The following is a 55841-nucleotide window of genomic DNA, read 5'->3' as shown; positions in this document are numbered from 1 at the left end:
AGGTCCGGTTCCGGGGCAGTAATTTAGGCTCTTGCAACCTGCCGCTTACCAATTGACTTGAATCAAGCGTGAGCTTTCGCTCCTGGGGCATGCTGTATGGGTCCTTTTTGCAGGAGCCATTCAGCATGAAACTACTCAACTTGTTGAAGGTCGCTGTTCTTGGCGGCGCTGTCGCGGCGCTGACAAGCGGCTGCTGGTATCACTCTCACTATCGTCACGGTCCGGCGCCTGTGGGAATAACCGTTTCCTATATTCGTGTTGCGCCGCCGCCGCCGCGCCGCATCGTCATTCCACCGAGACCGGCGCCCGCGGCAGTTTGGGTCAACGGTTACTGGCGCTGGACCGGCGCAGACTATGTCTGGGTCGACGGGTTCTGGGAGCGTAATCCGCCATCGCGCAAAGTCTGGAGCGACGGTCGCTGGGTGCATACGCATCAAGGCTGGTATTGGCTTCCCGGCCGCTGGCAATAGGCGAAGACTTAACGCTCACTCTTGAAATGATCGTAACCGGTCTCCGGAACGAGGATCGGCGCGCCGTTTTCATCGAGGAAAAGAACGCCATCGCCGCGCGTCAGGGAGCCGATGCGCGAAACCTCCGTACGCGATGCTTTCGCCGCCATCACAACCGAGCGGCGCATGGCGGGCGGCGCCGCGAAGAGAATTTCATAATCGTCGCCAAAGCCGGCAAGCGTCGCCAGCGCCTTCCAGCGGTTCTGCTGCGCCGCGACCCAGTACGCCGCCCCTTGGGAACGCGGCACAGCGACGGCGTCGATCTCGGCCCGCAAACCATTGGCGCGCGCAAGATGGCCCGCATCCGCGATCAGCCCGTCGGAAACGTCGATCGCCGCTGTCGCCAGGCCGGCGAGCGCGGCGCCGAGCGTCATCCGCGGCTCGGGCAGATGGTAGCGGCCGGACAGCGAGGCTTTGTCCACCGTCGTGAATTTGAATTCCTTGCGCAGCGCCATCAGGCCAAGACCGGCGTCGCCGATCGTTCCTGAAACATAAAGGTCATCGCCAAGGGAGGCGCCGGTTCGCGCTGTCATGCCCTGCTTCGGGGGCGCGCCGAAAAACGTCGCCGACAGGGTGAGCGGCCCCGACTTCATCGTATGCAGGGTGGTGTCGCCGCCATAAAGCGCAATCCGGAAATGCTCCTGATCCTCAGCGAGGCCGCGCGCGAAGAGTTCGATGGAGGCGCGCTTGACATTGTTCGGCCAGACGCAGCCGAGAAAATAACCGATGGGTTTGGCGCCCTTGGCGGCAAGGTCGGAAAGATTTGCACGGACCAGTTTCCTCGCGACAAGATCAAGCGGGTCCTTGGCGAGAAAATGCACGCCCGCCACCATCAGGTCTTTTGTGACCACCAGGTCGCGGGCCTCCAGCAAGGCGGCGTCGTCTACAAGATTGAATGCGCCCGGCGCATTGGCGGTGAGCGGCGCGAAAATCTCGCGGATGATGTCGAATTCGCTCATGTCACCGTCTGGTCAGACATTCACTTCGTCGCTGCGCGCTTCCTTCGCCGCTGCGTCGAGCACGGCATTGATAAACCCCGGCTCGTCACCCTCGAAAAAGGCGCGCGCAATATCGAGATACTCGTTGATCACAACCTTGAAGGGAACATCCGGCCGGCGGATCAGCTCATACAATCCGGCGCGCAGGATCGCGCGCACCGTTGCATCGAGACGGGCGAGCCGCCAGCCTTCAGCGAGCTGGCGCTGCAGATAGGGATCAAGCCTGGCTTGCGTCTCCACGGCGCCGCGCAGAATGTCAGCGAAGAAGGCGGCGTCGGCTGCCTGAAGCTTTTCACCTTCAATCTCACCGCCAAGGCGGAAGTCCTTGAATTCACGGATCGTCGCCTCGACGCCCTGACCGCCCGCCTCCATCTGGTAAAGCGCCTGCACGGCGGCGAGCCGTGCGGCGGACCGGGGCGGCGCGCCTTCTTTCATTTTCTTGTCGCCAGAAGCCATTGGGCCCAATCTTACTTCGTATCTTACTCTTCTTTCGCCGCCGTCTCAGCGTCATCCATGCCGCCAAGAAATTCGCCGAAGTCCTTCGCCTCGCGGAAGTTTTTGTAAACCGAGGCATAGCGCACATAAGCAACGTCATCGAGCTTGGCGAGCCCTTCCATGACCAGCTCGCCAATCTTTTGGGATTCAATCTCACTATCGCCAGTGGCTTCGAGACGCCGGACGATGCCGGAGACCATCTGCTCCACCCGCTCGGGCTCGAAATCACGCTTGCGGAGCGCCACGAGGATCGAGCGCATGAGCTTGTCCCGGTCAAAGGGGGCTCGCTTGCCGGTGCTCTTGATCACCACAAGTTCGCGCAATTGCACCCGTTCAAATGTCGTAAAGCGCCCGCCGCAGGCCGAACACTCCCGGCGCCGGCGCACCGAGGCGCCGTCCTCGGCCGGGCGGGAATCTTTCACCTGGGTGTCGTCGCTGCCGCAAAACGGACATCGCATGGGGCTGTTCTCCCAAATCTCAGTCCGGCGGTTCTACGCGAGTCAGCGATAAATTGGAAACTGCGCCGTCAGGGCTTTCACCCGCCCCCCGACAGCCTCCTCGACCGCCGGATCAGGCTCCCCCTTGGCCGCCAGCGCGTCCAGAACCTCAGCCATCATGTCGCCGACTTCCTTGAACTCGGCGACGCCGAAGCCCCGGGTCGTGCCCGCCGGCGAGCCGATGCGGATGCCGGAGGTGATGGTGAACTTCTCCGTGTCGTAAGGAATGCCATTCTTGTTGCAGGTGATGCCCGCCGCTTCGAGGCTTGCCTCGGCAGCATTGCCTTTGACGCCTTTGGGGCGAAGGTCGATCAGCGCAAGGTGTGTGTCGGTGCCGCCTGAAACGACCGCATAGCCCGCATCCACCAATGTCTGCGAAAGCACATGGGCGTTGTCGATCACGGCCTGCGCATAGGTCTTGAATTCCGGTTGCAGCGCTTCGCCAAAAGCAACCGCTTTTGCGGCGACGATATGCATGAGCGGACCGCCCTGAATACCGGGAAAGAGACCTGAACGGACTTTTTTCGCAATGTCCGGATCATTGGTCAGCACCATGCCGCCCCGGGGGCCGCGCAGCGTCTTGTGCGTGGTTGTCGTCACGACATGGGCGTGTTCAAGCGGATTGGGGTAAAGCCCCGCCGCAACAAGCCCGGCGAAATGCGCCATATCCACCATGAAGAAAGCGCCGACGCTGTCGGCGATCTCACGGAAACGGCGGAAATCGATAATACGGGAATAAGCGCTGCCGCCGGCGATGATCATTTTCGGCTTGTGCTGGTTCGCCAGCCGCTCGACCTGATCGAAATCGATCAGGTGGTCATCTTCGCGCACACCATAGGAAACGCAGTTGAACCATTTTCCCGACTGATTGACCGGGCTGCCATGGGTCAAATGCCCGCCCGCCGCGAGGTCCATGCCCAGAAAGGTGTCCCCGGGTTTCAAAAGGCCCATGAAGACGCACTGGTTGGCCTGACTGCCGGAATGCGGTTGTATGATCGCTTCTTTACAACTGAAGAGCTCTGTCGCGCGGGCGATGGCGATCTCTTCGACCTCGTCAACTTGCTCACACCCGCCATAATATCTCTTGCCCGGATAACCCTCCGCGTACTTATTAGTCAGGACCGAGCCCGCCGCCTCCAGCACCGCCTTCGAGACAATGTTTTCAGAGGCGATCAGCTCAATCTGATCTCGCTGGCGGGCAAGCTCGCCCTGCATGAAACGGAAGACCTCACCGTCCTTGTCGGCGAGTGATTCGGTGAAGAATCCATCGGGTAGGCGATAGGATTGGCTGGCGCTCATCGCGGCGGCTCCTGACTGCGAAAGAACCCCTTCGTGAGGCTCAACAAACAGCGGCGACATATAGGGGGACGCGGCTCTTGCCGCAATGCGAAGCGCGATCTTCCTTTGCGTGAAGGCCGGATTTTTCGCCGCACTCGTCAGCTTGAGTATAGCTGGAATTAGCCCAAGTAATGACCAAAGCATGAACCCGTCTACATATCTTACGTCTGCGATTTAATGTGTTGGCGGCCCAGCCATGCTTGCGGCGCAGGGCAAGAAGCGCTACCGCCTTACCGGGGCAAAACCCGTCGCCGCGCTTCTTGCGGCGTCAATGACCCGCGGTTTTCCGGGAACGGCAATGGGGCGGCTAGAACTGCTGTCCGCGGAACATCCGCATTGGAGATGACTAGAATGGCAAGTAAGAAGACGGATTCCGTCGGACAGAACGACGCAATCCAACTGGCGGGAGAAATCGTCGCCGCTTATGTCGGCAACAACGCAGTAAAAGCAGAAGAACTGCCGACACTTTTAAACAATGTATATGCAGCGGTGACAGGCCTGTCGGAAGAGGGAGCGGCGTTCATTGCCAATCGCGAGCCGGCTGTACCAATTGCAAAGTCAGTGACACCCGACTTCATCATCTGTCTTGAAGACGGGAAAAAACTGAAAATGCTGAAGCGCTACCTGCGCACGCATTATGATCTGTCTCCTGAAGAATATCGGCGAAAATGGGGTCTGCCCGCGGATTATCCGATGACCGCGCCCAATTACGCCAAATCGCGTTCACGTCTCGCCAAGGAAATCGGCCTAGGTACGGCGGCGACATCTTCCGGCCGCAAGCCGGCCAAGAAGAAAGCGACGCGCCGCAAACGAAAATCCACCTGACGGCCCTTCACTCTTCATGACCAGACGACTGGCGATGTTCGCCGGGGAGAACCGTTTGCAAACGCGCCTCCCCGGTGACCGCGCTCGCGCCGATGCGGACGCCGCGTGAAATGCGTCCATCCCTTAACAATCCCGTCACTGTCAAAATTACAAATTTATCTTTCGCCGGGCGCGACGCATTTTTTTGAATTTATTCAAAAGAAATTTCCGCGATCTTTATCACGTTTCCTGCTTGCGCGCTGTTAACCCGAAAGGTCTCGAAGCGAGACGAAGTCTTGTTGTCTGACGAGCCGGACGGACGAGGATCCCGTGCATTTTGCTGTGTTGAAGTCCGCGCGCATGACTGCGCGGCGCGCGCGTAGCAGCCTTACAAGCCTTGAAAACAGCCGGTATTTCCATGCGCCAGCCGCATGGTTCAAGGGCGCATGCGCCGCAGTCATGACGCCGCCCCAAACTGGCGCAGTTTCTCTTTTTCAAACGGCGCGAAGTTAAAATTGTAGCTTGTTGAGAAAGTGGAAACTCTGTTTTTTCACGAACAATCAACCACTTATAGAAGCTTTTACCTTGCTGTTTATGAGTTTTTTTACAGCGCCCGCCTACTGTCGGCGACAACAAGTTGTGTATCACGGGGTTATTGATCTCATGTCTGTCGTTGCTGACAATGCCGCGCCGTCCGATAAAACCGATGCTTATGTCATCGGTCCGGACGGTACGCCGCTAACCTTGCAGGACCTCCCGCCGCCGACCACGAAGCGCTGGGTCATCCGCCGCAAGGCCGAAGTCGTCGCCGCCGTGCGCGGAGGCCTGTTGACGCTTGAAGAAGCGTGCAACCGATACACCCTCACTGTTGAAGAGTTTTTGTCCTGGCAAAAAGCTATCGACCAGTTCGGTCTGCCGGGGCTGCGCGCGACGCGCGTTCAGCAATACCGATAATCCCTCCTAGACTTTTCGGTCTTCGAAAACCCGTCGCGGCTACGCCCGGCGGGTTTTTCTTCACCTTTGCGCGACGCGGCCTGTTTTCCGGCTGTCAGCGCCCTTGGAACAGAGCCTTCCTTCGGGCTATGCTCAGGGATGTGTCATTTCGGGCCATGACGGCCCCAGTAGCTCAGCCGGTAGTTCGCCCATGATGAAATTCATCGCCTCTGACCTCGATGCGGCGAAGGCGAAAGCGCATCGTGCGCTGGGCGACAAGACGGTGATTATTTCCGTTCGCAACCTGCCGAGCGGCGATGTTGAGGTGACGGCCTCGGACAAAGCCGCTCCCGCTGCGCCGGAACCGGCCCCCAAGGCGCAGTTCGCCGGGGCCGCGCGGGATGCGGTCGATGAAGGCCCGTTCAAGATGGGCGCAGGCGCCAGGCTCAACGAAAATATCGAAACGAAATTCTCCGCCGACGCCCTCTCCAAGCTCTCTTCAAAGCTCACCGGCGGCAAGGGCGGGCGCAGCCTCGACATGTCGGACGCCACCGTGCGGGCGATGGCGGAAATTCTGGCGCCTCACGGCGTTGGCGAGCCGCTCCTCGCGGCGCTGATTGAGGGCGCCCGCAACTCGCCCATCGACGAGGATCTCTATCGCCTTGAGACCGGCTTTCGGGAGGTTTTCACATTCGCCCCGCTGCATCTGGCCCCGACCGCGCCGGTAATGCTGGTGGGTCCCACAGGCGCCGGCAAGACATCGACCGGGGCAAAGCTCGCCGCCTCGGCCCAGGAAAGCGGCGCCCAGGCGACCATGATCACCGCCGATGTGGGCCGGGCCGGCGCCATCGATCAGATCAAGGCCTATGGCGAGGCCCTCGGCGCGGATTATTTCATCGCCGAAAGCCCCCTCGACGTCGAACAGATTCTGCGCAGCCATCGTCCCGGGGGCGCGGTGATTTTCGACACACCCGGCGTCAGCCCGTATGACGCCGGCGATGTGGCGGCCCTGCGCTCCTATCGTGAGGCGGCGGACGCAGAACCGGTGCTGGTCCTGCCCGCCAGCGGCGACGCCGACGAATATGTGGACTGGGCGATGGCCTTTAAGGAAATCGGCGTCCGGCGCTGCATCCTGACGAAGTTCGACGCCACCAAACGCGTGGGCGCCGGATTGCGCGCCGCCTATGAGGCCGGGCTTGGCCTGGCGCATTTTTCCGAAACCGCCTTCATTTCCGAAGGGCTGTTGCCGGCGAGCCCGGAATTTCTCGCCCGTCGCCTGATCGCCTCACGTCCCGGAAAGTTTGGCTGAGCGGAAAAGAAAAAGGCGGACCGAAAGGCCCGCCAATTTGATACGCAACGTTTTTTCTTCTTTATACTGAATACGCAACTCGTGCTGAAAGCCCCCGCTTTTTTGTAGGCGCGTATTATATGCCCGCCCCTATTAAGGTTCGCCGAGAAGCGCAACCGGATCGACGGCCTCGCTCTCCTGGCGGACTTCGAAATGCAGCTGCGGCGTCGTCACAGAGCCGGTTTTGCCGACTTTGGCGATGACTTGGCCCTGACGCACCTGATCGCCCTTTTTGACAAGCATGGAGTCATTATGGGCGTAGGCGGTCACGAAGCCGTCCTTGTGTTTGATGAGCAAGAGATTGCCGAACCCTTCAAGCTCCGAGCCGCGATAAACAACCTGCCCGTCAGCGGCGGCGCGCACAGCCGTGCCCGCCGGGGCGGAGATATTCACGCCATCATTGCGGCGGCCGAGATTGCCGGCGCCATAGGCGGAAATCACCCGGCCATGAACGGGCCAGGAAAACATGGATTTAGAGGCGGCCGCAGGCGGCGACGTATAAGAGACATTGCGCGTGATTTCCGCCACATTGGCGGGCGCTTTTTCTGTCTTAGCTTCTGCCGCAGGCGCAGCGGACGCAACACGCGCCGAGGTCACCGGCGCCTGGGGGATCAGAACCTGCTGACCCACTTCAAGCGCATAAGGCGCAGCGATATCGTTCGCCGAGGCAATCGTCGTCACCGGCACGCCGGTCTTGCGCGAGATGGCGTAAAGCGTGTCGCCGGAACGCACCTGATAGAGCTGGTCCTTGGCGACAACGCGCCGCGTCGATGACGGTTGCGCAATCGTCGTTGAATGAGAGGGCGCATCGGCGACCAGCGCCGCGGCGCCGTTCGGCAGTTTCAACACCTGCCCGACGTTCAGCGCGTAGGGTTTTTTAAGATCGTTCTCATCAATCACATCGGCGGGCGAGACATTGAACTTGCGCGCTATGGCGTAAACCGTGTCGCCGCGCTGAACCTCGATATAGCCTTTCGCCTTGTGAAGATGGGCGGGCGGGGTCGCAGCGGCGGTCCGGGCCGTCTGGCGCGCACGCGCCGTATCGTCGAGATAGACCGCGGAGACAGGCTGAAGCTGCACCGGCTCGATGGAGCCTGCCGGACGGGCCTTGAACTCAGGCTGGCGGTAGACCGGGGCTTGCGCCGTCTGCGCGACCTGACGCTCACGCTTGATCTCATTGGGCGAATGATAGACGCGGGTCTGCCGCGCAGGGTCAGAGCCATACACCACAGGCGCATGATTGTGAGACCCGCAGGCGGCCGCCGCCAAAAAAGATCCCGTCAACAACGCTGCACGAACGGTGTTCATCGCCCCTCCTCGCCAAGAAAAATGCGGAAAAACGCCCGCAGAACTGTCCGCCGATTCGAAACGACGTTTGTCTTCTTTGGTTAATGAAGGGTTAACAATCGTCCAATTCGTTAAGGAATCGTCAGGCTTTGCCGCCCCGGGCCTCAATCGTCCTGGCGAGCGCCGAGCGCGCCTCGAAATCCGTGAGCGACAGATGCAAGGGCGTGATGGAGATCCGGCCGTCATAGATGGCGCGGAGGTCCGTCCCTTCGGGCGGATTGGAAAGCTCGCCGGTGAAGCCGTACCAGTAATAGCTCCCGCCCCTGAGGTCCTGGCGCTCTTCTGCAAAGAGCTGCACGGCGTCACGATGGCCCTGCACCGTCGCCTCGATCCCGGAGACATCGTCCGGCGCCCGGTCGGGGAAGTTGACGTTCATGACGACATTTTCCGGCCAGCGCGTCTCCAGCAGCATCTTGACGATCTTTGCGCCATGGACCTCGGCCGTCTCCCAACGCGCCTTGTCGCGCGCAAGCCGCGAGAGCGACAGCGCAATCGATGGCACGCCCATGGACATGCCCTGAAAGGCGCCGGCGATGGTCCCCGACACGGTCACATCCTCGGCGAGGTTCTGGCCGTTATTGACGCCCGACAAAATGAGGTCCGGTTTTTCACCGCCGAGAATTTTATTGATCCCCATGAGGACGGCGTCGCTCGGCGTGCCGGTGACGGCGAAACGGCGCTCGTCATATTGGCGAAGGCGGACCGGATGAGCGAGCGTCAGCGCACGTGCGGCGCCCGACTGTTCTTCCTGCGGCGCACAGACCCAGACATCGTCGGACAGTTCGCGCGCAATTTTCACAAGGCTTTCCAGCCCGCGCGCGTAAACGCCATCATCATTGGTGCACAGAATACGCATTTTACCCTACTCTTTTCCGGCGTTCGCCGTTTCTTTCTTATCGCGCAGAACGCCCCACGCGAAAAGCCACCAGAGCGCCGCCCAGGCCGCGCCCAGCGCCCAGCCGGCGATGACGTCTGTGGGCCAGTGCACACCAAGATAGACCCGGCTCGCTCCCACCATCATCGTGACAAGGACGGCGTAAAGCATAATCAGCGCGCGTTCACGCTTTCTTTTGTGAAACCGCGCCAGAAGCGCGCCAAGGGTCAGATAGATGACCGCCGACAGCATGGCGTGGCCGCTGGGGAAGCTGAGTGAATGCACTTCCGCCAGTTGCGGAACAAGGTCAGGGCGCGGCCGCCCAAAGCCGACTTTCAGGCCCTCACTCAACGCCATGCCGCTGATAGAGGCTCCGGCGATCATGACCGCATTTTTCCATTTGCCGGTCATCAACAGATAGATGACGACGTTCAATACGATGAAGGTGAGAACCACAAACCCGCCAAGGCTCGTTATGTCGCTCATGGCGAGATCGAACCAGCCGGGACCGATGGGATCGTCTGGATTTCCCGGCATTCTGAGCGCCAGAAGAATGGTCTCATCGAAGACATGCGTTTCGCCTTCGCTGGTTTCGTCGGCGACGCCTGCGAAAACCAGAAGCCCGAGCGCGGCGATGGCGAAGGCCGCGAGCGCGCCGATTTCGGCGCGGGCCCGCTCCAGCATCATGCCGACAAGGGGGTGCTCTTTCAGGAACTTGATGTCGTGAAACTTTATTTCTGCGCCTCGATCTTTTCCACGCCGCCCATATAGGGTTTCAACATGTCCGGCACGGCGATCGATCCATCCGACTCCTGATAGTTCTCAAGGATCGCGACAAGCGTGCGTCCCACCGCGAGGCCGGAGCCGTTCAGCGTGTGGACCGGATTGATTTTCTTCTTCTCGCCGGCGACGCGATAGCGCGTGTTCATGCGCCGCGCCTGGAAGTCGCCGCAATTGGAACAGGACGAAATCTCGCGATAAGCGCCCTGCCCCGGCAGCCAGACCTCGATGTCGTAGGTTTTCTGGGCGCCGAAGCCCATATCGCCCGTCGACAGCACCATGGTGCGGAATGGCAGGTCGAGACGCTTCAACACTTCTTCCGCAGCGCCGGTCATGCGCTCATGCTCGTCCTTCGACTGGTCCGGCGTGGTGACGGAGACAAGCTCAACCTTCGAGAACTGGTGCAGGCGGATCATGCCGCGCGTGTCGCGCCCGGCCGAGCCCGCTTCCGACCGGAAACAGGGCGTCCACGCCGTAAAACGCAACGGCAATTCTTCTTCGGAAAGAATCTCGTTGTTGACGATATTCGTCAGCGAAACTTCGGCGGTTGGAATGAGCCAGTGTTCGCCCGTGGTCTTGAAGAGATCTTCGGAAAATTTCGGTAATTGCCCGGTGCCGTAAAGCGCGTCGTCTTTCACAAGCAGCGGCGGGTTGCATTCGGTGTAGCAAAACTCACCCGTGTGGAGATCGAGCATGAAAGACGCGATGGCGCGCTCCAGCCGCGCGAGCTGGCCTTTGAGCAAGACAAACCGCGCGCCGGACATTTTCGCGGCGGTTTCAAAATCCATCTGGCCGAGCGCTTCGCCAAGATCGAAATGTTCTTTCGCATCGTTGAGGCGTTTGGGCCCATTTTCTGATTCTGGCCATTTGCGGATTTCGACATTCGCCGCTTCGTCTTCACCTTCGGGCACATCGTCGGCGGGGATGTTCGGAATGCCGGAGAGAATGTCGCGGATCTGGTTCTGGTATTTCTTCTGTTGCTCTTCCGCGACCGGCATCTGGTTCTTGATGCTCTCGACTTCCTCGCGGAGGCGGTTGAATTCCGCCTCATCGCCCTTGGCCTTGGCCTGTCCGATCTGCTTGGACGCGGCGTTGCGCTTTTCCTGCATCTCGTTGAGAGCGTGGGTGAATTTGCGCGCCTCTTCGTCGAGGGCGAGAATCTCCCCGGCGCGGGGGGAAAGCCCCCGGCGCGCGAGACCGGCGTCGAAAGCGTCCGGGTTTTCGCGGATATAGCGGATATCAAACATGGGGCGCGGTTTAGCCTGCTCCCCGGGCACGGTCCAGCCTCGGCGTTAGACTGAAGCTTCTTCCGCGCCGTCGACGCCCTCTTTCGCCTTTTTTTCCGCAAAGCGCACCGAGAGCACCGACACCTCATAAAGCGAGATAATGCAGGCGCCGAGGATAAGCTGGCTGAAGGGGTCCGGCGGGGTCAGGAAGGCCGCGATGACAAAGATCACCACAATGGCGACGCGCCGGTTGCGGGCGAGAAAGCCGGAGGTGATGAGCCCCGCCCGGGCGAGCAACGTTAAAAACACCGGCAACTGGAAGGCGAAACCGAAGGCCATGATCAAGGTGGTGATGAGGGAGAGATAATCCCCCACCCGCGTCAGGAGTTCGATGGAAACGCCCGAGCCTTCGGCGGCGTCCTGCTCCATCCCCACCGCAAAGCGCATGACGAACGGCATCAGGATAAAATAGACAAGCGCCGCGCCGGCCGTGAACAGAAACGGCATGGCGGCGAGAAAAGGCAGCGCCGCCGCCCGCTCGCGCCGGTAAAGACCAGGCGCGACGAATTTATAGATCTCGTAAGCGACAACCGGGAACGCCAAGGCAAGCCCGCCCATGGCCGCCAGCTTCACCCGGGTGAAGAAAAATTCGAGCGGGGCGAAATAGAGTTTCGGCTCAACGCCGGCGGCGATCACGGCCCGCCGGAACGGGATCACCAGAAACTCATAAAGCGGAATTGAAAACGCAAAACAGACGGCAAAGCCCACCGCAACCGCGATCACTGAAACAATCAGGCGCTGGCGCAACTCAACAAGATGATCCAGCAGCGGCGCAGAAGAGGCTTTGAGTTCATCTTCTTCCGACGGCTTTTCATTCTTCTTTGTCGCGCTGTCGCCGCTCATGTCTTGGCGGCCCCGGCTGTCGTCGTTGCTGTCGTCGTTGCAGGCCCCTCAGGCGTCTCGTCTGTTTTGGCGCCAGGATCGGCGGCGTCAGCGCCGGTTTTCGTTTCGGTCTTCGTCTCAGTGGTCGCGGCTGTCCCGGCCTTGTTCATTTCGCGCGCTTCATCGCGCAGCTCTTTTTCGATGGGCGCAACAGCCTCCGACATAGCGCGCTCCGCGTCCGCGACGGGATTGTTTTTCTTCAACTCGTCGATTTCCTTGCGGAGTTCTTCCATCTCCGCCTCGCGCGCCATCTGGTCGAAGGCGGCGGTGAACTCTCCGGCAAGCGAACGCGCCTTGGCCACAAGACGGCCTGCGGAACGCATCAATTTCGGCAGATCCTTGGGGCCGACGACGATCAGCGCCACCACTGCGACGAGGATGAGCTCAAAAAACCCGAATTGCGGGAGGAGATTCATGACGGCCTAAAACCAATCTGGCTTGCGCTGATCAAGCCGGGGCTGATTACGCCTTGTCCTTTTCCTCGACCGGCGTCACGTCCACGGCCTTGTCGCCATTATCGTCGAGGGCCTTGTCTTCTTCCTGCAGGCCCTTGCGGAAGGACCGGATCCCCTTGGCGAAATCGCCCATGATCGAGGAGATCTTGCCGCCGCCGCCAAACAGCAACAGCGCGAGAACAAGGATAATGACAATCTGCCAGGGTCCGATTGCGCCCATGACGAGCCTCTCAACTTAAATTTCAGCCAATTGGTAATGCCCGAAGGCCCATTACGCAAACGCGAAACGGCGCAAATTTATGCGCCAATCAGGCGTCTGCGGCCTCATCCCCATCTTCGCCGAGGAAATCCTGAGAGAATTCGCCGGATTCTTCCGTCTCATCCATGTCCTCGTCGTCCCCGTCGACGGGCGACGGCACGGAAAAGCCGGGCGGCAGGCGGGCGTCGAGGAGCCCCGCGGCCTTCAAATCCGCCAGCCCCGGAAGGTCCGTGACGGTCTCCAGCCCAAAATGCTCCAGAAACCCTTCGGTCGTCCCGTAAAGGGTCGGCCGGCCCGGCACGTCCTTGCGCTTGCCGCGCATTTTGACCCAGCCGATTTCAAGGAGCTGGTCGAGGGAGCCCTTGGCGACCTGAACGCCCCGCACGTCCTCAATATCGGCGCGGGTGCAGGGCTGGTGATAGGCGATGATCGCCAGCGTCTCGAGCGCGGCGCGCGAAAGCTTGCGCTGCGTCGCCTTTTCCTTCTGAAGCACATGGGCGATATCCGGCGCGGTTACGAAGCGCCATTTCTTCTCGACCTTTTTCAGGGTGATCCCGCGGCCTTCATAATCGGCGGCGACCTGTTCAATCAGCAGGCTGACCGCCGCGCCGGCGGGAAGACGGTCGGTGATCGACTTTTCATCGAGCGGCTCGGCGGCGGCGAACAACAACGCCTCCACCATGCGCTTGTGCTCGGCGAGGTCCTCTTCGCTCCACTCGACTTCCGGCGCCGCCGCTTCTTTTGTTTCGGCCTCGCCGGTTTCCGCCGCCTCAGCTTCGCTCGCTTCAGCCTCTTCAACCTCGGGGGCGTCAGCTTCTGGGGCTTCGGCTTCTATTTCTTCTGTCTCTTCGTGCACGGCCGTCGCTTCGCTTTCCTTGTCCGAGAGTTCCTCTGCGAGCGCTTCCTGCGCCTCGCGGGCGTCGAGGTCCTTGAAATTGCGTCCTGCGTCTTCTTCCATCATGACGCATCTCCTTCGCCCGAGTCACGCTCCGGCTTCTCCGGGCGGGCCTTGATGTAAATCGGTTCAAAAGCGCCAATCTGGCGCAACTCAATGCGGCCGGCCTTGGCGAATTCCAGCGCGGCGTTGAATGAGCTTGCAAGCACCGAGGTTGGCGGCGCCTCAACGTCATAGGTTCGCGTCAGGCTGCGCAGCTCCGTCCATTCCGGAATGGCGCCGAGAATCCGCTCCAGCCGGTGGCGCGCCGCTTCAACACTGTAAACCGCCGGCGGTTCGACGTGATATTCGCGGTCGATGGCGACGATCCGCTGGGTCGTATAGGCCTTGAGAAGGTCGAGAATGTCCGCCTGCCATTCCGGCTTTTGCGTGACCCTGACGCCCTCGGGCGCGCCGCGCGGGAAAAAGTCCCAGCCAAATTGCGGCAATCCCTGAAGGTCTTCCACCGCTTTGCGCATGGCTTCGAGGCGCTGAAGCTGAAAGGCGAGACGGGCGGCCATTTCGTCCGCCGTCGGCTCGTCGCCGTCATCTTCCGCCGCCGGCAGGAGCATCTTGGATTTGAGATAGGCAAGCCACGACGCCATCACGAGATAGTCGGCGGCGAGTTCCAGATTGCGGTCCTTCGCGGCTTCAACGAACAGCAAATACTGGTCGACCAGCGCGACCATGGAGATCTTGCGGATGTCGACCTTTTGGTGACGCGCAAGATCAAGGAGAACATCGAGCGGGCCTTCATAGCCCTCGATATTCACCACCAGCGCGTCAATCGCCTCATCGGTCGTCGTCACCCGAACAGGCGCATCAAAGGCCTCTTCGCCTTCGCCGCCATTCTCCGGGGCGCTCATCGCAACCACCTGAATATTTTCACCATCCGCCATCAATTTCATTTAACGCCGATTCCGGCCCCCGCCTATCGGCTTTCCCACCCTGTTGAAAACTAGAACCATTGCATGGTTCCAGTCGGTTTAAGTCCGCGTTTTCGAACCGCAAAACCGAAAACACTTTTGCCGAAAACGCGTCAGGCAAGCGCTGGTTTTATGAGCGCATTCAAGCGTTCATAGGCCTCATCTGTCGCGCCTCGCTCCGGCGTCCTCAAATCCGCCATGGCGATCTGCGCGCGTTCAGCGGATTTGCCCGCAAGATCGCGCAATGCGGACGCGCTGTCTTTCTTCTCGGCAAGCGAAAAATTGCAGGCCAAAGCAATATCGCAGCCGGCGTCATAAGCGCCGGAAATGCGTTCGGAAATGGCGCCGCCCAGCGCTTTCATCTTGAGATCGTCCGTGAACAGCAAGCCGTCAAACCCGATTTCGCCGCGGATGACGTCATTGACGATCACCGGCGACAAGGTCGCCGGGCGGTCGGCGTCATAGGCCTCGTAAACAATATGCGCAGTCATGCCCATTTTCTCATCGCGCAAGGATTTGAACGGCTCGAAATCGCAAGCCTGCAGATCGCGTTTTTTGGCGCAGACGCGCGGAAGATCGTGATGGCTGTCGCAGAGCGATCGTCCGTGGCCCGGCAGATGTTTGATCACCGGCAGCGCGCCGCCCTCCTTCAATCCTTCAATATGATGAAAGGCGATGGCGGCGATGATGTCCGGCCATTTGGCGTAGGCGCGGTCGCCGATCACCACCGGGTCGGCGTCGATCTGCGGCACATCGAGCATCGGGATGCAGTCCACGGTAACGCCGCAATCGGAGACAAGCCGGCCCAGGAGATAGCCGTTGAGACGCGCCGCCTCTGCGGCTTTTTTGGGATCGAGTTTCCAGAGCTCGCCAAACACCGCCGGCGCCGGATGCGCGGGAAAGGCCGGCGGCTTCATGCGCGCGACGCGCCCGCCCTCCTGATCGATCAGGATCGGCGCGTCTTCCCGGCCGACGCAGTCGCGCAGTTCGTCACAATGGGCGCGAATCTGATCGGCGCTTTCGCAATGGCGCGCAAAGAGGATGAACCCCCACGGGTCGACATCCTTGAAGAAGGCCCGCTCCTCATCAGAGAGGCGCGGGCCTTCGCAATCAAAGACAGCGGCTGTGGGCATGACGCAACCCGGCCCTTAGCCTAAAGCGACTTGATCAGGCAGTCCTGTCCACGCTCTTTCAGATCGGCGCAATAGGTCTTGGCCGCATCGGAAGAGCTGAACGGCCCGATACGCAGGCGATGATAGACGCCGCGATCACCCAGATCGGCGCGCTCTACATCCGGCGACTTGCCGTTGAGGAAATCGCCAAGCTTGGTTTGCATCCGACCCCATTGCGCCATGGCTTCGTCATTGGAGCGGAACGCGCCGACCTGCACCACATGGGTGCCGGAACGGGCGCCGGCCGATGCTGTCGTGGATGAAGACGCAGCGGATGTTGAGGAAGGCGCAGCCGGAACCGACGGCTTGACGCTGACGGTGGGCGGCGCCGTATCGCGGGGCTCTTCCGCCGTCGGATTATTGTCGAGCGCTTCTGCGTCCTCAGCCTGGAGGCTGGCGAGGCGGTCTTCCACTTCGTCGCTGACATCGGCGGCCGCCTGTTCGGCTTCCGCCGCCAGCGCGCCAATCGTGTCTTCAGCGGTGCGGCTGACGGGTTCTTCAGGACCTTCCGCGAGCGTCGTCACCGGATCGCCGGCCTCGCCGTCGAGCGCGTCATAGACTTCGCGGTCTGCGACCGGCGTGCCGTCTTCGGCGGTCTCAATCTTGATGGGTTCGGGATCGGCGGCGACGTAAGGCGTTTCAATGGCGCCGCCGTCACGGCCCACTTTCATGCCCTGCTTGTAAGCGATCCACACGACCGACACGAATGCGCCGATCATAACGATGCCCATGATCAGGACAGCAAAGCCCGACAGCCCGCGATCTTCTTCATCATCGTCGAACTCGTCATATTCCTGATAGTCTTCTTCGAAGGCTTCTTCTTGTGCTGCATTCGCCATGTCTTAAACCGCTCCTTAAGCGCCGTATGAATTGCGCCCCGTCTCTCTTGGACATTTGCACTCTTGCGCCAGCGCCGCATCAACGCCAACCTAAAAGTTTTTCACCGGCCCGGCCTCACGAAAGAACGCCGCCGAATCGTTGTTCCGGCGTATTCTAGCACTCCCGGCCACGGGAGTCGCAGCTTTAGCCGTCAAATTCGACGCCAAAAAGGCGGCGATATTCTCTGACGGCGTATCGGTCCGTCATCCCGGCGATGTAATCGCAAACCGCCCGGGCGCGGCGCGCCTCGGACCCGCCCTCATAGCGCTCGCGCCATTCCGGCGGCAACGTCTCCGGTTCGGTGAAGAACAAGTCGAACAAAGATTTAATGATTCTCTTCGCCTGGCTGCGGGCGCGATTGACCTTGTAATGACGATACATGTTTTCGTGGAGGAAAGACCGCAAGCCGCCAAGGTCCTTCTCCATTCCTGTGGAAAACGCGCAATAAGCAGCAGAGGCCCTGCGCACGTCATCAGCCGAAGCCGGGGGATTGGCCGCAAGACGTTTTTTCGTCTCGGCAAGCACGTCCTCGACCATGGCGCCGATCAGGTCCGACACGGCCTCGGCGATCAGGATGTCGCGCGGGGCTTTGGGGTGTTTCGCCTCCGCCGAGCGAATCGCTGGCCCCACCAGCGGCAGCTCCCGCGCTTCGGAAAAGCCGAACAGCCCGGCGCGCAAACCATCATCCACATCATGATTGTTATAGGCGATATCGTCGGCGATGGCCGCGACCTGCGCCTCCAGCGACGCGAAACTGTCGAGCCAGAGATCGTGGTTTGCGGCGTATTCGACGATGGCGGCCGGCAGCGGTTCTTTCTTTTTCGCCAGCGGCCCCTTCAGCGGGCCATTGTGTTTGACCACGCCTTCCAGCGTCTCCCAGGTGAGATTGAGACCGTCAAAAGCGGCGTGGCGGCGTTCGAGCTTGGTGAGGAGCCGCAGCGTCTGCGCATTGTGATCGAACCCGTCAAAGGGCTTCATGCATTCGACCAGCACATCCTCGCCCGTATGGCCGAAAGGCGGATGGCCGAGATCATGGGCGAGCGCCAGACATTCGGCGAGGTCCTCGTCAAGCTGGAGTGCGCGCGCCAGCGTCCGGGCGATCTGGGCGACTTCGAGCGAATGGGTCAGCCGCGTGCGGTAGTGATCGCCCTCATGGGAGATGAAAACCTGGGTTTTGTGCTTGAGACGGCGGAAGGCGACGGCGTGGATCACCCGGTCGCGGTCGCGCTGGAACGGCGTGCGCCCCCGGCTCTCGGCCTCGGGATGAAGACGGCCGCGAGTCTGCTCCGCCCGGGCCGCATAGGGCGCGAGCGGCGCCGGGAACGCCATGGGCCCCTCTTTGCCTGAATCAGCGCCATAGGCCCCATCGGGCATGTTTTCCGTGATCTGACCCTGTAATCGCAAAATACCGCTCCGCTTCCGCCAGAAAGCTTATTTGGGCCTTGTCCGCCGATTCCGTTAACAAGGCTTCCCCACAAATATAGGGAATCTACACGCGATTGCGCGAATTTCTGAGGCTACGCCCCCTCGAAATCCGGGCGTTAAGCCCCTATTTTGGCTGAAACCGTAGAGTGAGCCTTATGACCGTCGCTGAGACCACCCCCGTCACCGTATCGGACCGCGCCGCCAAGCGCATCGCCGCGATCCTGTCGAAGGAGCCCGCGGGCGCCATGCTGCGCGTCGCGGTCGAGGGCGGCGGCTGCTCCGGTTTTCAGTATAAATTCGACATCGTCACAGACCGTGAGGATGACGACCTCGTTCTCGACGCGGACGGATATTCCGTGCTCGTCGATTCCGTTTCCGTCGACTATATGGCGGGCTCGGTGATCGACTTTTCCGACGAGCTGATCGGCGCGGCGTTCAAGATCGAAAACCCGAACGCCACGGCGGCGTGCGGGTGCGGGACGAGTTTTTCTCTCTAGGCCTCATTTAAACGCATTTCGTTTTCTGGCTCGACAAGGCGTTTTTCGCTACTCTCTGAGGATAATTATCAGGGAGGCGAAGATGCGGACATTCATTCTACTCGGCGCGGCGGCGCTGGCGCTCAGCGCGTGCAAGACCACATCCAACATGGCGGAAGATTCCCAGGCCGCGCTTGAAGAAGCCAACAAGACCAAAGCGCTCTACTGCATGGACCTTCTCTTTAACCAGAAAAACATCGACGCCGCGCGCACCGAATGCTGGGGCGAGACCTATATCCAGCACAACCCTTATGCACCCGATGGACCGGAAGCCTTGTTCGCCTTCATGACGCCGTTCTTCGAAGCGAACCCGGATTTGCGGATTGATGTGAAACGCGTCGCCGCCGAAGGCGATCTCGTCTGGATTCACTACAATAACAAACCGACGCCGGATTCCCTCGGCATGGCGGTCGTCGACATCTTGCGCATGGAAGACGGCAAGTTCGTGGAGCACTGGGACGTCGTGCAGCAGGTGCCGGAACAGTCGGCGAATGAGAACACGATGTTCTAAGACTGCGTCTGCGCATCTTCTCCTCCCCCGCTTGCGGGGGAGGTGTCAGCGAAGCTGACGGAGGGGGTTAAGCCCCCATCGCCTCGCCCCCGCGCGCAATTTATTAATTGGCCGCCTTCGCGGCCGGGGCGCGGCACTTCCCCCGTAAACGGGGGAAGAGAAACTCCCGGCAATATACATTTCACTTACTGGTTCGCCGCTGAAATGATCGGCGACAGATCGCTCCAGTGTTTTTCAAGCGCGGCTTTCATCTCGCGATAGCCGTTGGCGACGGCGACATCGTATTTCTTCCAGTCCCGAAGCTCGACGCCGGGCACTGGCGGCGTCACCATGATGTCGGCGGGGCGCGGCGTTTCTGTATGCTCGCGGCGCGCCGTCGCCGAGCGCATCAACAGGGAAATGATCGGCGGCGCGGCGCCGAAACCGTTATTGGCGACCCAGGAGAAAAAGCCCGGCGGATCGCGAAACGCCTCGATGTCGATGACGCCTTCGCGCGCCACATCGACGCCGATGGTGAGGCCGCGATGGGTGGTCGTCATGATGTCGGTCGGGAAATTGTTCACCACCGCTCCGTCGACGAGCAAGGCATGATCGTCGATCACCGGCGGCAGGATGCCCGGCAGCGCGATGGAGGCGCGCAGCGCATTGCGCAACAGCCCCTGATTGTGAACGCGCGCGGCGCCGTTGATGATGTCGGAGGACACGCAGAAAAACGGCGTCTGAAGGTTTTCAATGAGCATGTTGTCGAAATGGCTCTCAAGCCGGGTCTCGACGCGCCCGCCGCGCGTCAGCGCCACCACCGGCAAGACATGATCGCCAAGCGGGTTCGACGCGACGAAAGCTTCGCGGATGCGCCGGTCCATCTCCTCCTGCGGCCAGCCCATGGCCACACAGGCCGCGACGACAGCGCCCATGGAGGCGCCGCAAAGGAAGTCGATGGGAACGCCGGCCTCGCGCAAGGCTCTGACCGCGCCCACATGGGCGTAAGCGCGCGCGCCGCCGCCGGACAAGACAAGCCCGATCGACTTGCCGGCGATGATCCGCGCCAGCCGGTCTATACAGGCGTCATTGTGGAGATTGATGACGCGCGAGGCGCCGATCGCCTCCATCCACTCCGCTGTCCGGCCGCTATGGGCGCCTTCATGCAACATGACGAGATCGACGAGACGGAACTTGCGCGCCCGCGCGCCGTCTTCTGCGGTCAGGGGAAAGGGTTTTGACGGACGGCTGTCGCGGCGCGCCAGCACCAGGAACCGGTCCGCATGGCGGAGCACAAAACGATACCACGGACTATGATCGACCCTTGCGGCGAGCAAGACGACATCATGGGCGTTTTCAACGAGATCGAAAGCGCTTGTTTCCGGCGGTTCGTCCGTACAGGGAAAATGCGTGACATTGACCTTATATTTCGAGATGCGCCGCGCCAGCTCCCGCGCCCGCGCATCGACGTCAATCGACGGCGATGTGGCGATCAGCGCAAAGATGCGCGGCGCGGATTGCTGAAAACTCGCTTGCGGGTGGCGGGACCGCGCCAGAACAACCCGGGCGAGCGCCGCCGCGAAATCGCCATGAGCCTCGATCAGGCGGTCAACCTCTTCCCGCGGGATCGCCAACAGCTCGGTGTCGCGCAAAGCGAAAACGCTCGCCGAATGAGGCTCGCCCGACAAAAGCGACATCTCACCCACCGGCTCGCCGGCGCGCACATATCCGACGACTTCATCCGGGCCGTCGGGAGGCTCGCGCACAACGATCAGCCGACCGGTCAGGTTGATATGCAGCGCATCGGAGGATGAGCCTTGCGCGTAAAGCTCCCACCCTCCGGCGAGCGACAGCCACTGGCTTGCGTCAGCGATATCATTGATCGTCGCGGCCGACAGACCGGCGAAAAAAGGAAGATTGCGAAGGCGCGTGCGGACAGCATCCATGCGCGCGATCTAGCTTGTTTTGAAAATCCGCGCCAGCGGACGAAGTGCGGCGCCTAATTAAGCTTTTTCGAAGCCGCCGGGGTTTTGGGGGCTTTCGCCTCATCCGGCTTGGCGCCCGGCAAGGGAGCAATTTGCACACCCTCATCAATCAGCTCTTTGACTTCCTTGCCGGAAGCTTCGCCATAAATGCCGCGTTCTTCGGTTTCGCCGTAATGGATCTTGCGGGCTTCTTCCGGAAATTTCTCGCCGACATAATCGAAATTCTTTTCGACATAGTCGCGCGCGCGGGCGACGGCCCCGGCCAGATCCTTGTGGATGGCGGCGAGCCGTTCGGTCCGGGATCCTTCGCGGCGTGCGACAGCAGGCGCCATCACCGCCTTGCGAACCTCGTCGGAACCGCAGGAAGGACAGTCGATCAGGCCTTTTTCAGACTGAACATCGTAATCGGCGCTGTCACGAAACCAGCCTTCGAATTCGTGGTCGGCGTCGCAAATCAAACGGTATTTAATCATAAATCTAAGATGGCCAGTTTGAAGGATTGTTCAAGAGCGAGATTGGGGATGCGCTGGCGGGCCTTGTGCGCGGCGGAGGGGTCGATTTCTGCAAGAACGATGCCCGGCTCGTCCCCCGGCGCTTCGGCCAGCACCTTGCCCCAGGGGCCGATAATCAGGGAATGGCCATAGGTCTCGCGCCCGTCCTCATGGGTCCCGCCCTGAGCGGGGGCGACGACGAAGGACCCGGTTTCAATCGCCCGGGCCGTCAGCAGGGTTTTCCAATGGGCCTCGCCGGTCTGGCGGGTGAAGGCCGCCGGCACGCAGAGGACTTCTGCCCCGGCTTGCGCCAATTGCCGATATAAATGCGGAAAACGCACGTCATAACATATGGTTAGACCAAGTTTTGCAAGCGGCGTCTCGACCTCCACCGCCTCCTCGCCGGGCCGGTAAACTTTGGATTCTTTCCAGCTTTCGCCATTCGGCAAATCCACGTCGAACATGTGGAGTTTGTCATAGCGGGCGGCGACCGACCCGTCCGGGGCGAACAGATAGGCGCGATTGGCGGCCCGGCGCTCCTCCAGCTTTACGGCCATGGACCCGATCAGGAGCCAGATCCCGTGGGTCTTCGCGGCCTCGGAAAATGTCCCGATTTCGGTGAGGCCGTCTTCCCCGGGCAGGCTTTCAAAAAGCCGTGAGGCTTTGCGGTCGACCACATTGGTCATCTCCGGCGTGGCGACAAACCGCGCGCCCTTGCCCGCCGCCTCGGCGATCAGGGCGCAGGCGTCAGCGGCGTTCTTCGCCCGGTCGAGGCCCGACCGCATCTGAACGCAGGCCGCGAGGAATGGCGCGCGCTCAGCCATTCAACAAGGGATCCAGCTTGCCGTCGCGCTCCAGCGCGGCGAGGTCGTCATAGCCGCCCACATGGGTCTCGCCGATGAAGATCTGCGGATAGGTCGTTTTGCCATTCGATTTCGCCAGCATCTCCTTGCGCAGGTCCGGGTCGTAAGCGGCGGAAATTTCCTTGGCCTTCACACCTTTCTTGTCGAGCAGCGACAGCGCCCGAAAACAATAAGGGCAAAGGGGTTTCGTATAGACAACGACTTCTTTCATCTCAGCTCCGCAATTCCTCTTTCACGTCCGGTTATAGCAACAAGGCGCTATATGGCCCCGATCCCGCCTTTGACAACGCGCGCCAAAACCAGCGCATCCACTTGTGAAGCCCCCGCCCGTTTGAGCGCGCGCGCCGCCGCCGACAAGGTTGCGCCGGTTGTTAGCACATCGTCAACAAGCACCACATGAGCATCGCGGAAGCGCAAACGCGCTTTATCGTCCCGAACACCGAAAGCGCCGGAAACGTTGCGTTTTCGTCCCTCTGCAGACAGATCTTTCTGGGGCGGCGTCGCGCGACGGCGCAAAAGCCCGTCGAGACAAAGTCCGGCGCCTGTCTCCCTGGCGAGCGCCTGCGCCAGAAGCGCCGACTGATTGAACCTGCGCTCGCGCAGGCGCCGAGCATGAAGCGGCACCGGAACGAGAATCGACGATCCTGTCGCCAAGTCCTCTCCAGCCCGCGCCATCCAGCGCCCGAACATCGCGGCAAGCTCCGTGCGATCGCCGTGTTTAAACCCGACAATCAGGCCGTGAGAAGCGTCGTCATAAACCAGCGCCGCTCGCGCATGAGCAAAATCCGGCGGCTCGGCGATACAGGCGGGACACTCAATCTCCTCACCATAATCGGCGGCAAAGGGAACGCCGCAACGCGTACAATATGGCGCCTCGATGAAATGCGCGGCAGCCCATGCGCGGGGGGCCAGCGCTTCGGATGAGGCGATCTCCTCGCGCGTGACCGGACAATGGGGCGGCATGGCGAGATCGAGCGCCTTTTGCGCCGCGCCTTTGCTCCAGGCCCCGAGCCGAGTGAGGATTTGCGGTTTCACGCCTGATAGACTAACGCCCCGGCCAGAAGAGAACCAGCGAGCCTTATGACCGCCCCGCCGCAAATTTTCGACCGCAGGCTTTACGCGCGCCGCCGCGCCCGCGCAGCGAAAGGCTTTGCGGCGTTCGATTTCCTCCACCGGCGCGTCATGGAAGACGTGATCGACCGGCTTGAAAGCGTGACCCGGGGCTTTCCCCTCGCGGCCTTTGACGGCGCTGGCGCGCTCGCCGACATGCTGACGCCGGACTGCGGGGTCGATGAGGCGGTCAGCCTTGATCTCGCGCCGGAGCGTCTTCCCGCCCAAGGGCGCCGCCTCGCCGCCGACGCCGAGGCCTTGCCGTTCAAACCGGAAAGCCTCGATCTCTTCGTCAGCATACTGACGCTTCACGCCGCCAACGATCTTGTCGGCGCGCTCGCGCAGGCGCGCATGGCCTTGAAACCCGACGGACTTTTCATCGCCGCCATTTTCGGTGAAGAAACGCTCGGCGCTTTGCGCGCAGCGCTTTACGCCGCGGAAGCGGAAATCACCGGCGGCGCCTCGGCGCGGATTGCTCCCTTTGCCGGCGTCAAGGATTACGGCGCCGCCTTGCAACGGGCCGGTTTCGCGCTGCCGGTCGCGGATATCGACAAGGTCAGCGTGACGTATGACGAACCTCTGAAACTTCTTAAAGACCTGCGCGGCATGGGAGAGACGCGCGCGCTAAAAACAAAAGCGGCGCCCCTGCGCCGCGACGTCGTGATGTGGGCCTTGGCCCTGTTTGCGGAAGCCGGTGGAACAGAGCGATTTGAAATCGTCTATCTCACCGGATGGGCGCCCCATCAGAGCCAGCAAAAACCGCTCAAGCCGGGGTCGGCCCAGATCTCGTTGAAGGACGCCATTAAAGGCGCATCCTGATGCGTCAGCTCAATCAGCTGCCTGCATCATCCATGGCTGTGCCAATATCGTCATAAACGCCGCTCGCAGACGACGAGTAAGACCGGATCGCTGACACGATGCCGAGAAAAATGAGGGCCACGATGAGTCCATACTCGATCGCCGTGGCTCCGGACTCACAATCGCGAAAGGCTTTCAACCGCCGGCGGGCGCCCCGCAATGGCGTAGCCTCGAAGTTCCAGAATTGCGCCATCACAACAAGTCCCTTAGTTGCGCCGCCAGAGGACGATCCGCCGGCGGCATCTCCATCCGGGTCAATCCTTCCGGCCTGACCCAGCGAAGCTCCTGCCCTTCAAGCGGCATCGGCGTCCCCTTCCACTTCCGACAGACATATAGGGGCATCAAAAGGTGAAATTCCCCTAAAGCCTCGGACGCGAAGGCCGCCGGCGCCAGGCAGGACGCCTCTGTGTCTATGGCGAGCTCTTCCTTTAACTCACGCACCAATGCCGCTTCCGGCGTCTCGCCTTCTGCGAGTTTGCCGCCCGGAAATTCCCATAGTCCCGCATGGGCCTTTCCTTCGGGCCGGCGCGCCATCAAAACCCTTCCATCCCGGTCGATAAGCGCGCAAGCCGCCACGAGCAAAAGCTTCGCCATATTCTCGCCTTAATTTCTACGTGACGGGATTTAACAGAAAGCTGGCCGGATCGCTAAAATTTTAAGTATTCCGGCGCCCTTAACGTGGTTAAGGCGCGTTTACGGTCCCGTCTCTTCAACGCTCGTCGCTTCAGCAGCGTCTTCATCGGGAATCGTAAAACCGGGATCGTCAAGCGGCGGATCGGAAAGGTCCGGCGGATCAGCGCTTGGCGTTTCATCCTCCACTTCCGGGCGGAAATAGACGACCTGACTTTCTTCTTCCAGTTCACGCAAGGACGATTCAATCGTCCTTTTACGGAGGAAGTTCTCAATTGGCGCGCGCACACGCGAGAACGGCACAGCGCTTGTCGGCCGCCTGTCAGTGACTTCGAGGATGTGCCAGCCGAACTCGGTCTCGAACGGCGCAGCAAGTTCTCCCGGCGTCGCGGAAAAGGCGGCGTTCGCAAAGACGCGGGTCATCATGCCTTTTGTAAACCAGCCCACCTCGCCGCCCAGCGGCGCCGTCGCACGATCGAGGGAGCGTTCTTTTGCAAGCGCAGAGAAATCGGCCCCGCCTTGCAAAAGCGCGACGATCTCTTCGGCCTCCTCGCCCGTCGCCACCAGAATATGACGCGCGCGCACCTCATCGCCGAGGCGGGTCACATCGGATTGCGACTGGTAAAGCCGCTCGACCGCTTCCGGCGTGACGACGTCACGCAATTGCGAGTCCATATAGGCGGCGGCGAGCACCCGGTCGCGGGCGGCGTTGACCTTGCGAGCGACGGTGGGGCTGCGCTGGAGGCCGTCATCAAGCGCCGCCCGGGCGAGCAGGCGCTGCTCCACATAGGATTCCACCAGTTCCCGTTCAAAAGCGCTGCCCGGGGTCAGGACCTCGTCGGGCCTTAAAAAGCCGCCGGCCCGGGCAGACGCCTCAATTTCGGAGAGGTGGACATAGCGCCCGTCAATGCGGGCGAGGATCGGATCGTCCTCATCCACCGGGGCCCGCGCCGAAGACGCGCCGGAAGCGTCGAGCGAGGGAACCGACCGCAAAAGGTCGATCATCCATAACCCGCAAACCATCAAAAAAGCGCCGAACAGGGATGAATAGGCTCGGCCGGTCCGGGTCGGCAGCCAGGCAATGAGCCCGCGGAACGCCGTCAGCGCGATCCCGCCCGCATAAGCGAGCCCCGCGACAGCCTGCCGCGTCAAAAGCTTCACCGCCCGCCACAGCGCGGAATCTAAGGCCGCCGCAACCCGCCAGGTGGTGATGGAGACTTTGCCGATCGCCCGCGCCAGGATGACGATCCCGGCCCAGATCAGTCTCGCCAGCCAAACGGTCCCCGCTGCCAGCGCCCGCCATGCGGCGCCCGCGGCTGCGGCGGCGGCCGAGCCTCGTTTTGCCGTGTCGAACTCTTTACCGTCCGGGGTTTCCATCCTGTTCCGCTCTGGGCGCCCCGGTCCTAGTCCCGTTCGTTGACAGGACCAAAGGCGCTCACTATCTCTCCGGCGCGCCCGTCGCGGCGCGCCAAATCCAACCTGGCCGATGAAAGGCGCGCCCCGCGCTGGTCTGACGAGGGCGCTGACCGCCTTTTCATCGCAGCACGAAGGCTAAAGTCCTCATGGCGTTACTCGGTATCGCAAAAAAAATCTTCGGCTCCTCCAACGACCGCCGCCTCAAGCCTTTATTCCGCCGGGTGGAAGCGATCAATGCGTTTGAAGACGACCTCTCCAAGCTGACTGATGATGGCCTGATTGCTCAGACTGAAAAGTTAAAACAGCGCTATAAGGACGGAGAATCTCTCGACAATCTGCTCGAAGAGGCCTTTGCGACCGTCCGCGAGGGGGCCAAACGCGCCCTTGGCCAGCGCCATTACGACGTTCAGCTGGTGGGCGGCATGGTGCTCCATTCCGGCGATATCGCGGAAATGAAGACCGGCGAAGGCAAGACCCTGGTCGCCACCCTGCCCGTCTATCTGAACGCGCTGACGGGCCGCGGCGTGCATGTGGTCACCGTGAACGACTATCTCGCCAGCCGCGACGCCGAATGGATGGGCCGGGTCTACACCCAGCTCGGCATGACCACCGGGGTCATCGTCCATGGCCTCAGCGACGAGGAACGCCGGGCGGCGTATGCCTGCGACATCACCTATGGCACCAACAACGAATTCGGGTTCGACTATCTGCGCGACAATATGAAATCGTCGCTCGATCAGATGGTCCAGCGCGGGCATCATTTCGCGATTGTCGACGAGGTGGACTCGATCCTCATCGACGAGGCGCGGACGCCGCTGATCATCTCCGGCCCCACGGACGACAAATCCGAACTCTACATCACGATCGACGCGCTGATCCCGCAGCTCACTGAAGAAGATTACGAGATCGACGAGAAACAGCGCTCCGTGACGCTGACCGAAGAAGGCAACGAAAAGATTGAAGAGCTTTTGAAAGAGGCAGGACTTCTTCAGGGCGACAATCTTTATGATTCCGTCAACATCTCCGTCGTCCACCACGTCAATCAGGCGCTGAAAGCACACAAGATTTTCCAGCGCGACAAGGATTACATCGTCCGCAATGACAAAGTGACGATCATCGACGAGTTCACCGGCCGCATGATGGAAGGCCGGCGCTGGTCCGATGGCCTGCATCAGGCGACCGAAGCGAAAGAAAAAGTTCAGATCCAGCCGGAGAACCAGACCCTCGCCTCGATCACCTTCCAGAATTATTTCCGCCTGTATGAAAAACTCGCCGGCATGACCGGCACGGCCCTCACCGAAGAGGCCGAATTCGCCGACATCTACAAGCTCAACGTCAACGAGATTCCGACCAACAGGCCGATCGCCCGCATCGACATGGATGACGAGCTCTACATGACGGCGGAGGAAAAATATAAAGCCATTGCGCTTGAGATCGCCGATTGCGTCAAGCGCGGCCAGCCGGTGCTGGTGGGCACGGTCTCCATCGAAAAATCGGAATATCTCTCAAATCTCTTGAGCGACAAGAAATTCTATAAAAACCTCGCCAAGACCCTGCGTGAGCGCGCCGCCAATCTGAAAGACAAGGAAGCCGACCTCAAGTCGAAAATGGAAGCCCAGGCCGCTTACCTCTCAGAGCTTGGCGACCGCAAAGAGCCTGTCCCGCATAGCGTGCTCAATGCGCGCTATCACGAACAGGAAGCGGAAATCGTCGCCCAGGCCGGCGCGCCCGGCGCCGTCACCATCGCCACCAACATGGCCGGCCGGGGCACCGACATTCAGCTCGGCGGCTCCGTCGACATGCAAGTCATGAACGCGCTTGAAGAAGGCGACGACGAAGAAACCATCAAGCGCAAGCGCGTCGAGATCGAAGCCAAGATCGCCGCCGACAAGCAAAAAGCGCTCGACGCAGGCGGCCTTTTCGTGCTGGCGACAGAGCGTCACGAAAGCCGCCGCATCGACAACCAGCTGCGCGGCCGTTCGGGACGTCAGGGCGACCCGGGCACCACCAAATTCTTTATCTCGGTCGAAGACGACCTGATGCGCATTTTCGGCGACGGCATGGAAAAGATGCTGAAGCGCTTCGGCATCCGGCCCGACGAATCGATCGAACATCCCTGGTTCACCAAGGCGGTCGAAACGGCGCAGAAGAAAGTCGAACAGCGCAATTACGACATGCGCAAAAACGTCCTCAAATTCGACGACGTCATCAACGACCAGCGCAAGGCGATCTTCGAACAGCGCATCGAATTCATGTCCACCGATACGGTCGACGATATTATCGGCGACATGCGCAGCCAGCTTGTGGACGATCTCGTCGCCGCGCATATGCCGCCGAAATCCTACGCCGAGCAATGGGACGTCGAGGGCCTGAAAAAAGACCTCGAGGAAATTTTCGGCAGGGACCTGCCCGTCGAGGAATGGGCGAAAGAGGAAGGCGTCGCCGACTCAGAGATCGCCGACCGTCTGGTTGAAGAAACCGACAAAATCGCCGGCGCGCGCGCCGCGGAAATCGGCCCCGACATGATGCGCCGTATTGAAAAGGCGATCCTTCTCAACGTCCTCGACACCAATTGGCGCGAGCATCTGCAAATGCTTGACCATCTGCGCTCGGTGATCTGGTTGCGCGGCCATGGCCAGCGCGATCCGGTGAACGAATTCAAGACCGAAGCGTTCGCCCTGTTCGAGGGCCTGCTTGACGGTCTGCGCCGCGACGTCACCCGCATGCTCATGCATGTTCAGGTGCGCGCGCCGGAACAGTCCGTGCCTGAACGCCGCGAGGTTCCCATGACGGAGACGCATGTGAACCCGAGCACGGGTGAAAACGAAATGGCGGCGCAAGACCCGCGCTCGCGCCTATCAGCCGGCATCGGCACCATGAAAGGCGCCGCCCGCACCCAAGGCGTCGATCCGAACAATCCGGAAACCTGGGGCCGCGTGCCGCGCAACGGTCCCTGCCCGTGCGGGTCCGGCAAGAAATACAAACACTGCCACGGGTCGATTTAACACCGAACCTTGCTTGCGCCGCGCTTATCTCAGGACAGACGTAGGCTTTTCCAAATCGACGATCGCCTCGCCGATTTCTTCGATGCGCTTCGAAAGCAGCGCCTGCGCATCATATAAGCCGCGATTGTAAAAATAGCCGCCGATTTTCTCGGCGAAAAAATCCAGAAGAAAACCAGCGTCGACCCCGCCGATTTCAACATCAAGGTCGTCACGGAGATAGGCTTTTATCTCCGTGACGATGGCCTCTCTTTCTCCAGCCGAAAATTCAATATCTGTCATTGAATCTCCTCGCTCCCAATCACTCCCACCAGTAGGGCGGGCGCTTGCGCGTTCCGGTCACTTCTTCATTCAGTGTTGCGGCATCGTACAGACGCCCGTTCAGCATGACGTGGCTGATGTCATCCGTGTTCTGAATATCGTCGAGCGGATTGGCGTCGAGAATGATGAGATCGGCGAGCTTGCCGGGCTCCAGCGATCCGATATCCCTCGAAAAGCCGAGCGCCTTCGCCGGCGTGATGGTCGCCGTCTTCAGCGCTTCGAGCGGGCTCATGCCGCCGCGGGCGAAGGACCACATCTCCCAATGGGAGGCGAGCCCCTCTTCCTGACCATGGGCGCCGATAGAAACCATGACGCCGCGGTCTGAGAGCATCTTCGCGGTCCGCGCGCTCACCTGATCCACATAGTCTTCCTCCGGCGCTTTTTCGCGGCGCGCGGAACTCGCGGCGAGAAAGCCTGTCGGCGCATGTTTCGACAGGATTGGGTGCAGCCACACATCCGTCGCCTGACGCCAGTAAGGATCGCCCGCCGGTCCGCCATAGGTGACGACAAGGGTCGGCGTATAGGCGACTTTCGTTTGCTCCCAGAAACTCAGAACGTCTTCATAGAGCATGGCCACCGGCACATTGTGTTCGATCGTTGTATTGCCGTCGGCGATCAGCGACATGTCCATATGAAAGAGCGAGCCGCCTTCCGGCACCACGGCGACATTTTCGTTGCTGGCGGCGATTGCAACCTGCTGGCGCTGTTCGCGGCGCGGCTGGTTGTAGTTCTTGATGGAATGCGCGCCCTGGGCTTTCAGGCGCCGCACATGAGCAAGCGCATCGTCATAGCTGTCGATGACTGCGTAAACGCTCGGCGCCTTGGCCCCGTAGACAACCTCGCCCGTGGAATAAATCCGCGGCGCCAGAATCTCTCCCGCCCGCTGATATTCCGAGGCTGAGAAAATATGACTCGCGGAGCTCGACGGGTCGTGGATCGTCGTCACCCCGAGCGCCAGATGCGCCATCACCGACCAGTTCTGTTCCGGGATGATGTCATCGGTCCCCTGGGGTCCGTGCGCATGAGCGTCGATGAGGCCGGGCATGATCGTCTTGCCGGAAAGATCGACCGTCGGCGTTCCCGCCGGATAGGTCAGCGCGGCGGAAGACCCCACCGCCGATATGCGATTGTTCTCCACCAGAATGACGCCGTTCTCGATGACGCCGCCATCCTCCTCCGCCATGGTGATGATCCGCGCGCCCACAAGCGCGACAGTTCCCGACGGCTTGTCCGCCGTGAAGGTCATGGTGAGGTTTACGCCCTCTGACGGCGCTTCATAGGAAGCCGCGTCTTCATCATCCTCGCCCTTCGGCGCGGCGGGCGTCAGCTCGGCGACGGAGGCGGAATAAAGCGTCGGCCCAAGAGTCCAGTTCAGGCGCCCGCGTGACCAGTTGAGATAGGTCGCGCCGTCGCCGCTCGCTTTCGTCACCGGCAAGGCGGACGCCATCCGCCCGGCGCCGACTTCCTGCGGGCCCGGCGTCATGGGCATCACAAAGGCGCTGTAGTTTTCGACAAAGGCGAGATGCCTGCCGTCATGGGAAGCTTCGAACTCGGTGATGAGATCGCCCGCCGCATGGGTGCGTTCTTCATTGCCGTTGAGATTGACACTGACGAGCATGCCTTTGTCGCCGTCGAAGCGCGTCATGAAAATGCGGTCATTGGCGGCGGCGAAATGCGGGTTCGACCCGTCGTCGGTGACTTTCGTCATGGCGCCGCCGCCCGCCGGCACAGTGTAAACGCCCGGCGCTTCAGACCATTCTTTCTTGGTCAGATACCCGCCCTCGCCTTTCTCAAACACGACAGTGCGGCCATCGGGCGAAAAGCGCGGCCGGCGATAATGCCCCGGCTCGCGCGTGACAACGCGGCCCGCCCCACCGCCGGCGCTGGTGACGCGAATGGCGCCGAGCCCCTCATCCGTCCACGCCACATAGGCAATGCGCGATCCGTCATAGGACCATGACGGGAACAGCTCGAACCCGTCGCGCGTGTTGGTCAGCCGGCGCGGCGCGCCATTAGGCAAGGTCTTGATGTAAAGCTTGCCGAGCGATTCAAACACCGCGCGCTTGCCGTCCGGCGACACGGACGCAAAACGCGGCATATGCGTCTGGAAACTGTCCGGCGCGACATCCACTTCAGGGCGCGGCGGATCGATAACAGCGCGCGTATCGCTCACATGGAACGGAATTTCAGCAACCGCACCCGTGGCGACATTGATGCGGCGGATCTTGCCGCCGGCCCAGAACACAAGGCTCTTTGAATCCGGCGTCCAGTCCATATTCGGATAGGCGCCCTGCACCGCCCATGTTTCCTGCATATCCTGATCGAGATCGTCATAGATTTTACGCTCCGCACCCGAAGCGAGATCTTTGACATAGAGCTTCGACTGGGTGCGCTCGCGCCTGACAAAAGCGATGGATTTTCCGTCAGGGGACGGCGCGGCGCGCACGGCGCCGCCAAGCCCCGACACGGCGGTCGTGATTTCGCCTGTGGCCATCTCGTAGCGATTGATGTGGAAAAGGTCGCCGTTGGAATCCTGCGCGTAGATAAAGGTCGAGCCGGGCGTGATGTTCTGCGAATAATAAATATATTTTCCGTCTGCGGAGAAAATCGGCTCGCCGAGTTCCTTCTGATGAGTCTCACTCGGTTTTTTGACGAGCGGCACGCCGTCGCCGCCGGAAATATGATACAGCCAGATCTCACCGACGCCGGCCGAACGCTGTGTCGTGTAATGTTTGCGCGCCGCGAGATATTGCCCGTCCGCAGACCACGTCGCGTTGTTCAACAGCCGGAAATTTTCCTTCGTCACAGCCCGTTTGTCGGAGCCGTCCGCATTCATGATCCAGATATTGTCGCCGCCGCCGCGGTCGGATGTGAAAGCGATTTTTTCTCCATCCGGCGAAAATCGCGGCTGCATCTCCCAGGCCAGGCCGCTGGCGATATTGCGCGCCTCGCCGCCGCTCATGGGGATTGTGTAAACATCGCCAAGAAGGTCGAAAGCGATGGTCCGCCCGTCCGGGCTGACATCGAGGCTCATCCAGGTGCCTTCGCGCACATCGAGTTGTACGTCCCGCGTCGGCAATGGCGGCGCCGAGACATCCCACTTTTCTTGCTTTTTGTCTTCGCCCTCCACATCCTGTGCGGCGACAGCGAAAGGCGCGAGCGCGACGGCTGCGAACAGCCAGATCTTTTTCTTCATTGAATGACCCCGGAATGATTCCCTCGAAAGGATCAGCCTAGGGCGTTGAAGCCGCGCGCGACAACCCTAACAGGGCGCAAGAAGCGCAGCCTGCGGCGCAAAAAGCTCACTTCATGGTAAGCAGCTCGTTAACCCACTGCGGCACGACTTCTGTCGCGGGGCCGTAGCGGGCGTCCGTGAAGAGATGCGCATTTTCCGATGGCTCCAGATTGAGCTCCATGGCCGGCACGCCGAGCGCCCGCGCCTCAGCCACGAACCCCGCCGCTGGATAGACAGACCCCGAGGTGCCGATAGAAACAAAAAGCTCGGCGCCCATAATGGCGTCCGCAGCCTCTTCCATGTGCCGCGGCATCTCTCCGAACCAGACAACATGAGGCCGCATGCCCCCGGCGCGATTACAGACACCGCAAACGCTATCGAGGGAAAGATCTTCCCAGCAATCGATCACGGCGGCGCAGGACGCGCATTCGGCTTTCAACAACTCGCCATGCATATGTAAAATATGTTGCGTCCCGCCGCGCTCATGAAGGTCGTCGACATTCTGCGTGACGAGGGTCAGGCGCCCGCCTCTTTCCACCAGTCCCTTTTCAAGATCGGCCAACGCCCTGTGCGCGGCGTTTGGATTGACTGACGGCAAGGCGCGGCGGCGCGCATTGTAGAACTCATGCACCAGCGCCGGATTGGCGGCGAAGCCTTCAGGCGTCGCCACCTCTCTGTAATCATATTTCGCCCATACACCGTCCGCATCGCGAAAGGTGGCGACGCCGGACTCCGCCGATATGCCGGAGCCCGTCAGGACGACAATGTTTTTTGGCGCAGGCAATCTCTATTCGCCGAAGTAACGCGCAAGCCCCATCAGATAATCTTTCTTGCCAATATCGAGCCCTAAATGGCGCAGAATGAGATAGGCCGCCGTTACATGGAAATAGAGATTGGGCATGATCCATTCATGCGCGAAAGCTTCGCGCGGCATTGTGACCTTGCGGTCCGGTCCCATGGGCACCGTGATGTCCGCCGTCGGATTGGCGTCAAGCGCCGCAAGGTCCAGCGCTTTCACGATGGCGCTCGCGCGTTCAAGGCGCGCGCGCAGCTCGGCGAAGGTCGTCTCGTCATCGGCGAAGCTTGGAAGTTCGGCGCCGGCAAGCCGGGACAGGCCGCGCGCCGGGATTTCCGTAGCAAATCGAACCTGCGTCACCAGTGGAAACATGTCCGGCGCAACGCGCCAGTTCAGATAGACGCTCTCCTCCACTTTTGTTTCCTCACAGCGCTCCACGGCCTTGACGAGAAGATGGTCAAGCGCGGTGAACATGTTATGGACGGCGGGAATAACGGAAGACGAAATTGTCGTTGTCATGGAGATGTCCTGGGGTTTGTCCTGATTGACGGGCGCAGTGCGTCTTGCACAGACCGGCAGTTTAGGCGATCAATGCCAGCAGACAAAAGCCCTCCCGGCGAAGCGCGCAAAAACGTGACATGAAAAACGTCCTCTTTGTCTGCCTTGGCAATATCTGCCGCTCACCGGCGGCGGAGGGCGTCTTGCGCGCCAAGGCCAAGGAACGCGGGATCGACGTCACCATCGACAGCGCCGGCACCGGCGGCTGGCATGCGGGCGACCCGCCCGATGCGCGCATGGCCAAGGCCGCGTCCAAACGCGGGGTCGACATCGCCTATCAGCGCGCCCGGCAGGTCGATCTTTCTGATTTTTACCAGTTCGACTATGTGCTCGCGATGGATCTGTCGAACCATTCAGACCTTCTTGAAATGGCGCCGCCGAACCGCACTTGCGATATTCGTTTGTTTTTAGACTTCGCCGATTGCGAGACGCGCGAAACCCCCGATCCCTATTATGGCGGGACCGACGGTTTTGAGCACGTGCTCGATCTGATCGAGCAAGGGGCTGAAGGATTTCTCGATCACCTTGAAGACGAAAGCGCGTAGCTCGCCTCGATTTCATAAACGCTCGTCGTATTCCCAAGCTTCGATGAATAGAGGTGAAAGTCCTCCACCGGAAAAGGCCCGCAGGAAAAAAGTCCGTGCTGCGCGGCGTAACTTTCGGCCTCATGCAGTGTTGTGCCCTTGAGATAAGCAAGCGTCACATGGGGCTTGAATTTGCGTTTTTCGAGATTGAAACCGGCCCGGCGCAGCGCCGTCTCCACTTTCGCCTGTAGATGCAACAGCGCCGGCGCCGCATCGGCTCCGGCCCACAGGGAATGAGGTTTCTTGTCGCCGAATGTGCCGATCCCCGCCAGGCGCAAGTCAAAGGACGGTGCGTCTATGTCCGCCAGAGCGTCGAGCGCCGCGTTAAAACCATGCCGGTCCGCCTCGCCGATAAAGGCAAGCGTCAGGTGAAAGTTCTCGACCGGGCGCCAGCGCGCGCCCTCAACGCCGTATTGCAGCGTGGTGAGGGCGTCAGCGACAATCTCAGGCAGGGAAAGAGCGACAAACAGACGGTGCATGATTGAACAGGATCGGTTTAATATGTTTCCGCATAACAGCTTTCGCCCTGAAATCGAATATGAAGTCGAATATTTACCCACAAACATGACCGACGGCCCGAAACTTCTCTGCCTTGGCTATGGCTACACCGCCCGCGCTTTCGCGGCGCTGAAGCGCGCCGAAGGCTGGCGCATTGCAGGCACCACCACCTCCCCTGAAAAAGTAGCGGCGATGAAAGGGGATGGCGTTGAGGCGCATGTCTGGAGCGGCGGCGGCTTCGACGCGTCATGGCTCGACAGCGTTGACGCCATCCTTGTCTCGACCCCGCCCGGCGATGCGGGATGTCCCGCCTTCAACGCGGCGTCGGCGGCCATTGCGGAACGTGCAAAACAATTTCGCTGGATAGGCTATCTCTCCACCAACGGCGTCTATGGCGATTATGACGGCGCCTGGGTGAGCGAAGAAAGCGATCTGCGCGCCACAAGCCCCCGCGCCTTGCGCCGCATCGAAGCGGAACAAACCTGGCTCGCGCTTGCGGAGGCAAATAACCTGCCGCTCATCGTTTTTCGCCTGCCGGGAATTTACGGCCCCGGGCACTCTGCGATCGACACCGTGCGCGCGGGCAAGGCGAAACGCATCTACAAAGAAGGTCAGGTTTTCTCGCGCATGCATGTAGACGACATCGCCGCCGCACTCGCCGCGAGTATGGAAAAGCCGCAGACACATCATCTCTACAATCTCGCCGACGACGAACCGGCGCCGCCGCAGGATGTCATTGAATATGCCTGCGCCTTGTTGGGCGTCGACCCGCCGCCGCTTGTCGCCATTGAAGATGCGGATCTTTCACCGATGGCGAAAAGTTTTTATGCGGACAACAAGCGCGTATCCAATCAGCGATTGAAAGACGCGCTTGGGATCAGCCTGAAATATCCGACCTATCGTGAGGGGCTGAAAGCCATCCTCGCGGCGGAGAAAGAGGCGCTTTAGGCGCCGTCCTCATCATCCATCATATCGTCATCGGCAGGCGCTTCTTCGACGGCGTCTTCATTCCATTCGTAGATGCCGGTGATAAAACAGCGATTGGTGAAACCCGGGCTGTCCCTGACGATAATAACGTCGCCCTTGGTTACACAACCGCCCGCAGGGCTGCTGTCGAGACCGATGCTGAGCGCCGAGCGCAAGGTGCTCGACCGGCAATTTCCGGAAAGCTCCGTGTAATACCAGTCGTTCACCCCCTTCTCCAACAGGACGACATTGTCGACGCCCTTGAGGTCTTTCCAGCCGTTGATCGTGCTGCCGAAACAGATGCGATTGACCTTTTCCCCGATGCGCGGATCGGGGCCGTCCTGTTCCTCACCCTCATGATGACTGGCGCATGCGGCCCCGGTCATCAGAGCGGCGCCGGCGATTACTGACAGAAGCTGTTTCATGAAGTCCCTCCACTTGTCGTCGCGCCCAGCACGCTAACGCGTAACATGAAACACGATTGCAAGGTTCCACACAAATGCGCGAGCGCCGCCCATGATGAACCACCATGGCGAAAATAAACGAATGCAGTCAGACAGTTGCGCTTTAGGAGGCAATCATATTGGGGTAAGCGACTTTGTAGAAGCTTTTCAGCAAGCGGAAGACTTCCTCGCCACGGCCTTCATTGTGCAGCGCTTCAAGCGACGTTCTGGTCAAATCGAAGGCGGCCCCCGGCGCACGCGGCGTCGTCAGTTTTGGGCAGCCCATAGACCAGTCCGGAAAATGCCGCTCTGAAATGGGCGTGCGAAAAAGATCGATAATCTGGCGATGACGCGGATCGGCGGCAATCCGGGCGTAAGTCGCATCGAGCGCGTCTTTGGGCCCTTCAAGGGCCTGAATGAAGTTGCCTTCGGCGAATAACAGCACGCCGGTCAGCCCGCGCTGAGCATTGTTGCACCGGGAAACCTCGAGGATCCCCTCAAGATCGGGCGCGGCCCGCTGCGCAGCGCTCGTATATACAACGACTTCCATGGTTCCACCTCCGGGCTTGCCTCATCCGGACTTGGTAGTTTTTCTACCCGTCTAGCCTGATCAGGATAGCGCGGAGGACTTGATAAGCAGTTGACGGCGCGTCCATTTACGAGGGGACATAAAGAAATCTTTATATGTCTCTTGCCGCCCTATCGCGCCCCTGTTATAGCGCCGCCATACTTCTATTAGCAGATCAGGGAATCATCGACATGACCGCGCCCGCGCATCACGATTATCACGTCAAAGACATCAACCTCGCGGATTTCGGCCGCCGGGAGATCGAGATCGCCGAAACCGAAATGCCGGGCCTGATGGCGACGCGCGAAGAATACGGCAAAGCGCAGCCGCTTAAAGGCGCACGCATCGCCGGCTCCCTGCACATGACCATCCAGACCGCCGTTCTGATCGAGACATTGAAAGAACTTGGCGCGGATGTGCGCTGGTGCTCGTGCAATATCTACTCAACGCAAGATCACGCAGCGGCCGCCATCGCCGCCGCCGGCACGCCGGTCTTCGCGTTCAAGGGTGAAAGCCTCGAAGAATATTGGGACCTCGCCGACAAGATTTTCGAATGGCCCAATGGCGAGACCGCCAACATGATCCTCGACGACGGCGGCGACGCGACGCTGCTCGTTCTGCTCGGCGCTGATGCGGAGAAAGATCCGTCGCTCCTTGATAATCCGTCCAATGAGGAAGAGACCGCGCTGTTCGACACGATCAAGCGCCGCCTCGCCAAACAGCCGAACTGGTACTCCACCGTCAAAGCCAACATCCAGGGCGTGACAGAAGAAACCACCACCGGCGTGTTGCGCCTTTATCAGCGCCAGAAAAAAGGCCAGCTTCCGTTCCCGGCGATCAACGTCAACGACTCCGTGACAAAATCCAAGTTCGACAACAAATACGGCTGTAAAGAATCGCTCGTCGACGGCATCCGCCGCGGCACCGATGTGATGATGGCCGGCAAGGTCGCGCTCGTCGCCGGTTATGGCGATGTGGGCAAAGGCTCCGCCGCGTCGCTTCAAGGCGCCGGCGCGCGCGTCATGGTCACCGAGATTGATCCGATCTGCGCATTGCAGGCCGCGATGGACGGTTTTGAAGTTGTGACCATGGAAGAAGGCTGTCCGCGCGCTGACATCGTCATCACGTCGACAGGCAACAAGGACGTGCTCACCGTCGATCACATGCGTCTTCTCAAAGACATGGCGATCGTCGGCAATATCGGTCACTTCGACAACGAGATTCAGGTCGAAGGCCTGAAAAACTTCAAATGGGCGAACGTCAAGGATCAGGTGGACATGATCACCTTCCCTGACGGCAAGCGCATGCTGCTTCTTAGCCAAGGCCGCCTGTTGAATCTCGGCAACGCGACGGGGCACCCGTCTTTCGTGATGTCGGCGTCCTTCACCAACCAGACGCTGGCGCAGATCGAACTCTGGACCAAGGGCGACGAGTACAAGAACGAAGTCTATGTCCTGCCCAAGCATCTCGACGAGAAAGTCGCCGCGCTGCACCTCGCCAAGGTCGGCGCTCAGCTGAGCAAGCTTTCCAAGGAGCAGGCCGACTATATCGGCGTTGACGTCAACGGCCCCTATAAGTCGGATCATTACCGCTACTAAATTTTCAAACGCTATTGCTTTACTTGGAAATGCGGATCAGATGGGCCCATCTGATCCGCATTTCATTTTCACCGGCATATTTGCGTAAGCTTGGGGTGATAATCCGCCATTGACGCCATATACGAGCATTTGGCGGAATCCATGTTTTCCTGGTTCTCATAGTTTGTGACATTCGGGCGAAGCAAAGAAGCCGCCGATGCCAGTCAAAAACGCCGTCGGAGTTACAGCTCTGTTGAGCTGTCGTGACCATTTCCATATTTTCGAGGCTCTCTATGATCGCGCATCTATGAGCCGACATTCATATCTCTTGGGCGCATGGCCCCTCTGGAAGAGCATCATGGCAGTGCTGTTCTTCCTGTTGTGTCTGCAAGCTGTGCAGCCAGCGAAAGCCTATGACGCCAAATGGCGGCAAGGCGATTCCAATGAATGGTCCTCAACCGAACTGGATGATTCGAATTGGGCCGACCTTAATGACTTCCCCGGAGCGCCAAACGGCCCCTTCTGGATACGCTACAAACTCGCCCTTGATGCTGCGGCCGTCCATCCGGCCAATCAAGTGCTGAGTTGCGAAGGCGTCGGCGCGTTCGAAGTTTATTTCGATGGCGCTTTGCTGGGCTATTCCGGACGTGTTGGCGGCGCTGGCGTTCCGGAAAGGCCGGGCGCCTTGAAGTTTGCTGTCAGCGTTCCCGCAGCCTTTCTGTCGCCGGGAGAACATTTGGTTGCGCTGCGCGCCTCCGCTGCGCGACTGCGGTCGCCAACCGATTTTCGAGTTTCGTGTGATCTGAAAAACAGCAGCGACCATTTCGGCGCCATCGTCTTTAGCGTGCTGTTGCTTGGGTTTTCCGGGGCCGCCTCGGTCATTTTGTGGTTTTACTTCATGCACGCCTTGCCTTCCGGCCGGCAGCGCGCGAGCTCACTGGCTGCACTAAGCGTCGCGATCGCTACAACCATTCTCGCCACGACCGAGGCTGCATTTCAAACCGGCATCACGAACTACACTCAAGTGAGGATGAGCGACCTTGTCGCCTTGATTTCGGCTTTGGCGATATATTTCGCGCTTCCGACTTCATTGCTGTTGCGTCTGGGCATTTCATATAAAAGGCGCTGGCTTCTGGGCGTTGGCGCACTTTTGACGCTATCGCTCATTCCATGGCCTGACCGTTCTTTCGACCACGATGCGCGTGCTTTTCTTTTATTGTGTGTCTTTTGCGCCGTCATGTGCCTTACAGCAAAGCGGGCGGTAATTTTTCAGGCGCGCATATTTACACTCGTTTTCATAATCTGCTTTGCCGGAATTTTTGTCGATCCGCAAAACTTATATGTGTTTCTGGTAATGCTGGCTGTGTTCTTGTCCGCCAGCCTTGTCGATCATCTGCGCACACAAGAATTGCAGGCCAAGCAAGCGGAGGTAACGGCCGCCCGGCTTGAAGCGGATCTCATACGCCGAAACATTCAACCCCATTTTCTGATGAACTCTCTCACCGTGGTCAGCGAATGGATCGAAACCTCCCCCTCCAACGCCTTGAAGTTCATCAATGGTCTGGCGAAAGAGTTTCGGCTTCTCGCTTCTCATTCGGAGAAAAAGTTAATTCCTCTGCAGGACGAATTGACCCTCTGCCGCACGCATCTTGAACTTATGGGAATGCGTCACAGCCGCAAGTTCGAACTTGCGACAGAGGGATTGGCTGGAGATGAGCAATCACCCCCGGGGCTGTTCCATACGCTCATTGAGAATGCTTTCTCTCACAACCGCTATAAGGATGATCTGGTTACATTCACCCTGATCAAGCACCGTGAGAAAGGACGAATCCGGTTCGAATTCAGAGCGCCGCTAGGGCAAAAAACCAGACATGCTGAATCTTCTACAGGTGCGGGCTTGCGATATGTTCGGTCCCGACTTGAAGAAAGTTACTCGCGTCGATGGACGCTGAACTCATACCATCAGGGCGACTACTGGGTCACAGATATTCGCATTGCCGCGCAATGACGATATAGTCGTCTAATGAAAGTACTTTCGATTGAAGATGAGCCCGTTATCATAGAACGCCTCGAACGCATGACGACGGCGTTGCTCGGCGAGAAACTTACATTGTTCAAGGCGTTTGAGTCGGTTGACGACGCGCTCGATCAAGCCAATGTCAGCGAATATGATCTCTATCTCCTAGACCTCAATTTGCATGGCGCCGACGGATTTGAGTTTTTACGTACGTTCACTTCATATGCCGGACAGACTATCATCATCTCCGCCTATAAAGAAAAAGCAGCGCTCGCTTTTGATTATGGCGTTATCGATTTTGTCGCCAAACCGTTCGACCAGAAAAGACTGGCCTTGGCGTATGATCGTTATTTCAACACGTCTACACGTAAGCATTTCCCGCGCTTCCTGTCATTTCGCAATCACGGAAAAACAACTGTCGCGCCGCTGGAACAGGTCGTCTCAATCGCCGGCGCTGATAAATATTCCGAGGTGACTTTGAAAACAGGAGAGACTTTGCTCCACGACAAGTCACTGCAACAACTGAACGATGTTTTGCCCAGCAATTTTGAACGAATACATAAGTCTCATATTGTCTGCTGGGATCAAATAGAAGCAATTGAGACACAGGCCGGCAGCCGATATTTTGTCAAAATGACCACAGGACAAAAACTGCCGGTTAGCCGTTCCCGTTACAAAGAAATCCGGAAACGGCTGATTTAAGCCAACGTCTGAGACTCTAAAGTTTAAGCCGCAGACCTAGACCAAAAGTGTAAGCGTCATAGTCAACATCAACGTCGCCAGACCCGGCGGATCCTTGAAGCGTCATCGTCGTGTTGAACACTTTGAAGTAGCGAAGATCTGTAAAGATCGAAAGACGATCCGAAAGACCGACGTCAAGCCCGACCACGCCTTGCGCCGCAAGACTTGTGGCGCTTTCGTCCAACAAATTCGCCCCGTCCGAAATGTCCGAAGACAACCGAGCAACGCCGAGACCGCCTCCAACATAGGGTGTAAATCTCGACGCGTTCTCAAAATCCACAAAGCCGTTCGCCATGAGGCTGAGCGCCGCGACACCTTTTCCCGCAACTGCTGCGCCAGCGCCGTTTACGGTATACATGCGGATGTCGCCGCCGCCGCGCCACGCCGTTTCACCCTCAAGGCGAAGATTTATGGCGCCTGCTTTAAACGCCCTTCCGATTGCTCCGGACCCGTAAATCCCGTTGTGAAGCTCGAAATCAACGGCAAGTCCCGGAGCGCTAATTTCTTCACGCTCCACCGCCCGAACGCCGAGTTGGCCCGAAACATACCACGCGTCTTCTTTTGCATAGGCGCCTTGCCCGCCCGCCAGCGCCACGCACACAGCGAGTATCGATAGACCCTTCAACATCATTTTCTCCTTCAACCTGTTGAAACTGTCCCGGGCGTATCGCCGGCTTTAAGGGCGCGACAGCGTGAGCTCGTGAACGGCTCAGGACAGACGTGACTTGCTCAAATTGAAGGAAAAGAACTTGCTACAAATGTCGCAACACGCTAGTGTGCGACTAGTGTAGCACGGGGGCGTGCTAGTGATCGAGTGGCTGAAAACGCCTTCCGTCAAATCAGTAGCCGCGCCGGTAATGCGAAAAACCGGCTTCCACTTTTCGCCCGGCGCTCGGGCGGGCTCTCTATTGAGCCAGAGCATGAAAGGAATGCGCTATGTTCTTGATAAGATGGATTGTTGGGATGCCGATGGCCGCACTGATCACAGCGGGCCTTTTCTTCATGATGGCGCAACTCATCAAGGACCGGAATGAGCCGCTGCCCCCGGCCAAGCCCAGTCTGAGCCTGAAAATCACACCGCAGACAAAAGAAACCGACCCCTATGAAATCAAGCCGCCAACAAAAGTTCTTAAGGAAACACCGCCGGAAACAGAGTTTGAGTTTTCCCCGGTTGACCGCGTCGGCGGAACGCGGATCGACCCGGCGCCGTTCGAGATTGAGCGCACTCCGCCGACCGACAATGGCGTCATGGCCGGGCCGACGATCAAGGTGCCGCCCGCCTATCCGGAAAATTGCCGCTCGCGCGGGATTGAGGGCGCGGTCACAGTCGAGTTCGACGTGACGCCGGAAGACAATGTGGTCAATGCACGGGTGATCTCGGCGCCCCATGGCTGTTTCCGGCGCACGGTCCTGAAAGCCGTCTCCGGCTGGAAATATCCGCCGGCCTCTAATGGCGGCATGCGCTACGGCGTCATCGAGCGGTTCAATTTTCAGTTGCAGGAATAACGGTTTAGGGGCCGTAAACCTGTTGAAAACTTCATCGAAAGTGCGGCCCCAATTCGATGTTTTGCCCTAGTCGCATCAAACGAACACAGTACATATTGTGCAGCTCAACAGTCAGTGACGCAAAATATCGCGAATCTGTGTATTCAGCGATTTGGGGAGAGCCCATAACGCTGTTACTGGCGCGACGGCGAGCAGGTGCGTGAATGCGGCGATACGCGAAGTTCTTGATGGCGGGCTCGACCCTTTCCGGGGTTTTCGGCCTGTCTGGCGCATTCGCCCAAAGCGCTCCCGAAGCTGTAGAAACTTCCGGCGGCGCGCTCTCTTTCCTTTCAGGCGTTGATCCCCTTGTTGCTGGCGCGGCAGGCGCTGTTGGCCTCGCTGTGGCGGCGGTTGTCTGGGCGCTCCGGGTTTCAGCCGCGACGCGCCATCAGTCGCTGCACTGGTCCGACACGCTGGCGGAAATGGAGGCGCGGCTCGAAAAAGCGGACTCTGTTCTCTCGGCCCACCCCGGCCTCGTCCTCGTTTGGGAAGACGACACGGACAGTTTAAGCGCCGGATGGGGCGAACCGAAAATTCTCGGCGGACCGGCCGCCCTCGCCTCGCTGCTGTCCTTTTCCAAGGAAGGCGAAAACGCCAAGACCGCGCCCGTCGACCGGCTCTTGAATGCGCTTGGCGCCCTGCCGCTTCAGGATGACGATGCGGAAAAGCCGGAACCTTTGCACGACAAGATCGCCAATCTGCGCGCCCATGGCGTTGCCTTCTCCGGCAATGTGGTCACCGCGGACGGCCGCTCCATCGAAGTCGACGGCCGCGTCGCCGGCGGACAGGTGGCGCTCTGGATCACCGACCCGGCTGTGCGCATGGCGGAAGACGGCGCCGTCATCGGCGCCTTCCGTGAGCGCGCCGTCGACCTGCACGGGGCCCACGCCCTTCTTGAGCGTTCGCCAACGCCCGCCTGGCGGCGCAATGCAGATCTGCAACTCGTCTGGGTGAACCGCGCCTATGCCGATGTGGTCGAGGCGCCGAACGCCGCCGACGTCATCAAGCAACAGATCGAGCTCGACAACTCCATCAGGAAACTCGCCTCCACCGCCGCGTCCGAGCGCAAGGCCAATGAAGGCCGCGCCGTGATCAACTCGCGCGGCGAACGGCGTGTCTTCCGGATTGTTGAAACGCCGCTTCACGGCTCGGGCGATGCAGCCCTTGGCGGCGTCGCCATCGACGTCACCGAACTCGACAAGGCGAAATCCGATCTCAAACAGCAGATTGAGGCGAACCAGCGCACGCTCGACCAGATCCAGACGGCCGTCGCGATTTTCGGCGCCAGCCAGAATCTCATCTACTACAATCGCGCCTTTCAGGAGCTGTGGTCCCTCGACGACGCCGAGCTTTCAGGCCGTGTCTATCACGGCGAAGTGCTCGACCATCTGCGCATGAAAGGCCGCCTGCCCGAACCTTCCGACTATGACGAATGGAAGGAACAGCAGCTTGCTCTTTATACGGAAGGTCTCGCCGAACCCGGCGCCGAACGCCTGGGCGGCGCGCCGGACGAGATCTGGCGCCTGCCTGACGGCCGCACGCTCCGCGTCGGTCGCCTCCGGCATCCGCTCGGCGGCGTGATGCTCGCCTTTGAGGACATCACTGAAAAGATTTCGCTCGAGGCGCAGTTCAACACCCAGATCAAGGTGCAAAAGGCGACGCTCAACAATCTCGCCGAGGGCGTCGCCGTGTTCGGCGGCGACGGAAAGCTCAGGCTTTACAACAAGGCGTTCCAGAAGCTCTGGCGGCTTGATGCGCGCCATCTCGACGCTGAGCCCCATATCGACGCCATTCTCGACGGACTGAAAAAGCTTGCACGCGAGGCTGACGCCTCTTTCGATGCGCTGCGCCGCTCTATCGTCTCTAAGGCCCATGAAGACCGTCAGACTTACGAGTTCCGCGAAATCCGCCTTGCGGATGGACGCACGATTGCGATTGGCGCGGAGCCCCTGCCCGACGGCGCGACGCTCGCCCATTTCATCGACGTCACGGATTCCAAAGAGCGCGAGAAGGAACTGAAGGAGCGCAATGCGATCCTTGAAAATGCGGATCGCCTCAAATCGAAATTCGTCGATCACGTATCCTATCAATTGCGCACGCCGCTCTCGACCATCATCGGCTTTTCAGAAATGCTCGACGGTCAGATGTTCGGCGTTCTCAACGATCGCCAGAAAGATTACATCGCGTCGATCCTGTCCGCGTCTTATCATCTGCGCGATCTCATCACCGACATTATCGATCTTGCCGCGATTGACGCCGGTCAGCTCGATGTAAAATTCCAGAAAACCGACATCCGCAAGCTTCTTGAAAGCGCCGCGACCTTCGCAGCGCTCAAAGCCGAAGACACCCAGGTCGCGCTCAAGGTCGATTGCCCCAAGGATATCGGCGAGGCGGAGCTGGATGAAAAGCGCATCAAACAGGTGCTGTTCAATCTCCTGTCCAACGCCTTCGCCTATACAGGGCCCGGCGGCGCGGTCACCATCGGCGCGCAGCGCGTGGGCAAGGCGGTGAAGATCTGGGTTTCCGACACGGGCCGCGGCCTGTCGCCGACGGATCAGGCGCGCGCCTTTGACGCCTTTGAAAGCCGCGGCCCCTCGGCAGGCGCCGGGCTCGGCCTCGCCCTCGTCGAACGCTTCGTGAAGCTTCACAATGGCTGGGTGCGCATGGAGTCCAAGGAAGGGCAAGGTGCGGTTGTGACCTGCTTCCTGCCTGAACCGGTCGCCGGCAATGAAGCGGCGGCGCCCGGCGACAAGGGCGAGCCCGAAAAAGCCCCCGACGCCACAGCCAAAAAGAAACCGGCCCGCAAACGCGCCAAGGCCCGCCGCACCGGCGAAGCCCCGGCCCGGCCGCAAGCCGCTGAATAGACAGCCCAATAGGCGGCCCAATATGTAGCATTGGCGGCGATTGTCGCTTTTTTTGACTTAGCCCCTTTTTCGCCGCGTTCCCGGCGCTAGAGTGCGCGCCATGTTGGCAACCCTCTTTCTTCTTCTCGCCGCGCCGGCGGAAACACTGAGCCCGCGCTATGCGGACTGCATCACTCTGATCGAAGCGGATCTGGAGCTTGGGCGCATCGCCGCGCAGCAATGGGTGGGCGAAGGCGGCGGCGCGGAAGCGCGACATTGCCTTTCCGTCGCCGATCTCAGAGCAGGATTCCCGAAACTTGCGGCGCTGCGCCTTGAAGAGATCGCGCAGCGCAATGACGCGGGCGATGATTATGTGCGCGCACGGCTTTTGTCTCAGGCGGCGAACGCCTGGCTAGAAGGCGAAGAACCCGATCGCGCCGAAACCGCGCTCAATCAGGCGCTTGCGCTCGTGCCCGACAGCGCAGAGTTGCAACTCACCGCCGCCAAAGTCTACGCCGCGCAGAACCGCTGGCCGGAAGTCGTAACCGCTGTTTCAACGGCTGAAGACGGCTCGTTCGTCAGTGCGGAAACTTATGTGCTGCGCGGCAAGGGCCGTTTTATTGTCGGCGCCTACGAAGATGCGGCGCAAGACGTTGTCGCCGCCCTCACCCTCGACCCCACCAATATCGATGCGCTCGTACTACGCGGCGATCTCGCACAGGTGGGAATCAGCATCGACGTTTTTCTGGAGCCGGCGCCGCAAGAATAAGCTGGCTTTTGGCGTTTCCACCTCGACGCGCGGGGAAAATCAGCCCACAGCCTTTCCCGGAGAGGCTTGTTAACCTTTGGTTAAGGATTGTTGCCTCCGATGGGTTAACAAGAGGTTGGGCGAAAGGTCGGCGCCATGACAAGCGCATCATTGCAGGGCGAATCGGTTCGCGAACTCCAGGAGCGCGTTGCGCGCGAAGCCGGCGCGCCGCGCCAGCGCCGCAATCCGGGAATTTCCCGCGCCGCGCGCCTCAACCTCATCGACATTCTCTCACGCTGGAGCGGACCGGGCCTCGCGCTCGTCGCCGGCGTCGCTGTCTATCTCGCCATTATGGCGGGCCGCACCTATCCGGGGCGCGCAACCGCCTGGGCGCTGATGATGCTCGGGGCGCTTTGGGTGACGCGCCGCCTCAGAAGCGATTTTCGCGCCGGCGGGCGTCTCACCTCGCGGCCTTTCCGCTGGCGGGCGTCCTTTACGGCCAGCCTCAGCGTTCTTGGCGTTATACTCGCCTCGGCCCCTATTCTCCTGGCGCCGGCCGGCGCCTCCGCCGCTTTCGGGGTCCAGATTCTCGCCCTCACCGTCATCGCCTCTTTCGTCACGGCGCTGATGCTCTCGGCGCATCTGCCGAGCGCCGCGGCGCTGGCGCTTCCGGGCGCTGCTTTTGCGGTGCTGACGGGCCTTCGCGCGGGCGACGCCGGACTTCTTGGCGGCGGCGTCGCCATATCGCTGCTTAGCATTTCCGGGCTCTATCTCGCCAATCGGTATCTCGAAAAGTCTGCGGCGAAGCGCTATCCGCGCACATCCTTGCTCCGCCGCGAAGTGGAGCGCCGCGCAGGGTCCGCCGTCGCGGCGCCGGGAACCCACCACGCCGCGCAAGCCTGATCGCGCACTCGACATCTTATCGTATTTTTAACACTCTATTTAGCTGCTGCAGCATTTTGTGCAGCGCTGCAGGCGTTATATCGCAGCAGCGTGATTTCACGCGGTTTTCGTTAGACATTTTCAAAGCCTTCACGTTATGACGGCGAAAAATTCTGATCGCAAAGGACGCGATATGCCTGAGGGCTTTATCACCGACACAGACAGCCGAATCCTCGAAGACGTCATTGCCCTGGCCGAGAAGAAAAAGGCTGGCGATATTGATGAAAACGGCGTGCTGGCGCCCGCTTTCAAAAGCTATCTCGAGCAACTCGTTCTCTACGCCACCGGCGAAGACAAAATCTGGACCGAGCCGCAAGCGCTGCTCAATCGCGCGAGCGCCGCATGGAAACATGCGCAGACACGAAAGCCCGACGAAAGCAGAGTTTCTCTGCGCATCGAGGAAGGAAAAAGCTGGACCGAACGGCGCATGGTCCTCGACATCGTCACCGACGACAAACCGTTTCTCGTTGACTCAATTTCCGCAGCGCTCGCCGATCACGGCAAGCCGGTGAGTTTTTTCTCCAACGCTGTTGTCGCCGTGGCGCGCGATGCAAAAGGCAAGCGCGACCCGAAGGCGCCCCAGGCGAGCTTCCGGGAATCCATGATCCATGTGGAAATGGATCCGCCGGTTGCAGAGAACGAACTCGAGGCGCTGCATGATGAGATCGGCGCTGTCCTGAATGATGTCGCCATCGCGGTCGAGGATTGGGAGCCCATGCGCGCGCGCCTCGGCGCGTGCATCGCCCAGCTCGAACGCTCGCGCCTTCCCGGCGTCAAACCCGATGAACAACGCGAGGCCGTGCAATTCCTGAAATGGCTTTGGGATAATCGCTTCGCCTTTCTGGGCGTGCGCCATTTCGACAAGGTCGGTGAAGGCGACGACATCCAGCTCGCCGTCGATGCTGACAGGGATCTCGGCATTTTAAGAGCGCCGGAACGTCAGGTTCTGCAATCGACGTTCCAGCCGGACGGCAAGCTGTCCCCCGCAGTCGCCTCCTTCCTTGCCTCGAAAGAGCCTATCCTGGTCGCCAAATCGAGCACCAAATCGCTCATCCACCGCCGCGTCTATATGGACTATGTCGCGGTCAAGAATTTCGCGCCCGACGGGACCGCCATCGGCGAAGATCTGTTTGTCGGCCTGTTCACTGCTGAAGCCTATAACCGCCCGGCGTCAGACATTCCGCTTGTGCGCGCCAAAGTACATGCGGTCCTTGAGAATACCGCCTTCACGCCCGGTGGGCACAACGAAAAAGCGCTCGTCAACATTCTTGAATCCTGTCCGCGCGACGAGCTGTTTCAGGTCGATGTCGAAACGCTGACAGAAATGGCGCTTGGCATTTTGCGCCTGTACAAGCGCCCGCGCGTCAAGCTATTCATGCGCCGCGACCGCTTCGACCGGTTTATCTCGGCCATGCTGTTTGTGCCGCGTGATCGCTTCAATTCCGAAGTCCGTGAACGCACGGCGCAATTGCTGGCGGAGACGTTTGACGGGCGCGTTCTTTCCTTCACCCCGTTCTTCGGCGACGCGGCTTTGGTGCGGGTTCATTACATTATCGGCATTAAGCCCGGCGCGCCGGAAGGCCCCGGCATGGGCGAGCTCACCTGGCAGGTGCGCCAGATCTGCCGCAACTGGAATGACGGGCTTCTCGAGGCGATGCGCGAGGCTCATGACGGCGCAACGCCGGCGGCGCTTTACGCCAAATATGAAAAAGCGTTTGACGCCGGGTATCGCGAGCGCACCTCGCCCAAGGGAACGCTTTACGACATTGATGCGCTGGAACGGCTCGAGAACGAGCCGATGGTTGTCCGCGCCTATAGAAGGCCGGATGACAGCGACAAAACGGTGCGCATCAAGATTTACAAGCGCGGCGCGCCGATGACGCTGTCGAAGCTGATCCCGACCATCGAAAATCTCGGCCTCAGCGTGCTGCAGGAAGCAAGCTATCAGGTCTCGCCCTACGGCAAAAAGAAAGACTGCTGGATTCACGACTTCATGACGGAACAATCCGGCGGGCAGCAAGTCGCGCTGGATGAGGTCAGGGAAGCGTTCGAAGAAACCATCCTCGCCGTTCTCGAAGAGCGCACCGAGGATGACGGCTTTAACGAGCTGGTGCTGACCGCCGGCGTCAACTGGCGAGAAGCGTGGCTTCTGCGCGCCGCCGCGAAACACCACATGCAGGCCGGTTTCGCTTATTCGCAAAGCTACATTCAAGAAGCGCTTGGAAATCATCCGGCCATTGCGCGATTGTTGATCACCGCCTTCCATGCGCGCTTCAATCCGGACGGGCCGTCAAACGCTGACGCCCGGATCAAGGACGTCGAAGCCGCCGACGCGGCCATCGAAGACGCTCTCAACAATGTTGCAAGCCTCGATGAAGACCGGATCATTCGCCGTTACCGCACGCTCTTTGCAGCGATCACGCGCACGAATTATTACCAGCGCCTCGCCGACGGCTCGGCCAAAACCTATATCTCCTTCAAGGTCGACAGTTCGAAAGTCGCGGAGATTCCCGAACCCAAACCTTATCGTGAAATCTTCGTCTCCGGCCCACGGGTCGACGGCGTCCATTTGCGTTTCGGTCCGGTCGCGCGCGGCGGTCTTCGCTGGTCCGACCGCCGTGAAGATTTCCGCACCGAAGTGCTGGGCCTCGTGAAGGCGCAGCGCGTGAAGAACGCAGTGATCGTGCCCACCGGCTCAAAAGGCGGATTCTATCCGAAACAATTGCCGCCGGGCGGCGACCGCGCCGCGATCTATGAAGAAGGCCGCGAAGCCTACAAGGTGTTTATTCGCGGGCTCCTCGATCTCACCGACAACATCGTCGGCGGAGAGCCGAAGTCGCCGCCGCGCATTGTCCGCTGGGACGATCCCGACCCTTATCTCGTCGTCGCCGCCGACAAAGGCACCGCCGCTTTCTCAGATACGGCGAACGCCATTTCGGAAGAATACGGCTTCTGGCTCGGCGACGCCTTCGCGTCTGGCGGATCGGCCGGTTACGACCACAAAGTCATGGGCATCACCGCCCGCGGCGGCTGGGAAGCGGTAAAGCGCCACTTCCGCGAGATCGGCAAAGATATTCAAACCGAACCTTTCACCGCAGCAGGCGTCGGCGATATGTCCGGCGACGTTTTCGGCAATGGCATGCTGTTGTCGCAACAGACAAAGCTTGTCGCCGCTTTCGACCATCGCGATATTTTCATCGACCCCGATCCCGATCCGGCGAAATCCTGGGCCGAGCGCAAACGGCTTTTCGACCTGCCGCGCACATCCTGGCAGGACTACGACAAGAAACTGATTTCCAAGGGTGGCGGCGTCTTCTCGCGCGCAGCGAAGTCGATCCCGCTGACGCCGGAAATTAAAAAGCTCCTCAATATTTCGAACAAAGAGCTGGCGCCAAACGAGCTTATCCGCGCAATCCTGAAAGCGCCGGTGGAGCTGTTCTGGCTCGGCGGCATTGGCACCTATTTCAAAGCCGAGGATGAAGAAAACTGGCGTGTCGGCGACCGCGCCAATGACGCCGTCCGGATCGACGCCAGCGACATGTGCATGAGCGTGGTCGGCGAAGGCGCCAATCTCGGTCTTACCCAGCTTGCGCGCATCGAATATGCGCGGGACGGCGGGCGCATTAACACCGACGCCATCGACAACTCCGCAGGCGTCGACTCGTCCGACCATGAGGTCAACATCAAGATCCTTCTGTCTAACGCCATCGAGCATGGCGAGTTAAAGCGCGAGGAGCGCAACGATCTTCTTGCGTCCATGACCGAAGATGTGGCGGAACATGTCCTGCGCCACAATTACGACCAGACCCGCGCCATCACACAGATGGAAAAATCGGCGCCCGCCGATCTCGACGTCTATGCGCGCTTTATGACGACACTTGAACGTGAAGGCCGTCTTGACCGGGCGATCGAATATCTGCCCGATGCGGAGCGGCTCGCCGCTATGCGCCAGCACGGGCTCGGGCCGACGCGTCCGGACCTCGCTGTCCTCCTCGCCTACGCCAAGATGTGGCTCTTTGACGAACTCGCAAAATCGGAAAGCATGGACGACCCGCTTTTCGAGCGCGAGCTGGTGGCCTATTTCCCGGAAGCCCTGCAGCAATATGGGCATGCCATGGTCACCCACCAGCTGCGCCGGGAAATCATCGCAACGCGGCTCTCCAATGAAATTGTCGACACCTGCGGCGTCAGCTTCGTGCAACGCGCGGCGGAAACGAGCGGCGTCGATTTCGCTACAATCACCCTTGCTTATGAAGCGGTGCGGCGCATTTTCAATCTCAATGATTTCGCCGCCGCCGTCGACGCGCTCGACAATGCCGCGCCGGCGTCGCTGCAAACGGGTCTCTATCTGGAAGCGTCGCGTCTGCTGCGTGAGCAAACATTCCACCTTCTCGGTGACCAGGACGCGAAGGAAAGGCTCTCACGCAACGGCCTGAACGCCGTCGTCGACCAATATGAAGCGGCAGTCGCGGAGTTCAAAACCGCGCTTCCCAACATTTTACCCGAGGAGGCGGCGGCGGCGCTCGAAGACCGCCGGCAAGCCTGGATCAACGACACCGCGCCCAAAGACCTCGCTGGTGAAGCGGCGGCGATTCCGGCGCTCGAATTCGCCTTCGACATCGTCAATCTGGCCGCCGAAACCGGGTGGTCAAATCCCGGCGTCGGCGGCGTCTTCTTCGCCGTCGGCCGTCTCTTTAATATCGACGCCATGCGCGACAAGGCGCGGCGCGAACCGCCGGCCGATCATTTCGACAGGATCGCCATCCGCCAGATCATCGAGGACCTCACCGCCAGCCAGCGCGTGTTGACGACGCGCGTGATCGCCGCTGCCGGCGCCGAACCAAAAGGCGCGCCGGCGAAATGGACCGAGAAAGTCATCGAGAAATGGTCGGCGACCGCCGAGGACGCCATCGCGCTTTATAATGAGTCGACGGCGTCTCTCGATCTGACAGGCCCTGTCAGCGTCGGCAAGTTCTCGCTGTTCACCCGCAGGCTCGATGAGCTTGCAGCGAATACGGCGCGGTAAGATTAGTGCCTGAAATGCCGTGCGCCGGTGAAGACCATGGCGAGCCCGGCTTCATCCGCCGCCTTGATGACGTCTTCATCGCGCATGGACCCGCCCGGCTGAATGACCGCGGTCGCGCCCGCTTCCGCCGCCGCAAGCAATCCATCCGCAAACGGAAAGAACGCGTCTGAGGCGACGACCGAGCCTTTGGCGAGGCTTTCGCTCCCGCCTGAGGATTTGGCGGCGTCTTCGGCCTTGCGCGCGGCGATACGGGATGAATCGAGGCGGCTCATCTGTCCGGCGCCGATGCCGACCGTCGCGCCTTCTTTCGCATAAACAATAGCGTTCGATTTTACATGTTTGGCGACTTTAAATGCGAAGAGCATGTCGATGAGTTCCTGATCCGTCGGCGCGCGCTTGGTGACGACTTTCAAGTCGTCCTGCGTCACGACTTTTGAATCGCGCGATTGAACGAGGAACCCGCCTGCGAGCGGTTTGACGGTGAGGCCCGGCGCGTCCGGCGCGGGCAGGCCCCCGGCGATGAGCAACCGCAAATTCTTTTTGGCCGCAAAGGCGGCGACAGCAGCCTCATCGGCCTCGGGTGCGATGACGACTTCGGTGAAGGTCTCAATGATCTTTTCCGCCAGTGAACCCGTCAGTTTCTGGTTCAAGGCGACAATGCCGCCAAACGCCGACACCGGATCGCATCTGAGCGCAGCGAGATAAGCGTCCATCATGTCCGCGCCGGTCGCCACGCCGCAGGGGTTTGCGTGCTTGATGATGGCGACCGCAGGCTTTTCGCTCCCGAACTCGCCGATCAGTTCATAAGCGGCGTCGGTGTCGTTCAAATTGTTATAGGAAAGGTCCTTGCCCTGCACCTGACGCGCGGTCGCGACGCCGGGGCGCTTGTCGCCGGTCTTGTAGAACGCTGCGTCCTGATGCGGGTTCTCCCCGTAACGCAGAACGTCGTCGAGGCGCCCCGTCATGGAAAAGTCTTTCGGGAAAGTTTCGTCCAACTGGACGGCGAACCACCGCGAGATTGCGGAATCGTAAGCGGCGGTTTTGGAAAAAGCCTTCATGGCAAGACGCTGTTTCGTTTCGTCTTTGAGCGCGCCCTCTGCTTCGACCTCGCCAAGCACAGTTTCGTAGTCGGCTGGATCCGTGACGACGCCGACAAAACGATGGTTCTTCGCCGCAGCGCGGATCATCGCCGGACCGCCAATGTCGATATTCTCAATGCACTCGGCGAAGTCGCCGCCCTTCGCCACGGTTTCTTCAAAGGGATAGAGATTGACGATCAACAACTCGATTCCATCAATGCCGTGATCGCGCATGGACTTCAGATGTCCTTCATCGTCGCGCAATGCGAGAAGCCCGCCATGCACGCGCGGATGCAGCGTCTTGATGCGCCCGTCCATCATTTCGGGAAACTCGGTGATCTCGGAAACATCGGAAACGTCGAGCCCCGCCTCGCGCAGCGCCTTCGCCGTTCCGCCGGTGGAGACAAGATCGACGCCCGCGCCCGCAAGGCGTTTGGCGAAATCCACAATCCCGGTCTTGTCGGAAACGGAAATCAGCGCGCGGCGCACCGGCGTTTTATCGGCCATCGGAGTCATCCCTGTTACCACAGGCGCCGCCTTAACGCCGGGGCGCCCCAAGGGCAAGGCTATGGCTAGGTTCAGCGGGAAATTTAGCGATTCGACTGGTTCGGCGAATGCGCCGCGGCGCCATTCAGCGCGTTGAATTCCGGCACCAGATGATGGACCGCCTCGTCAAGGGACGCCTGCTCGCCGCGCAGCGCCGCATCAATCACGTCAGACAGCCGGGGATTGAGGAGCGGCAGGTCGATCATCGCCGGCGAAGCAAGCAAAACGCCCTCCGCGCCGGTCTTCACGAGGGCGTCGGTGTCGAGGAAGATTTCCTCAAACAGCTTTTCGCCGGGCCGCAGCCCCGTAAATTTGATTTCAATGTCTTTGCCGGGCGTCAGGCCGTAAGCCTCGATCATGCGTTTGGCGAAATCGAGAATCTTCACCGGCTCGCCCATATCCAAAACAAAGACGCGGCCGTCATGGGTGACGATGGTGTTCTCCGCCACGTCGAGGCTCGACGCCAGCAGCACAAGCTGGATCGCTTCGCGCGTGGTCATGAAATAGCGGATGATTTCAGGATGGGTCACGGTAATCGGACCGCCCCGCTCAATCTGGCGCGTGAAGAGCGGCGCAACAGAGCCGGTCGATCCCAACACATTTCCGAAACGCACTGTGACAAAGCGTGTGTCGTTCTGCGCGACGTCGAGCGCTTGGGCATAAAGCTCGGCGATGCGTTTCGTCGCGCCCATAAAGCTTGTCGGGTTCACCGCCTTGTCGGTGGAGATAAACACAACCGACTCCGCTTCATGCTCCATCGCGGCGTCGAAAACATTTTTCGCGCCGAGTACATTTGTCAGGGCGCCGGCGCAGCGGTTTTCCTCGACGATGGGCACATGTTTGAACGCAGCTGCGTGAAGAACGACGTCAGGCTCAGCGCGCTCAAATACGCGCTTCAAATGTTCGGCGCGGCAGACATCGGTGAGCTCGGATTTGATAATGCCGCCATGGCCCGCTTCTTTCAGCTCAAGATCAATCTGATAGAGCGCGAATTCCGCGTTATCGACAAGCGTCAGGCGCGCCGGCTCAAACGAAACAATCTGGCGGCAGAGTTCTGATCCGATGGTGCCGCCAGCGCCAGTGACGAGAATGCTTTTGCCCGCCATCATTTTTTTGGCGGCTTTGAGGTCGATCTTGCGCGGCGCCCGCGGCAGGAGATTAGCGATGTCGACGGTCTGTCCCGGGCGGAGCCGTGTCCGCTCCGAGCCCAAAAACGCCCGCACTGTCTCCACTATTCCCGGCATCGCCCGCGCCCGCTCCCGTCTTTTGTTATTTATGCACATCGC

Annotated in this window: 53 protein-coding genes (1 of these 53 running past the window's edge); 19 read left to right on the top strand and 34 right to left on the bottom strand. The window is 60.2% G+C overall.

Going from position 1 to position 55841, the window contains the following annotated elements:
• Together ACFC5L_RS08740 and ACFC5L_RS08735 are read left to right on the top strand one after the other, a co-directional pair.
• Positions 1-22, top strand: the end of a protein-coding gene (locus ACFC5L_RS08740) for an outer membrane protein assembly factor BamE (RefSeq protein ID WP_375204132.1). 437 nt of this gene lie to the left of the window's left edge; only the last 22 of its 459 coding nucleotides appear in the window; its start codon lies beyond the left edge, outside the window; it ends in the stop codon at positions 20-22.
• Between the two features lie 103 nt (positions 23-125).
• Positions 126-470 (top strand): hypothetical protein, encoded by a 345-nt coding sequence (locus ACFC5L_RS08735; RefSeq protein WP_375204133.1) that lies wholly within the window; start codon positions 126-128, stop codon positions 468-470.
• A gap of 8 nt (positions 471-478) precedes the next feature.
• On the opposite strand, the gene thiL is transcribed toward ACFC5L_RS08735, so the two are convergent.
• From thiL to glyA, 4 genes are read right to left on the bottom strand one after another with little or no spacing between them, the layout of a single operon-like run.
• On the bottom strand, positions 479-1468 hold the full coding sequence (gene thiL, locus ACFC5L_RS08730; RefSeq protein ID WP_375204134.1) for a thiamine-phosphate kinase: 990 nt from the start codon (positions 1466-1468) through the stop codon (positions 479-481).
• 12 nt (positions 1469-1480) lie between these two features.
• Entirely contained in the window at positions 1481-1963 is a 483-nt protein-coding gene (nusB, locus tag ACFC5L_RS08725; protein ID WP_375204135.1) for a transcription antitermination factor NusB, read from the bottom strand.
• 23 nt (positions 1964-1986) lie between these two features.
• The gene (gene nrdR / locus ACFC5L_RS08720) at positions 1987-2460 is read right to left on the bottom strand and encodes a transcriptional regulator NrdR (protein ID WP_375204136.1); all 474 of its coding nucleotides are present in this window, start codon (positions 2458-2460) and stop codon (positions 1987-1989) included.
• Positions 2461-2502: 42 nt separating this feature from the next.
• On the bottom strand, positions 2503-3798 hold the full coding sequence (gene glyA / locus ACFC5L_RS08715) for a serine hydroxymethyltransferase (protein ID WP_375204137.1): 1296 nt from the start codon (positions 3796-3798) through the stop codon (positions 2503-2505).
• Between the two features lie 390 nt (positions 3799-4188).
• On the opposite strand from glyA, the gene ACFC5L_RS08710 reads away from it, so the two are divergent.
• The 3 genes from ACFC5L_RS08710 to ACFC5L_RS08700 all read left to right on the top strand — a co-directional run bounded on the left by ACFC5L_RS08710 (position 4189) and on the right by ACFC5L_RS08700 (position 6883).
• Positions 4189-4662, top strand: coding sequence for a MucR family transcriptional regulator (locus tag ACFC5L_RS08710; protein ID WP_375204138.1), 474 nt, complete (start codon positions 4189-4191; stop codon positions 4660-4662).
• Between the two features lie 642 nt (positions 4663-5304).
• A complete protein-coding gene (gene sciP / locus ACFC5L_RS08705; protein ID WP_375204139.1) occupies positions 5305-5595 on the top strand; it encodes a CtrA inhibitor SciP in 291 nt (96 codons plus the stop codon).
• 190 nt (positions 5596-5785) lie between these two features.
• Positions 5786-6883 (top strand): flagellar biosynthesis protein FlhF, encoded by a 1098-nt coding sequence (locus ACFC5L_RS08700; RefSeq protein ID WP_375204140.1) that lies wholly within the window; start codon positions 5786-5788, stop codon positions 6881-6883.
• A gap of 132 nt (positions 6884-7015) precedes the next feature.
• Here the strand turns inward: ACFC5L_RS08700 and ACFC5L_RS08695 are convergent, their stop codons facing one another.
• The 12 genes from ACFC5L_RS08695 to ACFC5L_RS08640 form a co-directional block, all read right to left on the bottom strand.
• Positions 7016-8230, bottom strand: coding sequence for a peptidoglycan DD-metalloendopeptidase family protein (locus ACFC5L_RS08695; RefSeq protein ID WP_375204141.1), 1215 nt, complete (start codon positions 8228-8230; stop codon positions 7016-7018).
• A gap of 121 nt (positions 8231-8351) precedes the next feature.
• On the bottom strand, positions 8352-9125 hold the full coding sequence (gene surE / locus ACFC5L_RS08690; RefSeq protein WP_375204142.1) for a 5'/3'-nucleotidase SurE: 774 nt from the start codon (positions 9123-9125) through the stop codon (positions 8352-8354).
• A gap of 6 nt (positions 9126-9131) precedes the next feature.
• Positions 9132-9830: a phosphatase PAP2 family protein gene (locus ACFC5L_RS08685; protein ID WP_375204143.1), complete on the bottom strand. Its 699-nt coding sequence runs from the start codon at positions 9828-9830 to the stop codon at positions 9132-9134.
• A 44-nt stretch (positions 9831-9874) separates the two neighbouring features.
• On the bottom strand, positions 9875-11170 hold the full coding sequence (gene serS, locus ACFC5L_RS08680; RefSeq protein WP_375204144.1) for a serine--tRNA ligase: 1296 nt from the start codon (positions 11168-11170) through the stop codon (positions 9875-9877).
• A 45-nt stretch (positions 11171-11215) separates the two neighbouring features.
• Positions 11216-12052 (bottom strand): twin-arginine translocase subunit TatC, encoded by an 837-nt coding sequence (gene tatC, locus ACFC5L_RS08675; protein WP_375204145.1) that lies wholly within the window; start codon positions 12050-12052, stop codon positions 11216-11218.
• Entirely contained in the window at positions 12049-12507 is a 459-nt protein-coding gene (tatB, locus tag ACFC5L_RS08670) for a Sec-independent protein translocase protein TatB (protein WP_375204146.1), read from the bottom strand. The genes tatC and tatB overlap by 4 nt, the downstream gene beginning before the upstream one ends.
• A 46-nt stretch (positions 12508-12553) precedes the next feature.
• Positions 12554-12766, bottom strand: a complete 213-nt coding sequence (gene tatA / locus ACFC5L_RS08665) for a twin-arginine translocase TatA/TatE family subunit (protein ID WP_375204147.1) — start codon at positions 12764-12766, stop codon at positions 12554-12556.
• An 88-nt stretch (positions 12767-12854) separates the two neighbouring features.
• On the bottom strand, positions 12855-13766 hold the full coding sequence (gene scpB, locus ACFC5L_RS08660; RefSeq protein ID WP_375204148.1) for an SMC-Scp complex subunit ScpB: 912 nt from the start codon (positions 13764-13766) through the stop codon (positions 12855-12857).
• Positions 13763-14647, bottom strand: coding sequence for a segregation and condensation protein A (locus tag ACFC5L_RS08655; protein ID WP_375204149.1), 885 nt, complete (start codon positions 14645-14647; stop codon positions 13763-13765). Before ACFC5L_RS08655 ends, scpB begins: the two co-directional genes overlap by 4 nt.
• A 131-nt stretch (positions 14648-14778) precedes the next feature.
• Entirely contained in the window at positions 14779-15798 is a 1020-nt protein-coding gene (nagZ, locus tag ACFC5L_RS08650; protein WP_375204150.1) for a beta-N-acetylhexosaminidase, read from the bottom strand.
• A gap of 20 nt (positions 15799-15818) precedes the next feature.
• Positions 15819-16676, bottom strand: a complete 858-nt coding sequence (locus tag ACFC5L_RS08645; RefSeq protein WP_375204151.1) for an SPOR domain-containing protein — start codon at positions 16674-16676, stop codon at positions 15819-15821.
• 184 nt (positions 16677-16860) lie between these two features.
• A complete protein-coding gene (locus tag ACFC5L_RS08640; RefSeq protein WP_375204335.1) occupies positions 16861-18045 on the bottom strand; it encodes a deoxyguanosinetriphosphate triphosphohydrolase in 1185 nt (394 codons plus the stop codon).
• 251 nt (positions 18046-18296) lie between these two features.
• On the opposite strand from ACFC5L_RS08640, the gene erpA reads away from it, so the two are divergent.
• Entirely contained in the window at positions 18297-18638 is a 342-nt protein-coding gene (gene erpA / locus ACFC5L_RS08635) for an iron-sulfur cluster insertion protein ErpA (RefSeq protein WP_375204152.1), read from the top strand.
• Positions 18639-18720: 82 nt separating this feature from the next.
• Entirely contained in the window at positions 18721-19188 is a 468-nt protein-coding gene (locus tag ACFC5L_RS08630; protein ID WP_375204153.1) for a nuclear transport factor 2 family protein, read from the top strand.
• Between the two features lie 185 nt (positions 19189-19373).
• On the opposite strand, the gene ACFC5L_RS08625 is transcribed toward ACFC5L_RS08630, so the two are convergent.
• From ACFC5L_RS08625 to ACFC5L_RS08605, 5 genes are read right to left on the bottom strand one after another with little or no spacing between them, the layout of a single operon-like run.
• Positions 19374-21113, bottom strand: a complete 1740-nt coding sequence (locus tag ACFC5L_RS08625; protein WP_375204154.1) for a patatin-like phospholipase family protein — start codon at positions 21111-21113, stop codon at positions 19374-19376.
• A 53-nt stretch (positions 21114-21166) separates the two neighbouring features.
• On the bottom strand, positions 21167-21625 hold the full coding sequence (locus tag ACFC5L_RS08620; protein ID WP_375204155.1) for a DUF1178 family protein: 459 nt from the start codon (positions 21623-21625) through the stop codon (positions 21167-21169).
• Positions 21622-22467: a carbon-nitrogen hydrolase family protein gene (locus ACFC5L_RS08615; RefSeq protein ID WP_375204156.1), complete on the bottom strand. Its 846-nt coding sequence runs from the start codon at positions 22465-22467 to the stop codon at positions 21622-21624. Before ACFC5L_RS08615 ends, ACFC5L_RS08620 begins: the two co-directional genes overlap by 4 nt.
• Entirely contained in the window at positions 22460-22717 is a 258-nt protein-coding gene (gene grxC, locus ACFC5L_RS08610) for a glutaredoxin 3 (protein ID WP_375204157.1), read from the bottom strand. The genes ACFC5L_RS08615 and grxC overlap by 8 nt, the downstream gene beginning before the upstream one ends.
• A 47-nt stretch (positions 22718-22764) precedes the next feature.
• Positions 22765-23541 (bottom strand): ComF family protein, encoded by a 777-nt coding sequence (locus ACFC5L_RS08605; protein WP_375204158.1) that lies wholly within the window; start codon positions 23539-23541, stop codon positions 22765-22767.
• Between the two features lie 45 nt (positions 23542-23586).
• Here ACFC5L_RS08605 and ACFC5L_RS08600 point away from each other — a divergent pair, with 45 nt between their 5' ends.
• A complete protein-coding gene (locus ACFC5L_RS08600; RefSeq protein ID WP_375204159.1) occupies positions 23587-24435 on the top strand; it encodes a methyltransferase domain-containing protein in 849 nt (282 codons plus the stop codon).
• 13 nt (positions 24436-24448) lie between these two features.
• Here the strand turns inward: ACFC5L_RS08600 and ACFC5L_RS08595 are convergent, their stop codons facing one another.
• From ACFC5L_RS08595 to ACFC5L_RS08585, 3 genes are all read right to left on the bottom strand, one after another.
• Positions 24449-24667, bottom strand: coding sequence for a Flp family type IVb pilin (locus ACFC5L_RS08595; RefSeq protein WP_375204160.1), 219 nt, complete (start codon positions 24665-24667; stop codon positions 24449-24451).
• The gene (locus ACFC5L_RS08590) at positions 24667-25068 is read right to left on the bottom strand and encodes a (deoxy)nucleoside triphosphate pyrophosphohydrolase (protein ID WP_375204161.1); all 402 of its coding nucleotides are present in this window, start codon (positions 25066-25068) and stop codon (positions 24667-24669) included. Before ACFC5L_RS08590 ends, ACFC5L_RS08595 begins: the two co-directional genes overlap by 1 nt.
• Positions 25069-25167: 99 nt before the next feature.
• Positions 25168-26481 (bottom strand): peptidylprolyl isomerase, encoded by a 1314-nt coding sequence (locus tag ACFC5L_RS08585; RefSeq protein ID WP_375204162.1) that lies wholly within the window; start codon positions 26479-26481, stop codon positions 25168-25170.
• A gap of 185 nt (positions 26482-26666) precedes the next feature.
• Here ACFC5L_RS08585 and secA point away from each other — a divergent pair, with 185 nt between their 5' ends.
• Entirely contained in the window at positions 26667-29525 is a 2859-nt protein-coding gene (gene secA / locus ACFC5L_RS08580; RefSeq protein WP_375204163.1) for a preprotein translocase subunit SecA, read from the top strand.
• Positions 29526-29549: 24 nt separating this feature from the next.
• Here secA and ACFC5L_RS08575 read toward each other — a convergent pair whose 3' ends face one another.
• The 4 genes from ACFC5L_RS08575 to ACFC5L_RS08560 all read right to left on the bottom strand — a co-directional run bounded on the left by ACFC5L_RS08575 (position 29550) and on the right by ACFC5L_RS08560 (position 34393).
• Complete coding sequence (locus ACFC5L_RS08575; protein ID WP_375204164.1) at positions 29550-29804, bottom strand: DUF2164 domain-containing protein; 255 nt, start codon at positions 29802-29804, stop codon at positions 29550-29552.
• A 19-nt stretch (positions 29805-29823) separates the two neighbouring features.
• Complete coding sequence (locus ACFC5L_RS08570) at positions 29824-33039, bottom strand: amidohydrolase family protein (protein ID WP_375204165.1); 3216 nt, start codon at positions 33037-33039, stop codon at positions 29824-29826.
• A 106-nt stretch (positions 33040-33145) separates the two neighbouring features.
• Positions 33146-33862, bottom strand: coding sequence for an NAD-dependent deacylase (locus ACFC5L_RS08565; protein ID WP_375204166.1), 717 nt, complete (start codon positions 33860-33862; stop codon positions 33146-33148).
• Between the two features lie 3 nt (positions 33863-33865).
• Positions 33866-34393, bottom strand: a complete 528-nt coding sequence (locus tag ACFC5L_RS08560) for a DUF1993 domain-containing protein (protein WP_375204167.1) — start codon at positions 34391-34393, stop codon at positions 33866-33868.
• Positions 34394-34512: 119 nt separating this feature from the next.
• Here ACFC5L_RS08560 and ACFC5L_RS08555 point away from each other — a divergent pair, with 119 nt between their 5' ends.
• The gene (locus ACFC5L_RS08555; protein WP_375204168.1) at positions 34513-34977 is read left to right on the top strand and encodes a low molecular weight protein-tyrosine-phosphatase; all 465 of its coding nucleotides are present in this window, start codon (positions 34513-34515) and stop codon (positions 34975-34977) included.
• On the opposite strand, the gene thpR is transcribed toward ACFC5L_RS08555, so the two are convergent.
• On the bottom strand, positions 34953-35495 hold the full coding sequence (thpR, locus tag ACFC5L_RS08550) for an RNA 2',3'-cyclic phosphodiesterase (RefSeq protein WP_375204169.1): 543 nt from the start codon (positions 35493-35495) through the stop codon (positions 34953-34955). The two genes, ACFC5L_RS08555 and thpR, sit on opposite strands and share 25 nt — an antisense overlap.
• On the opposite strand from thpR, the gene ACFC5L_RS08545 reads away from it, so the two are divergent.
• On the top strand, positions 35494-36462 hold the full coding sequence (locus tag ACFC5L_RS08545; protein WP_375204170.1) for an SDR family oxidoreductase: 969 nt from the start codon (positions 35494-35496) through the stop codon (positions 36460-36462). The genes thpR and ACFC5L_RS08545 overlap by 2 nt on opposite strands.
• On the opposite strand, the gene ACFC5L_RS08540 is transcribed toward ACFC5L_RS08545, so the two are convergent.
• The gene (locus tag ACFC5L_RS08540) at positions 36459-36905 is read right to left on the bottom strand and encodes a DUF6491 family protein (protein ID WP_375204171.1); all 447 of its coding nucleotides are present in this window, start codon (positions 36903-36905) and stop codon (positions 36459-36461) included. The two genes, ACFC5L_RS08545 and ACFC5L_RS08540, sit on opposite strands and share 4 nt — an antisense overlap.
• A gap of 142 nt (positions 36906-37047) precedes the next feature.
• The gene (locus ACFC5L_RS08535) at positions 37048-37473 is read right to left on the bottom strand and encodes a BLUF domain-containing protein (RefSeq protein WP_375204172.1); all 426 of its coding nucleotides are present in this window, start codon (positions 37471-37473) and stop codon (positions 37048-37050) included.
• A gap of 209 nt (positions 37474-37682) precedes the next feature.
• Between ACFC5L_RS08535 and ahcY the strand changes: the two genes are divergently transcribed.
• The 3 genes from ahcY (at position 37683) to ACFC5L_RS08520 (ending at position 41787) form a co-directional block, all read left to right on the top strand.
• Entirely contained in the window at positions 37683-39089 is a 1407-nt protein-coding gene (gene ahcY, locus ACFC5L_RS08530) for an adenosylhomocysteinase (RefSeq protein WP_375204173.1), read from the top strand.
• 337 nt (positions 39090-39426) lie between these two features.
• Positions 39427-41076, top strand: coding sequence for a sensor histidine kinase (locus tag ACFC5L_RS08525; RefSeq protein ID WP_375204174.1), 1650 nt, complete (start codon positions 39427-39429; stop codon positions 41074-41076).
• A gap of 15 nt (positions 41077-41091) precedes the next feature.
• On the top strand, positions 41092-41787 hold the full coding sequence (locus tag ACFC5L_RS08520; protein WP_375204175.1) for a LytR/AlgR family response regulator transcription factor: 696 nt from the start codon (positions 41092-41094) through the stop codon (positions 41785-41787).
• A 16-nt stretch (positions 41788-41803) separates the two neighbouring features.
• Here the strand turns inward: ACFC5L_RS08520 and ACFC5L_RS08515 are convergent, their stop codons facing one another.
• On the bottom strand, positions 41804-42457 hold the full coding sequence (locus tag ACFC5L_RS08515; protein WP_375204176.1) for an outer membrane protein: 654 nt from the start codon (positions 42455-42457) through the stop codon (positions 41804-41806).
• Between the two features lie 332 nt (positions 42458-42789).
• Here ACFC5L_RS08515 and ACFC5L_RS08510 point away from each other — a divergent pair, with 332 nt between their 5' ends.
• The 5 genes from ACFC5L_RS08510 (at position 42790) to ACFC5L_RS08490 (ending at position 52930) form a co-directional block, all read left to right on the top strand.
• Positions 42790-43332 carry an energy transducer TonB gene (locus ACFC5L_RS08510; RefSeq protein ID WP_375204177.1) on the top strand — a complete coding sequence of 181 codons (543 nt, stop codon included), beginning with the start codon at positions 42790-42792 and terminating at the stop codon, positions 43330-43332.
• Positions 43333-43535: 203 nt separating this feature from the next.
• The gene (locus ACFC5L_RS08505) at positions 43536-46235 is read left to right on the top strand and encodes a sensor histidine kinase (RefSeq protein ID WP_375204178.1); all 2700 of its coding nucleotides are present in this window, start codon (positions 43536-43538) and stop codon (positions 46233-46235) included.
• A 100-nt stretch (positions 46236-46335) separates the two neighbouring features.
• On the top strand, positions 46336-46983 hold the full coding sequence (locus ACFC5L_RS08500) for a hypothetical protein (RefSeq protein ID WP_375204179.1): 648 nt from the start codon (positions 46336-46338) through the stop codon (positions 46981-46983).
• A 135-nt stretch (positions 46984-47118) separates the two neighbouring features.
• Complete coding sequence (locus ACFC5L_RS08495; RefSeq protein ID WP_375204180.1) at positions 47119-47865, top strand: hypothetical protein; 747 nt, start codon at positions 47119-47121, stop codon at positions 47863-47865.
• A gap of 172 nt (positions 47866-48037) precedes the next feature.
• Entirely contained in the window at positions 48038-52930 is a 4893-nt protein-coding gene (locus ACFC5L_RS08490) for an NAD-glutamate dehydrogenase (protein ID WP_375204181.1), read from the top strand.
• Positions 52931-52932: 2 nt separating this feature from the next.
• On the opposite strand, the gene purH is transcribed toward ACFC5L_RS08490, so the two are convergent.
• Both purH and ACFC5L_RS08480 read right to left on the bottom strand, forming a co-directional pair.
• Complete coding sequence (purH, locus tag ACFC5L_RS08485) at positions 52933-54525, bottom strand: bifunctional phosphoribosylaminoimidazolecarboxamide formyltransferase/IMP cyclohydrolase (RefSeq protein ID WP_375204182.1); 1593 nt, start codon at positions 54523-54525, stop codon at positions 52933-52935.
• A 74-nt stretch (positions 54526-54599) separates the two neighbouring features.
• On the bottom strand, positions 54600-55799 hold the full coding sequence (locus ACFC5L_RS08480) for a UDP-N-acetylglucosamine 4,6-dehydratase family protein (protein ID WP_375204183.1): 1200 nt from the start codon (positions 55797-55799) through the stop codon (positions 54600-54602).
• Positions 55800-55841 lie beyond the last annotated feature (42 nt).

Source organism: Hyphococcus sp., assembly GCF_041986965.1.
Lineage (GTDB): Bacteria > Pseudomonadota > Alphaproteobacteria > Caulobacterales > Parvularculaceae > Hyphococcus.
This window is presented reverse-complemented; position numbering and strand designations above follow the sequence as displayed.

What these genes read in the sequence shown, in the direction of transcription:
- ACFC5L_RS08735 (WP_375204133.1), top strand. Translation starts at nt 126, where the DNA reads ATGAAACTACTCAACTTGTTGAAGGTCGCTGTTCTTGGCGGCGCTGTC.
- serS (WP_375204144.1), bottom strand. Translation starts at nt 11,170, where the DNA reads ATGTTTGATATCCGCTATATCCGCGAAAACCCGGACGCTTTCGACGCC.
- thiL (WP_375204134.1), bottom strand. Translation starts at nt 1,468, where the DNA reads ATGAGCGAATTCGACATCATCCGCGAGATTTTCGCGCCGCTCACCGCC.
- surE (WP_375204142.1), bottom strand. Translation starts at nt 9,125, where the DNA reads ATGCGTATTCTGTGCACCAATGATGATGGCGTTTACGCGCGCGGGCTG.
- sciP (WP_375204139.1), top strand. Translation starts at nt 5,305, where the DNA reads ATGTCTGTCGTTGCTGACAATGCCGCGCCGTCCGATAAAACCGATGCT.
- ACFC5L_RS08620 (WP_375204155.1), bottom strand. Translation starts at nt 21,625, where the DNA reads ATGATTAAATACCGTTTGATTTGCGACGCCGACCACGAATTCGAAGGC.
- ACFC5L_RS08625 (WP_375204154.1), bottom strand. Translation starts at nt 21,113, where the DNA reads ATGGATGCTGTCCGCACGCGCCTTCGCAATCTTCCTTTTTTCGCCGGT.
- ACFC5L_RS08645 (WP_375204151.1), bottom strand. Translation starts at nt 16,676, where the DNA reads ATGGCGAATGCAGCACAAGAAGAAGCCTTCGAAGAAGACTATCAGGAA.
- ACFC5L_RS08695 (WP_375204141.1), bottom strand. Translation starts at nt 8,230, where the DNA reads ATGAACACCGTTCGTGCAGCGTTGTTGACGGGATCTTTTTTGGCGGCG.
- ACFC5L_RS08540 (WP_375204171.1), bottom strand. Translation starts at nt 36,905, where the DNA reads ATGAAACAGCTTCTGTCAGTAATCGCCGGCGCCGCTCTGATGACCGGG.
- ACFC5L_RS08545 (WP_375204170.1), top strand. Translation starts at nt 35,494, where the DNA reads ATGATTGAACAGGATCGGTTTAATATGTTTCCGCATAACAGCTTTCGC.
- ACFC5L_RS08490 (WP_375204181.1), top strand. Translation starts at nt 48,038, where the DNA reads ATGCCTGAGGGCTTTATCACCGACACAGACAGCCGAATCCTCGAAGAC.
- ACFC5L_RS08495 (WP_375204180.1), top strand. Translation starts at nt 47,119, where the DNA reads ATGACAAGCGCATCATTGCAGGGCGAATCGGTTCGCGAACTCCAGGAG.
- ACFC5L_RS08585 (WP_375204162.1), bottom strand. Translation starts at nt 26,481, where the DNA reads ATGGAAACCCCGGACGGTAAAGAGTTCGACACGGCAAAACGAGGCTCG.
- ACFC5L_RS08560 (WP_375204167.1), bottom strand. Translation starts at nt 34,393, where the DNA reads ATGACAACGACAATTTCGTCTTCCGTTATTCCCGCCGTCCATAACATG.
- ACFC5L_RS08570 (WP_375204165.1), bottom strand. Translation starts at nt 33,039, where the DNA reads ATGAAGAAAAAGATCTGGCTGTTCGCAGCCGTCGCGCTCGCGCCTTTC.
- ACFC5L_RS08590 (WP_375204161.1), bottom strand. Translation starts at nt 25,068, where the DNA reads ATGGCGAAGCTTTTGCTCGTGGCGGCTTGCGCGCTTATCGACCGGGAT.
- nusB (WP_375204135.1), bottom strand. Translation starts at nt 1,963, where the DNA reads ATGGCTTCTGGCGACAAGAAAATGAAAGAAGGCGCGCCGCCCCGGTCC.
- ACFC5L_RS08515 (WP_375204176.1), bottom strand. Translation starts at nt 42,457, where the DNA reads ATGATGTTGAAGGGTCTATCGATACTCGCTGTGTGCGTGGCGCTGGCG.
- ACFC5L_RS08685 (WP_375204143.1), bottom strand. Translation starts at nt 9,830, where the DNA reads ATGATGCTGGAGCGGGCCCGCGCCGAAATCGGCGCGCTCGCGGCCTTC.
- ACFC5L_RS08535 (WP_375204172.1), bottom strand. Translation starts at nt 37,473, where the DNA reads ATGGAAGTCGTTGTATATACGAGCGCTGCGCAGCGGGCCGCGCCCGAT.
- purH (WP_375204182.1), bottom strand. Translation starts at nt 54,525, where the DNA reads ATGACTCCGATGGCCGATAAAACGCCGGTGCGCCGCGCGCTGATTTCC.
- ACFC5L_RS08575 (WP_375204164.1), bottom strand. Translation starts at nt 29,804, where the DNA reads ATGACAGATATTGAATTTTCGGCTGGAGAAAGAGAGGCCATCGTCACG.
- ahcY (WP_375204173.1), top strand. Translation starts at nt 37,683, where the DNA reads ATGACCGCGCCCGCGCATCACGATTATCACGTCAAAGACATCAACCTC.
- ACFC5L_RS08525 (WP_375204174.1), top strand. Translation starts at nt 39,427, where the DNA reads ATGGCAGTGCTGTTCTTCCTGTTGTGTCTGCAAGCTGTGCAGCCAGCG.
- glyA (WP_375204137.1), bottom strand. Translation starts at nt 3,798, where the DNA reads ATGAGCGCCAGCCAATCCTATCGCCTACCCGATGGATTCTTCACCGAA.
- ACFC5L_RS08505 (WP_375204178.1), top strand. Translation starts at nt 43,536, where the DNA reads ATGCGGCGATACGCGAAGTTCTTGATGGCGGGCTCGACCCTTTCCGGG.
- ACFC5L_RS08500 (WP_375204179.1), top strand. Translation starts at nt 46,336, where the DNA reads ATGTTGGCAACCCTCTTTCTTCTTCTCGCCGCGCCGGCGGAAACACTG.
- ACFC5L_RS08655 (WP_375204149.1), bottom strand. Translation starts at nt 14,647, where the DNA reads ATGAAATTGATGGCGGATGGTGAAAATATTCAGGTGGTTGCGATGAGC.
- thpR (WP_375204169.1), bottom strand. Translation starts at nt 35,495, where the DNA reads ATGCACCGTCTGTTTGTCGCTCTTTCCCTGCCTGAGATTGTCGCTGAC.
- tatC (WP_375204145.1), bottom strand. Translation starts at nt 12,052, where the DNA reads ATGAGCGGCGACAGCGCGACAAAGAAGAATGAAAAGCCGTCGGAAGAA.
- ACFC5L_RS08510 (WP_375204177.1), top strand. Translation starts at nt 42,790, where the DNA reads ATGCCGATGGCCGCACTGATCACAGCGGGCCTTTTCTTCATGATGGCG.
- ACFC5L_RS08595 (WP_375204160.1), bottom strand. Translation starts at nt 24,667, where the DNA reads ATGGCGCAATTCTGGAACTTCGAGGCTACGCCATTGCGGGGCGCCCGC.
- nrdR (WP_375204136.1), bottom strand. Translation starts at nt 2,460, where the DNA reads ATGCGATGTCCGTTTTGCGGCAGCGACGACACCCAGGTGAAAGATTCC.
- ACFC5L_RS08640 (WP_375204335.1), bottom strand. Translation starts at nt 18,045, where the DNA reads ATGGCGTTCCCGGCGCCGCTCGCGCCCTATGCGGCCCGGGCGGAGCAG.
- ACFC5L_RS08480 (WP_375204183.1), bottom strand. Translation starts at nt 55,799, where the DNA reads ATGCCGGGAATAGTGGAGACAGTGCGGGCGTTTTTGGGCTCGGAGCGG.
- grxC (WP_375204157.1), bottom strand. Translation starts at nt 22,717, where the DNA reads ATGAAAGAAGTCGTTGTCTATACGAAACCCCTTTGCCCTTATTGTTTT.
- erpA (WP_375204152.1), top strand. Translation starts at nt 18,297, where the DNA reads ATGACCGTCGCTGAGACCACCCCCGTCACCGTATCGGACCGCGCCGCC.
- scpB (WP_375204148.1), bottom strand. Translation starts at nt 13,766, where the DNA reads ATGATGGAAGAAGACGCAGGACGCAATTTCAAGGACCTCGACGCCCGC.
- ACFC5L_RS08600 (WP_375204159.1), top strand. Translation starts at nt 23,587, where the DNA reads ATGACCGCCCCGCCGCAAATTTTCGACCGCAGGCTTTACGCGCGCCGC.
- secA (WP_375204163.1), top strand. Translation starts at nt 26,667, where the DNA reads ATGGCGTTACTCGGTATCGCAAAAAAAATCTTCGGCTCCTCCAACGAC.
- tatB (WP_375204146.1), bottom strand. Translation starts at nt 12,507, where the DNA reads ATGAATCTCCTCCCGCAATTCGGGTTTTTTGAGCTCATCCTCGTCGCA.
- nagZ (WP_375204150.1), bottom strand. Translation starts at nt 15,798, where the DNA reads ATGCCCACAGCCGCTGTCTTTGATTGCGAAGGCCCGCGCCTCTCTGAT.
- ACFC5L_RS08520 (WP_375204175.1), top strand. Translation starts at nt 41,092, where the DNA reads ATGAAAGTACTTTCGATTGAAGATGAGCCCGTTATCATAGAACGCCTC.
- ACFC5L_RS08555 (WP_375204168.1), top strand. Translation starts at nt 34,513, where the DNA reads ATGAAAAACGTCCTCTTTGTCTGCCTTGGCAATATCTGCCGCTCACCG.
- tatA (WP_375204147.1), bottom strand. Translation starts at nt 12,766, where the DNA reads ATGGGCGCAATCGGACCCTGGCAGATTGTCATTATCCTTGTTCTCGCG.
- ACFC5L_RS08710 (WP_375204138.1), top strand. Translation starts at nt 4,189, where the DNA reads ATGGCAAGTAAGAAGACGGATTCCGTCGGACAGAACGACGCAATCCAA.
- ACFC5L_RS08630 (WP_375204153.1), top strand. Translation starts at nt 18,721, where the DNA reads ATGCGGACATTCATTCTACTCGGCGCGGCGGCGCTGGCGCTCAGCGCG.
- ACFC5L_RS08615 (WP_375204156.1), bottom strand. Translation starts at nt 22,467, where the DNA reads ATGGCTGAGCGCGCGCCATTCCTCGCGGCCTGCGTTCAGATGCGGTCG.
- ACFC5L_RS08700 (WP_375204140.1), top strand. Translation starts at nt 5,786, where the DNA reads ATGATGAAATTCATCGCCTCTGACCTCGATGCGGCGAAGGCGAAAGCG.